We start from the raw sequence: 57671 nt of genomic DNA, 5'->3' as shown, positions 1-57671 counted from the left end.
GATCCGGAGGCGAAAACCGTTCAGTGGCGTTCGGCCACGGCGCTCGCGGGCGAGGAGCCAGGTGGCTTAAGCCCGTTCAGTGGCGTTCGGCCACGGCGTCCTCGGCGCGGAGATGGTAGCGGCGGGTGACGAGTTCGGTGAGGAGCCAGGTGGCGAGCAGGAGGCCGGCGGCCAGAGGCCAGGAGCCAGGGGCGTACGGGGGGGCTTCCACGAGAAGGTCCTGGAGGTAGAGGCCGCCGTAGACGCCCGCGGTGATGAGCCCTGTGCCGAGGAGAGGGCGGATGTAGGTGGGGAGGGGGATGAGGAAGGCCAGGTCGACGGCGATGGCCGCGAGGATGAGGAAGAACGGGATGGCGGAGGCGGGGAAGCCGCCGACGACCAGCAGGGGCCAGATCAGCATGCGGTACGCGATGTACCCCAAGGCGATCATGGTGGCGGTGCCGGTGCGGCCGACCATGATGCGGGCCATCACGAGGATGATCATGCCGATCACGCCCGCGTACACCGAGTAGACGGCGTCCGGGACGGGCAGGGAGAAGTTCTGGATGGCCACCAGGTCGACGGGGCGCTTGAGCGTCTCGGCGGCGAAGTCGAGCAGTGCGGGTTCCGCCTCGGGTTCGCCGCGGATCCAGGCGGCCAGGCCGAGCACGCCGTACTCCTGGTGCTGGCTGGGGAAGATCGCGTTTTCCAGGAAGAAGCCGAACAGGATCGTCAGGACCGTGGTGCGCAGGCGCCCGGCGGGTGCGCCGACGAACCAGCCCCGGATGACGCCCGCGATCATGAAGGCGGTGCCGATGAACAGGAGCGCGTGGGAAGGGCTCCAGGCCGTGATGTCCAGGCCGTTGATCCGGTGGTTGATCAGGTCGAGCGGCACGGCGATCAGGAAGATCCCGGTGCCCCACTGGATCAGCCGGGAGGCGGTGCGGTCGACGCCGTAGCCCGTGTACCAGTGCACGATCGTGAGCCCGACGGCGATGACGGTGCCGACCGTGTTGAGCAGGTGCGGCGGGGCAAGGTCATCGCGGATCCACCGGAAGTGCCAGGAAACATCCCAGGACGAGCCGAGCACCTTGAAAACGAACGCCACCAGCCAGCCGAGGTAGAGGACACGGAACAACTCCGCGGGGGTTTCCCGCCCTGCCGTCCCTCGTGTCCAGTATGGGAGAGCCCACCCAATGATCCGGGCAGGGGCCTGCTTGAGCGACATTCCAGAGTTCACGCGCGAAATGATGCCGCTGTCATTACCTGCGGCGCAATCATGCCTCCGGATTCGTGGCCGTATCGCGTACTAAGGACGGACTTTGGGTCTGTACGGCCCATCTATCAACACGTGGCCACCGATGCGATGGTGAAGCCGAGGAGATCGCGATCGGAGGCTGACGATGGACGAAGTGACTCAGGCGCTCGGGAAACTCGATCTTGACACGAAAGCGGCGCTGCTCGCGGGGCAGGACATGTGGACGTTGCCCGCCATACCCGAGATCGGCCTGGATTCGCTGGTCATGTCGGACGGGCCGATCGGGGTCCGGGGAATGGAGTGGACGGCGGTGGACCCGTCGATCGCGCTCCCCAGCCCGACCGCCCTGGCGGCCACCTGGGATGTCGCCCTGGCCCGGCGCGTGGGCGGACTGCTGGCGCAGGAGGCGCGGCGAAAAGGGGTGCACGTGCTGCTCGCGCCAACCGTCAACCTGCACCGGTCACCGCTGGGCGGACGCCACTTCGAGTGCTACTCCGAGGATCCGCTGCTCAGCGGCGAGATCGCGGCCGGATACGTGATCGGCGTTCAAGAACGCGGCGTCGCGGTCACGGTCAAACACTTCGTGGCCAACGACTTCGAAACCGAGCGGTTCACGGCGAATGTCCTCGTCGGCGAGCGGGCGTTACGCGAGCTGTATCTCGCGCCCTTCGAGATCGTGAACCTCAAAGCCGGCCCGTACGGGGTGATGGCGGCCTACAACCGCGTCAACGGCCCAACGATGACCGAACACGACGAGCTGCAGAACCGGGTGCTGCGGGAGGAATGGGGGTTCGACGGGTTCATCGTGTCGGACTGGACGGCGGCCAGGGACACGGTGCGGGCCGCGAACGGCGGGCTTGACGTGGCCATGCCAGGCCCAAGAACGGTGTACGGGCCCGCGCTGGCCGATGCGGTGAAGGCGGGCGAGGTCAGTGAGGCCGTCCTGGACGAGCATGTCCTGCGGGTCCTCACGGTGGCCGCCAGGACGGGCGCGCTGCGAACCAGCGGGCCACGCTCCGAGTTCGAGCACGTTGACGGGGAGGCTCTCGCCCGGGAAGTCGCCGCGCGCTCCGTCACGCTGCTGCGAAACGAACCGGCGGCAGCGCGATCCGGCGGGCCGTGGCCGCAGGGCCAAGCCACGCGGGGGATTCTTCCCCTCCCGGCGGGAACCCGGATCGCGCTGATCGGTGGCCTGGCGAAGGACGCCCGGGTGATGGGCGGAGGAAGCGCGCAGGTCTACCCAGAACATGTGGTCTCGCCGCTGGAAGGCCTGCGTGCCGCCGGTCTCGACGTCACGTACGCCAGAGGCGCCGACCCCAGCCCCAACCTCAACCCAGCCCGCGACGGCTTCACCATCACCTCCACGGCCAGGGCCGCGGACGGCCGTGTCCTGGGGACGTTCCCGCAGGTCGACGGCATGCTGACATGGATAGGCCAGACCCCCGTGCCGTACGACGAGCTGCACACGGTCGAGATCGGCGGCACCTTCACCCCGGACGTGGACGGCGTGCACGAGTTCGCGATCGACGGGCTCGGCGCCTTCCGGCTGGAGATCGACGGCTCTACCTTGCACGAGGGAGTGATCAAACCGCCCCCGGATCAGGCGGCCGATGCGATCTTCGTACCGGCGCAGAAAGTCTTCACGGTCGAGCTGACCGCCGGTCGGCCGGTGGACGTGCTGCTCGTCCACACCGTCTACAAGGGCCAGGTCGGCGAGATGCCGCTGGCGTTCGTCGGGTTCGGCCTGGCCCACCGGGAGCCGCGGCCGGACGCGGACACGCTGCTGGCGCAGGCCGAGGCCGCCGCCCGGGAGGCCGATGTGGCCGTGGTCGTGGTGGGCACCTCGAAGGAGATCGAGAGCGAGGGCTTCGACCGGCGCTCGCTGCGCATCCCGGAACGCCAGGACGAGCTCGTCGCGCGGGTGGCGGCGGCCAATCCGAACACGATCGTGGTCGTGAACGCGGGCTCCCCGGTGGAAATGCCGTGGCGGGAGGAGGTCGCGGCGACGTTGCTGACCTGGTTCCCCGGCCAGGAGGGCGGGCACGCCCTGGCCGACGTGCTGACCGGCGCGGCCGAACCGGGCGGGCGGCTGCCGACGACCTGGCCGGTGGCGATGGCCGACTGCCCGGTCCTCGACGTGACCCCACGGGACGGCGAGATCCGCTACGACGAAGGCGTGTTCATCGGCTACCGCGCCTGGGATCGGACGGACACCGAACCCGCCTACCCCTTCGGCCACGGCCTCGGCTACACGACCTGGGACTACGAGTCGATCGGGTACGCGAACGATACGCTCACCGTGCGACTGCGCAACACGGGCACACGTCCCGGACGGGAAGTCGTTCAGGCGTACCTTTCGCCGGTCGAACCGGACGAGAACCGTCCGGCGCGATGGCTGGCCGGATTCGCGGTCGCCGACGCCGAACCCGGAGCGAGCGTCGACGTGACAATCGAGATCCCTCGGAGAACCGCAGAAATCTGGACAGACAAGGGCTGGAGGCTAGTCGAAGGCGACTATGTCCTCACCGCCGCGCACTCTTTGACCGAACCTCGCCTCAGCACCCCAATCACCTTCTAAATTCAACCGCCCAGCAGGTACGCCGCCCGCCCGACAACCTCATCCCACCACCCCAATCGACCTTCTAACGCAAACCGCCCAGCAGGTACGCCACCAGCCGGACAAACCTCATCAATCACGTTCAACCAGCCCGGCAGGTACGGCTACCTGCCGGGTGATCTCAGCCGACTCTCAGCGACGCTAAGTAAGCTCTCGATATGACGTTCCCTGGTGGGCGGCGGGCCATGACCGCCGTGATCGCGCTTGCGGTCCTTGCGGTGGCCGCGATCACATGGACGGTCTGGCCCTCGGAGCCACCGCCGCGCGGCCAGGACCTGACGATCGACGTGCTCGACGGCCCCGCCAACGACCAGCGCGTCACGATCGACGCCACGTTCTTCGCCCCCGCGTCCGGCGGCAAGGCCCCCGCCGTCCTGCTCGGCCACGGCTTCGGCGGCAGCAAGTCGAGCGTCCGCGACCAGGCCCAGCGCCTGGCCCAGCACGGCTACGCGGTCCTGACCTGGTCCGCCCGCGGCTTCGGCCGCTCCACCGGCGAGATCGCCCTCAACTCCCCCGACTACGAGGTCAAGGACGTCCAGCAGCTGGTCGACTGGCTCGCCACCCGCCCCGAGGTACGGCTCGACGCCGCCGGCGACCCCCGCGTCGGCATGGCCGGCGGCTCGTACGGCGGCGCGATCGCCCTGATGACCGCCGCCTACGACACCAGAATCGACGCCATCGCCCCCCAGATCACCTGGCACGACCTGGCCGACGCCCTGTTCCCCAACGCCACCGGCCAGGGCCCGGCGACCGGCGTCTTCAAGAAGATGTGGGCCGGAATCTTCTTCAGCGCGGGCGGCAACCGCCTGGCAGGCCTCAGCGGCGGCGCGTCGGGCGGCCTCGCCGGCCTGACCGGAGGTACGGGAACCGGCGGCTCTGGCGGAGCCGGCGGTCTTGGCGGAACGAGCACAAGCGGAACAGGCACCCCCGGAACAGGCACAAGCGGGACGAGCACACCCGGAACAAGCACGAGCGGAACAGGCACGCCCGGTACAAGCACGAGCGGAACGGGCACAAGCGGAGCGAGCACGCCCGGAAGTGGAGCGGGCGAAACGGGCACAGGCGCGGGCAGCACGGGTGCGAGCCCAGCGCCCACCAACGCGCCCGACATTTCCGGAACTCCGGAAACCTCCGGCTCTGAACGTCCGGCGGCGATGGGACTGACGCCGCAACAAGTGCAGTGCGGACGATTCATGCCGACGATCTGCGACATCTACCAAGAGATCGCCGAAAAGGGTCAGGCCACCCCCCAGGCCATCGACTTGCTGCGACGATCGAGCCCCGTCTCCGTGCCCGGAAAAATCCGGATTCCCTCCCTGATCATTCAAGGCCAGCGAGACTCCCTCTTCCCGCTGTCGCACGCCGACGCCAACGCCCGCGCGATCGCGGCCACCGGCGCCCCCGTCGAAGTCGCCTGGATCAACGGCGGCCACGACGGCGGCGACAGCGAAGGCGACTGGGTCTTCGACCGCACTGCCGCCTGGTTCGACACGTGGCTCAAAGACTCGGCCACTCCCGGCAACCCCGCCGCAGCGGCGTACCAGCAGACCGCAGGTCAAAACCCGGCCCCAACCGCAGGCCAGAATGCCGACCAAACCGCTGGCAAGAGCGCGGCCACGGCCGTGCCAGGGGGCGCGGCGTTCACCGTTTCCCGGGACGGCGGGCGTGACCCCGGCACCCGGCGTAACACGATCGTGCACGCGGAAGGCAGCCGCTATTCCGGCCTTTCCGGCACCGCTCAGACCGCAGTCACACTCACCGGACCTGCGCAAGAGGTAGCGAACCCGCCAGGCGGCTCTCCGGCGGCGATCTCCTCGATCCCCGGCTTCGGCAGCCTGCTCGGCAACTCCTCCACCGGTGTGAGCGCCGCACTCGACCTCCCCGGCCAGTCCGCCACCTTCGAGTCCGCTCCCCTAAGGGCCCCGCTCCACCTCACCGGCTCCCCCACCGCCACGATCCGCGTGTACGGCACCGGCCAGGTCACCCTCTTCGCCAAGCTCTACGACGCCACCACGGGCCAGCTCGCCGTACTCCCCGGAAACCTGACCGCCCCCCTCCGGGTGAACGCGACCCCGTCAGGAACCACGGCCACGATCGCCCTCCCCGCGGTGGACCGCCGGTTCGACACCGGCCGCACGCTGCGCCTCGTCCTGGCCACCACGGACATGGCGTATTCGACGCCCGCCACGCCGGCCGTCTACCAGGTCGAACTGGCCTCGCCCGACCTGGTGGTCCCCACCGACGGCGAGCTGTCGGCTCCGGCGACGGGACCGGCCTGGTGGACCTGGGCGATGCCTCTCTCCGCGCTCGTCGTCGCCATCGTCCTGGTGCTCGTCGGCCGGGTACGCCGAGCCGACACCACCCAGGACCCCGAACTGGCCGACGTCCCCCTCCAGATCACCGGCCTGACCAAGCGCTACCGCAACGGCGAGAAGGCCGTGGACGACCTGTCGTTCCGGGTCGAGCGCGGCCAGGTGCTCGGCCTGCTGGGCCCGAACGGCGCGGGCAAGACCACCACCATGCGCATGCTCATGGGACTCATCCACCCCGACGCGGGCGAGATCAAGATCTTCGGCAGCAAGGTCGTGCCAGGCGCACCCGTGCTGTCCCGGCTGGGCTCCTTCGTCGAAGGCCCCGGCTTCCTGCCGCACCTGTCCGGCCGCGACAACCTGGAGCTCTACTGGCGCGCCACCGGCCGCCCGCCCGCCGACGCGCACCTCGACGAGGCCCTGGAGATCGCCGGTCTCGGCAACGCGGTGGACCGCGCGGTCCGCACGTACTCGCAGGGCATGCGGCAGCGGCTCGCGATCGCGCAGGCCATGCTCGGCCTGCCGGACCTGCTGGTCCTGGACGAGCCCACGAACGGTCTCGACCCGCCCCAGATCGCCGAGATGCGCAAGGTCCTTCGGTCGTACGCGGCGAAGGACCGGACCGTGATCGTCTCCAGCCACCTGCTCGGCGAGGTCGAGCAGACCTGCAGCCACGCCGTCGTCATGCACCGGGGCAGGCTGATCTCGAACGGCCCGGTGGCGGAGCTGCTCAGCCGGGGTCACCTCAACGGCAGCACCCGCCTGGAGGACGTGTTCCTCGACCTGATCGGAGAGCAGGTATGAGCACCGGCGCGATCGGCTACGCCCCGGGGCACACGCTGCCGCTCCGGGTGGAGATCATCCGGCAGTTCAAGCGGCGCCGCACCCTGATCATGTTCGGCCTGCTGATGGCGCTGCCCTGGATCCTGGTGATCGCCTTCCAGTTCGGGCCAGGCAACAATAACAACCAGAACAGCCTGCGCCTGTCCGACCTGGCGACGGCGGGCGGGCTGAACTTCGCCGCGTTCGCGCTGTCGGTGTCGGCGAGCTTCCTGCTGGTGGTCGCGGTGGCGCTGTTCTGCGGCGACACGGTGGCGAGCGAGGCCAACTGGTCGTCGCTGCGCTACCTGCTGGCCGCGCCGATCCCCCGCGACCGGCTGCTGCGGCAGAAGCTGATCGTCGCGCTCGGCTACTCGGCGGCGGCCGTGACCGTGGTCCCGCTGATGGCGCTGCTCGCCGGGACGATCGTGTTCGGCTGGAACGACATCACCGTGCCCGGCACCGGCGAGATCATCCCGGCCGGCGACGTGCTGCCCAAGTTCGCCATCGTCATCGGGTACGCGATGGTCAGCAACCTGGTCGTGGCCGCGGTGGCGTTCCTACTGTCGGTGAGCACCGACTCCCCGTTGGGCGCGGTGGGCGGCGCGGTCGGGCTGGTGATCGTGAGCTCCATCCTGCAGGCGGTGGAGGCGCTGGGCGGCCTGCGCGAGTTCCTGCCCACGTTCTGGAACACCGCCTGGCTGGACGCGCTCGCCCCGGTGCCCGACTACAGCGGCATGATCAAGGGCGTCGCAGTCGCCCTCACCTATGCGGCGATCCTGATCGCCTTCGCATTTCGGCGATTCCGCCGAAAGGACGTCGTCTCCTGATATTTCCGGTCATGCCGAATAGGGCCATGACAAATGACTACACAATCAAATTGTCACACCGCGTCAGTGATAGACAATGACAATAGAGACTGAATGGGCACGATAACTCCCATGCGATTCCAGATGTGTAGCATCTCCCCAACTTCGGCAGTCATGTCTCATTGACAGAGCAACCATTTCATGTCGGAATGAATGGGACTTATTTCCTGTAGGGGCACCAGCGGGCATGCCAATCGCATGCGCTCGCTAATCGGGGGCGCGCTTTGGCATGGCCATTGGTCGTCCAGACGGACGACCCTGCCGAGCGAGACGAGGGATCGCGCCAATGCCTCAGCTAACGCCTGCCGCGCCCGGCGGCCTCCCGCTGCTCGGGCACATACCGTCCCTGGTGGGACGCCGCCTCAGCTTCCTTGAGGAGATGCGCGACCACGGCGGGGTCGTCCGCATCCGGCTCGGGCGCACGCCCGCGTTCGTGATCAGCGACGCCCGGATCGCCCGCGAGGTGCTCAGCGACGGCGGGACCACGTTCGCCCGGGGCCGGTTCTTCCGCAAGCTGCGCCCGCTGCTGGGCGACGGCCTCGGCACCTCCGACGGCCCGTTCCACATGCGCCAGCGGCGCATGGTGCAGCCCGCCTTCCACCACTCCCGCCCCGGGTACGACATCGAGACCATGCGCGGCGTGATCGAATCGCGGATCGGCTCCTGGCGGGCGGGGATGACGCTGGACATCGCCAGGGAGATGGACCGGCTCGGGGTGGCGCTGATCACCAAGACCCTGTTCTCCTCCGACACGGCCGCGGGCGAGGTCCGCGACGTCCAGGAGTCCATCGCCGACTTCATGGTGGGCGTCGGCATCCGCACGGTGGTCCCCAGCGACCTGCTGGAGCGCCTGCCGATCCCGGCCAACCGGCGGTTCAACGCGGCCAGGGACCGGCTGGAGCACGCCATCACCAAGGTGATCGCCGACTATCACGCCGACGAGCGCGACCACCACGACATCCTGTCCATGCTGATCGAGGCCCGGGACCCCGAGGGCCTGCCGATGTCGGACCAGGAGCTGCGCGACGAGGTACTCTCGCTGGTGGTCGCCGGCGGGGACACCACCGGCCACGTGCTCGGCTGGATCTTCCACGAGCTGGGGCAACATCCGGAAGCCGAGCGCAGGCTGCACGACGAACTGGACCAGGTCCTGGCCGGCCGCACGGTCACCGCCGACGACCTGCCCAAGCTCGGCTACGTCGAGCAGATCGTCAACGAGACGCTACGGCTGCGCAACCCCGGCTGGCTGGTCATGCGCCGCACCACCCGGGCGCTGGAGCTCGGCGGCGTGCCCATCCCCGCGGGCACCGAGCTGCTGGTGAGCGTGTCCGCCCTGCTCAGGGACCCAGCCGTGTACGCGGATCCGATGCGCTTCGACCCCGATCGCTGGGCGCCCGACCGCGCCAAGAGCCTGCCCCGCGACCTGTTCCTGCCGTTCGGAGCGGGCACCAGGAAGTGCGCGGGCGAGCCGCTGGCCCGGATCTCGATGGCGCTGGTGCTGGCGACCCTGCCGACCAGGTTCCGGCTGCGCCCGGTGCCGGGTCATCGCGTCCGGGAGATGGCCCTGGGGACGATGTCCGCCGACAAGATCCCCATGACGCTGGAATCCCGATAGCCACCCAGAAATACACCGATAAATCGGGATAAGTCGTACTAACACATACTCCGTGTGCGGTGCGTTTTTCGCATTGCCTCGCGGCGCTGCACTTTCCCCCTCATCGCAAAGGATCCTGTCGTGGAAATCTCCCAGATGGATGTGCCCTCGTTCTACTGCCCGTTCCCGTACGCGATCTCCCCCGAGGCGGCCGAGATCGACCGGCGCACCGTGCAGTGGATGGACGATTTCGGCCTGCACAGAAACCGTACCCAGCGTGACTACCTGGCCACCCAGAAGGTCGGCTACTTCGCCTCGCTCACCATGCCGCACGGCTCGGGCGAGGGCCTGCAGGTCGCCAGCGACCAGCTGTTCTGGCTGTTCACGTTCGACGATATGTACTGCGACGAGCGCGAGGACGACTCGTCGCTGGACGAGCTGGTCCAGCTGCTGGGCAAGCTGGCCCGCATCCTGGAGGCCCCCACGGCCCGGATGCTGCCGGGCAACCCGTGGGCGGAGGGCCTGCGCGACATCCGCCGCCGCCTGGACCTCTACGCCACCCCGGTACAGACCGCCCGCTGGGTGGAGGAGCTGCGCAAATACCTGTTCGGCCTGATCTGGGAGGCCGTCAACCGCTCCGCCAAGCGCATCCCCCGGGTCAACGACTACGTGGCCATGTGGCTCAACGTCACCGCCACCGCCCCCAGCCTGATGTTCATCGACATCAGCGCCGGCTACGAGGTCTCGGCGGCCGAGATGTCCACCTCACGGGTGCGCGCCCTCACCGAGATGGCCAACGCCCTGGTCGGCTGGGACAACGACATCATCTCCTTCAACAAGGAGGCCTTCCGCAAGGAGCGGTACGGCTACGCCGAGCTGCAGAACCTGGTCAGCGTGCTGGCCCACCAGAACGACTGCTCGATCCCGGACGCGCTGGCCACGGCCGTGGCCATGCGGGACCGGGTGATGTCGCTGTTCCTGCGCCTCAGCGACGAGGTCAAGACGGACGCGGGCTCCGAACTCACCCGCTACGTCCACGGCCTGGGCGAATGGGTCCGCGGCTACCTGGAGTGGAGCATGATCACCGACCGGTACGGCGACCCGCGCAACCCCGACGACGACCTGACGGCGGACCGCATCGCCATGCCCCGCACCTGGAAGGACGAGCCCATGGACGACAGCCCCGACCCGCTCCCGGTCACCGCCATCAACTGGTGGTGGGACCAGCTGAGCGAGGCGAACTATCCCCACCCGCCCCGCTGGCAGACGACCTAACCCCAGTGCGGCGGCCGATCCTCGATCAGCCGGGCGTCGTCGTCATCGCCCCGCCACTCGCCCCAGCCGTGGTCGGTGTCATCCACGGTCTGGTCGGGCAGCACCGGCAGACCGTCATCGAAGAGGTCCACCGGACGCAGGTCATCCGGCTGCGGCTCTGTCATGCGGCCAATAATATCGACTCCCCCCGGGGGTGAATTCCCCCCGGGGGAGAAACGTCGGCCCCTCTCGGCCAAACATCTGTCGGCATGCGAGGGTACGATGCCAGAACAGCAAAGAGCCCGTAGTGGCGCGCAATTGCATTGGTTCAGGTGCAGGCCGGACGCAACAACCCCCGTGAGGCGGCATTGGCAACGCCAGCAGGATGGCGGCGAGAGGGCAATCTCCCCGCGGAACTCACCAGTTTCGTGGGCCGTAATCGACTCCTCACCACCATCAGACAACGTTTGCAGAACTCCCGCCTGGTCACGGTGACCGGTATCGGCGGCGTCGGCAAGTCGCGCACCGCGCTGCGGATCGCCCACCTGGTCCGCCAGCAGTTCAAGGACGGGATCTGGTATGTCGATCTCGCCCGCCTGCAGGATCCCGGCATGGTGCACCACACGATCAGCACCGCCTTCGGCATCGCCGACCAATCGGCCCGGGCCGGCGCGGACACGCTCGGCGACTGGCTGTCGGAGCGCGAGCTGCTGCTGGTGCTGGACACCTGCGAGCACCTGGTCGAGACGTGCGCCGAGCTGGTCCAGGATCTGCTGGCCCGGGCGCCCAAGCTGCGCGTCATCGCGACCAGCAGGCGCTCGCTCAACACCCAGGGCGAGTCCGTGGTGGCCATCCCGCCGCTGATCGTGCCCGGCGACGACCCGGCGGAGAGTCCGTACCACAACGAGGCCGTGGAGCTGTTCCGGCAGCGGGCCTCGGCCGTGGTGCCGGACTTCGTGGTGGACGAGACCAACGTCAACAGCGTGGCCCAGCTGTGCGTGCGCCTGGACGGCATCCCGCTGGCGATCGAGCTGGCGGCGGTCCGGTTACGCGCGCTGTCGGTGGACCAGATCCTGGGCCTGCTCACCGACCGGTTCAGCCTGCTGGCGGGCGCGAGCAGGACCGCGCTGCCCCGGCACCAGACGCTGCGGGCCGCCATCGGCTGGAGCCACGAGCTGTGCGAACCGGCCGAGCGGCTGCTGTGGGCCCGGCTGGCGGTGTTCTCCGGCGACTTCGAGCTGGACGCGGCCCGTTTCGTCTGCGCGGGCGAGAGCCTGGCGGCCGACCGCATCCTGGAAGTGATCACCGGTCTGGTGGACAAGTCGGTGCTGCTCAGCTACAGCACGGTCTCCGGCCAGCGCTACCGCCTGATCGACACGCTCCGCCAGTATGGCGAGGACTGGCTGGACAAGCTCGGCGAGACCGACACCCTCAAGGCGCGGCACCGGGACTACTACCTGCAGCTGGCCGAGCGCGGCGAGCACGCCTGGTCGGGTCCGCGGCAGGTGCACTGGTTCGTCCGGATGCGCCAGGAGCACGACAACATCCGGGTCGCGGTCGACTACTGCCTGAAGAACCCCGGGCAGGTCCGGATCGGCCTGGAACTGCTGGCCTCGCTCTGGTTCATGTGGGTGGCCTGCGGTTTCGTCCGGGAGGGTCGCCACTATCTGGAGCGCGCGGTCAAGGAGTCCACCCAGCCGAGCAAGGAACGCTGCAAGGCACTGTGGGTGCTGTCCTACATCCGCAGCGCGCAGGGCGACGTCAGCGGGGCGATCGAGGCGGCCGAGCAGTGCAGCACCGACGCCGTCCAGGTGGGCGACTCCACCTCGGTGATCCTGGCCACCAAGATGCAGGGCACGGCGGCGTTCCTGCAGGGCGACCTGAAGAAGGCGACGGCGCTGCTCGGGGTGGCGATCGAGTTCCACCGGGGCGGCCGGGAGCTGAACCCGGGCCTGCTGCCCGCGATCGGCGAGCTGGCGCTGGTGCTGACCGCGCAGAACGACCTGTTCGAGGCGGAGACGCTGCTGCAGGACTGCCTGAAGGTCTGCCACGAGCGCGGCGAGCTGTGGCTGCGCTCCTACGCGCGCTGGATCCTGTCGATCGTGGAGCTGAACACCGACCGGCTGGCCGACGCGGTGGTGAGCGCCAGGGAGGCGCTGCGGATCAAGCGGCACTTCCACGACGTGCCGGGCGTGCTGCTGGTCCTGGAGACGATCGCCCGGATCGCGGTGGCGGAGGGCCGGGTGGTGCACGCGACCTACCTGCTGGGCGCGTCGGTGACGAACTGGCAGACGTTCGGCCTGGCGCAGATGGGCTCGCCGTTCCTCTCCCAGGAATACGAGAAGAGCCGCAAGGAGTGCGAGGAGAGCCTCGGCCTGGAGCGCTTCAACGAGCTGTTCCGCCAGGGCGCCCGGCTGACCTTGGAGGACACCATCGCCACCGCGCTGGGCGAGATGGACTCACCCGAACCCGGCTAGGTGAAGGCCGCGCCCGCCGGGGGCGGCTGCCCCGGTCGTTCATCCGGTCAGGATCGGTACCCGGCTCCGGCAAAGCCTGGACCGTTACAGCATGACCGTGGTAGGACGCGAGAATGAGCAACGTGTCGCCCCTGTCGACCGAGACTCGGCGTCCACCTGTGCGGCCAGAGCGGTTGTCTCACCGGCCCTGGCGAGATCGAACAGCTGGGTGGCGAACGCCTCCAGTTCCGGATCCGGCTGCATGAACCCTGTTGTCCAACGATAGGGTCCCCGAAACCGCCCGGAATCGATTGGGCGGGTCGTAGGTTCTTTGTGGAAGGACCTGAAGAAAGGCTGACATCGTGTTCGACCCGACGGATCTCTACCGGCTCGACGGAGACGTCCCCGAGCTGACCGATCCGGTGCTGCTCTACCATTTCGAGGGCTTCGTGGACGCCGGGGCGGCGGGACGGCTCGCCCTGGGGCATCTGCTCGCCGAACTGGAGCACCGGGTCGTCGCGACCTTTGACATCGATCGGCTGCTGGACTACCGGTCCCGGCGGCCGGTGATGGTGTTCGACACCGACCGCTGGACCGAGGTGGACATGCCGGAACTGGCGGTCTACCTGGTGCACGACGTGACAGGGACCCCGTTCCTCATCATGACGGGCCCGGAGCCGGACCGGGAGTGGGAGCTGTTCACCGAGGCGGTGGGCATGCTGGCGACCCGATTGAAGATCGGCAAACTGGTCACGGCGCACGGCATCCCGATGGGGGTGCCGCACACCCGCCCGCTCGGCCTGACGGCGCACGGCAGCCGCCCCGAGCTGATCAACGGCCAGGCCAGCCCGTTCGGCCGGGTGCAGGTGCCCGGGAGCGCGGCCGCGCTGCTGGAGTTCCGGCTCGGCGGCAAGGGCCACGACGCGGTAGGTTACGCGGTGCACGTGCCGCACTACCTGGCCCAGGCCGAATACCCGCAGGCGGCGGTGGCCGCGCTGGAGGCGATCACCCGGGGCACCGGCCTGGTGTTCCCGATGGAGACGCTCCGCGAGGCGGCCGGGAAGACCACGGCCGAGATCGAGGAGCAGATCCAGGCCTCGGCCGAGCTGTCCGGCGCGATCGAGGGCCTGGAGCAGCAGTACGACGCGTTCCAGTCGGGCACCTCGAAGGAGAACCTGCTGGCCGAGTCCACCCCGATGCCCACCGGCGACGAGCTGGCCGCCCAGTTCGAGGCTTTCCTGGCGGAGCGCGACGACCGCGAGATCTGATTTCCTTGGGGCATGAATGAGATCAAGGTTGGTCTGGTCGGTTTCGGACCGGCGGGGAGTTTCTTCCACGCGCCGCTGATCGCGGCCACGCCCGGGCTGCGGCTGGCCGCCGTGGTCACCCGCGACCCCGCCAAAGCCGAGCCGGTACGGGCCACCGGCGCGGACGTGGTCGACTCCGCCGAGGAGCTGTGGGATCGCGCCGACCTGATCGTGATCGCCGCCCCGAACCGCACCCACGTGCCGCTGGCCACGGCGGCCCTGCGCGCGGGCCTGCCGGTGGTGGTGGACAAGCCGCTGGCGGGCACCGCCGCCGAGGCGGCGGGGCTGATCCGGCTGGCCCGGGAGCGGGAGCTGCCGCTGACGGTGTTCCAGAACCGGCGCTGGGACGGCGACTTCCTGACCATCCAGCGCCTGCGCGCCGAGCTCGGCGAGATCCGCAGGTTCGAGTCGCGGTTCGAGCGGTGGCGGCCGGTGCCGAAGGGCGGCTGGCGGGAGCGCGGCGGCCCGGGCGAGCTCGGTGGCCTGCTGTACGACCTGGGCAGCCACCTGGTCGACCAGGCCCTGCACCTGCTCGGCCCGGTGGCGGCCGTCTACGCGGAGAGCGACGTCCGGCGGGCCGGAGTGGAGGCGGAGGACGACGTATTCCTCGCGCTCGAGCACGTGAGCGGGGCCCGGTCGCAGTTGTGGATGAGCGCGGTGGCCGGTCAGCTGGGGCCGCGGTTCCGGGTGGTGGGCTCGGAGCGTACCTATGTGAAGTGGGGCCTGGACGGGCAGGAGGATCGGCTGCGCGCCGGGGAGCGGCCGGACGCGCCCGGGTTCGGGGTCGAGCCCGAGGAGGCGTGGGGCAGGCTCGGTGTGGAGGGTGACGTGCGGGCGGTGGCCTCGGAGCCGGGGGCGTACCTGGATTTCTACCGGGGTGTGGTGGCCATGATCCGGGAGAAAGCGGCTCCGCCGGTGGATCCCGAAGGGGTGGTGGCGGCGCTGGCAGTGCTGGAGGCCGCCAAGGTGGCGGCCTCCGAGCGGCGCGTCGTGTCAATCCCGGTGTCAGTCCCGCAGCCGGGCGCGTAGCGCGGTGGTGTCGGCGGCGGTCCAGCCGTTGCGGTCCAGCCAGCCCAGCGGCCCGTCGAAACGGTCCTCCAGGGTGGTCAGGAAACGCTCCATGTATTCGGCCCGCGGCACGTGGTGGTCGTCGGACTTGGAGTCCAGGTCGTCCCGGTAGGTGTCGCTGGCGCGCAGCCGGGCCAGGATCGCCCCGATGCGCTCGCCGGTGACGGCGTAGTCGGCGACGATGGCCTCCCGGGTGACGCCGCCGACAGCCAGCGCCAGCGCGCAGACCACGCCGGTGCGGTCCTTCCCGGCGGCGCAGTGCACCACGGCCAGGCCATCGTCGTGGGCCAGCGCGCGCAGCGCCGCGACCACCGAGTCCGGCCGGTCCCGCAGGTAGCCGTAGTAGTAGCCGGTGACCTGGAGTTCCTCATCCAGCCGCGGCGAGTTCCCCCAGGGAAGCGCCCGGTCGTCGATCGCGTCGGCGGCGGCGTCGGTGAAGCGGCCGCCCTCGGCGAAAAGGGTGTGGTGATGGAACCCGATCTCCAGCATTTCAGCTAACGGGCCGGGGCCTTCCAGGCGCACCTCGGTATTGGACCTCAGGTCCACCACGTGCCGGAGCTTGAGGGTGCCGACCAGGAACTCGATGTCGGCCGGGGTCAGACCCTGCAGGTTGTCGGATCGCAGGATGCGGCCGAATCGGGTGATGCCGCCGTCGGTGGTCGGCAGGCCGCCGAGATCACGGACATTGACCGCGCCTTCCAGAACTATCCATCGCTCATGTTCGTTCATCGCTTATGAGCCTATCTGTCGGGATAAGACGGCGGAGTGGCGGCAGAATGAATGTCTCCTAGTTCTTTCGCAATCATTGCGATCAACTCATATTTCGCGCTGGCGGTGGCAGCAGACAGCATCATCCCCCCAGGAGGTCACGTGGCCGACCGCGCAAGACCCGTAATAGTCCTAGATCCCAGCCTGCCGTTCGCGATCCGTCAGCTGCTGGAGACCAACGAGGAGTTACTCCGGCGGGTGCGGCAGGGACTCGTCCCGGAGACCCCCAAGTCGCCACGGCCGATAGTGATCGCGTGTGCCGCGGTCCTGGCGTTCGCCGGCATCTTCGGCGGTTTCTCCACCTTCCTGATCCTGGCCGGCATGACCGGCTTCGTGACGCTGCTCAACCGGTTGCTCACGGCCGACCAGCGCGAGGCCCGGCGAAAACTCCAGATCGTGTACGACCACCGCGACCGGATCGTGCTGCCGAGCGACCTGGACGAGCAGTGCGGGAGCCTGCTCGCCCGGGCGCAGAAGGCGGTCAAGGCCGTGCTGCACTCGAAGGTGCACCGCCAGGGCCTGCTCGACACGGACCACAACAACGTCGCCCTGCCCGGGGAAGCATGGGTGATCGCCAAGCGCCTTTCCGACCTGTCCGCGCTCCGGGACAAACACCGCAAGATCGTGGGCCGGAACCCGGATCCGCTGATCGCCGAGGCGGACGCGCCGTACAGCACGACGATCAAGGAGATCACCGCGTCTCTGACGTCCCGGGTGGTGGCCCTGGAGGCGTACGCGGCCCGGGCCAGGGACGCCGACCGCCTCTTCGACGCGTTCCGGAAGGTGACAGAACTGCACGACCTCACCCCCGAGTTCCAGCGACTCCTGGCGGAAACGGCCCCGGACGCGATGGCCACGGCGGAGATCGCCCAGATGTCCACCCAGGCGGTGGCCATCGAGCAGGTCTTCCGCGCCAGCATCGCGGAGGCCAGGCAGGCGGGCACCCACCTGCTCAGCGTGTCGGCGGCCTAGGCGCTTCGGCGCGTTCGAGGACCTCTCGGGCGCGCCGCGCGCCGGTCTCGTTGCCCAGGCTCAGGTAGATGTCCAGCGCCTGCCTGGCCGGTTCGCGCGCCTCCTCCCTGCGGTCGGCGCGCAGCAGGATCTCCGCCATGCCGCGCAGGCTGCGCGCCTGCCACCACCGGTCCCCCAGCTCCTCGAAGTCCTGTAAGGCCTGGCGGAGCGACGCCAATGCCTCGGGCACCCGGCCAAGACGCTCCAGCGCCCACCCTTCGGAGATCTCGGCCCGGGCCACGCCCCACGAATCGCCCAGTCGGGCCAGCATCTCCTTGGCGTCCCTGACGTTGGCGTGCTCGGTGAGCAGGTTGTTCGGGTCGCCGATCTCCCCGGCCGCGCGCAGGCTGCGGGCCTCCTCCCACTCCTCGTGGCGGTCCTTGAACGCCTTGATCGCGAAGCGGAGGGCGTTCCCGGCGAGGATGTACTGCCGTTCGGCGGCCAGGTCCTTGCCCTCGGCCAGGAGCGCGCGGGCCTTGGCGGCCAGGACCTCGCCGAGGGCGCGCTGGGTCTGGGCCTCGGAGTAGCGGTTGCCGTCCGCCTCGAAGGTGGCCAGGGATTCCTCCAGGAGTACGGCGGCTTCGCCGTAGCCGCCCTGGGCGAGCCGGAGTTCGGCCAGGTTCCGCTGGGTGCGGGCGGTCCACCAGCGATCGCCTTCGGCCTTGAATGCGGTGATCGCCTCGACCAGGTGGTCCTGGCCGCGGTCCAGGTTGCCGCTGCTGAACAGGGTCATGCCGATCGTGCGCATGGCCCGCGCCGCCCACCAGCCCTCGCCCTGCAGGGTCAGCAGGTTCAAGGCCCGGCGCGCGTCATCGAGCGCGCCGTCCGGGCGGCCCAGGCCACCCGCCACGGCGGCGCGTTCCAGCAGGGCGATGCCGATCGCGCGCGGGTCGTCCATGCGCTCGGCCGCCTCGCAGACGATGTCGGCCACCTCCTCCCAGTCCGACCAGTACGCCCGGAGCGAGTGGCACAGCGAGCAGAAGGCCCGGCCCATGCCCCAGGCGAGGTCCCACATCTCCTCGTTCCTGGCCTGGTGGATGGCGGCCAGCAGGGCCAGGCGCTCGGAGGTGAACCAGGCGGCGGAGGTGATCTCGCGGCGGGTGTGGTCCAGGCGGGGCCAGGTGATCTCGATGGGGGTGATCGTGTCGGGGGTGCTGCGGCGCGGGATCCTGGAGGTCCAGTCCTGCGGCCAGCGGGCGGTGGCGGCGGCTTCGGCGCGGCGGCGGAAGCCGTACAGGACGCGTTCGATGGCGGCGCGGCGCTGGTCGGCGTCGAGGCGCTGCTCGCGGGCGAACAGGCGGACCAGGTCGTGCAGGCGGTAGCGCATGCTGCCGGTGGAGTCGCGGCCGGTGCAGTCGGCGAGCTGGCTGGTGACCAGCATCTCCAGCTGGTCGGCGCCGTCGGTCTCGGAGGTGTCCAGCAGGTCGCCGGCCACCCACTCCTGCACGTCGGGGGCGGTCAGCTGGGCCAGCAGCCGGAGCAGGCGGCGCTGCAGGTCGGTGCACTCCTCGTAGCTGAGGTGCAGGCTGGCGCGGACGCTGCTGTCGAGCTGGCGGCCGATCTCCAGCTGGTCCAGGCGGCGCCGCTCGTCGGCCAGGCGGAGGGCCAGGTCGCCCAGGGACCAGTGGGCGCGGGTGGCGAGGCGGCCGCCGCAGATGCTGATGGCCAGCGGCAGGCGGTCGCAGAGGCGGACGATGGTTTGGGCGGACTCCAGGTCGGCGACGACCCTGTCCCCGCCCGCCAGGCGGGCCAGCAGCTCCACGCCCTGGGCTTCGGTGAAGACGTGCAGCTGGGTGTCGTAGGTGTTGCGGAGCAGCAGCGGCTTGCGGGAGGTGACGATCACCGCGCACCGCGGTTCGTTCGGAATGAGATCCTTGACCTGATCCCCGTCCCTGGCGTTGTCCAGAAATATCAGCAGACGGCGGTCCTTGGTCCAGGTCCACCAGAGCTTCTGCAGCTCGCGCAGGCCGCCGGGGTCGGTGGTGAGGCGCACGCCGAGCGAGCGCAGGAACCCGACCAGCACCTCCTCGGGGCGGACCACGTCGTCGCCACCGCGCAGGTCGAAGTAGAGCTGGCCGTCGGGGAAGTTGTCCAGGATGTCGTGCCCGAACCGCCCGGCCAGGGCTGACTTGCCGACGCCGCCCTGGCCGTAGATGGAGACCACGAACGGCGAGTCGCCGGTCCTGGCCTGGAAGCGTTCGCGCAGGTCGGCGAGGGCCTCGCCGCGGCCGGTGAAGTGGGCGATGACCGGGGGCAGCTCGGCCGCGACCGGGCCGCCTCCCGGCAGGGCCGCCGGGCGGCGTTTGACCGGGACGGCGGTGGCCCAGGCCAGCACTCCGGCCAGCGCCGCGGCGGTGCCGGTGACGCCGAGGCTCACCGCGACCGGCAGGTCCCAGATGTTGGTGGCGGCGGCCAGCGCGCTGCCCACCGCGGCGACCACCCCGATCGCGGCGGGCGCGGCCAGCGCCCGCCGGCCGGTTGCTTGCTCGTCAGGCGGGGACGGTTCGGACATCCGTGTCCTCGGGGGTGTCAGGAAGCCGGGGCAATGTGGATTCAAGCACGTCTGACCGAATGACAGCGTTCCAGGAGGCGAATGGCCGTAATGTATCCCCTCGCGAATCAATCTCACCCGGCACTCGGAGGCGATGGTGCGACCGGTCCACCGGTTCGTCATGACGGCGTTGATCCTGGCAGCGGCCCTGGTGCCGATGTCGCCCGCGCGGGCGGCGTCAGGACATCAGGTCGGCACCTGGACCGCGGCCAGCGACCGGCTGCCGACCGCGATCGGCGACCAGACGGTCCGGATGGTGGTACGCACCAGCATCGGCGGCAGCGGCCTGCGCATCCGCCTGTCCAACGTCTTCGGGCGCACCTCGGTCACGTTCCAGAGCGTCTATTTAGGACTCCAGGCGTACGGCGCGGAGCTGATGGGCAAGACCAACCGGCCGGTCACCTTCAACGGCAAGAAGTCGATCAGGATCAAGCCGGGGCAGGCGGTCTGGAGCGATCCGGTGGTCAAGAAGATCTCGCCGCGGCAGAGCGTGGTGGTCAGCATGTACGTCCCCGGATACCTGCCGCAGGTGACAGGACACGATCGGGCGTACGCGACGACGTTCCTGTCCGATCCCGGAAACCACGCGCGGGCCGAGTCGGCGGACAAGTTCACCTACACCAGCACGCAGTGGTACTTCCTCGATCGGGTGTCGGTGACCACCGCGAAGTCGGTGCGCTCGGTGGTGGCGGTGGGGGATTCGCTGACCGACGGCGCGGGGCAGGAGCTCGACACCAACCGGCGGTGGACCGACTATCTCAACCATCGGATCGGGGCGTTGCCGGCCGCCAAGCGGGTGGCGGTGCTCAACGCGGGGATCGCCGGGAACCGGGTGCTGCAGACGGGGGTCGGGCCGAGCGTGCTCAGCCGGTTCCGCCGGGACGTGCTGTCCCAGCCGGGGGTGAAGACGATCGTGCTGTTCTGCGGGATCAACGACATCTCCAAGGGGGAGCTCACCTCGGCCAAGCCGCTGATCGAGGCGTACAAGAAGATGATCAAGCTGGCGCACGCCAGGAAGCTGCGGATCCTGGGCGGCACGCTGACACCGTTCGCCGGGTACCAGAGCTGGACGCCGGAGCGGGAGGCGATCCGGCAGCAGGTGAACCGCTGGATCAGGACGAGCCGGGCGTTCGACGGCGTGCTCGACTTCGACAAGGCGCTGCGCGATCCCGGCACGCCCGACCAGCTGCGCGCCTCCTACGATCACGGCGACCACCTGCACCTCAGCGACTCCGGGCGACGTAAGCTGGCGTACACCGTGCCGCTCAAGCAGGTCCTCTGACGGTTCATCTCATGGTCATCCGCACGTCAGGGAAAAGTCACGAAATTTCGCGACGATGCAGGTCATGCGCATTTTCGCCGCCACCACTGGGCTGATTCTCACCTCCACGTTATTGTCCGTGCCCGCACAGGCCACGGGCGGTATCGAACTCACGTTCCTCGGGCGTTTCGCCACCGGCGCGGTCGGCGTCGGCGCGTCCGAGATCACCGCGTACGACCCCGCGACGCGCCGCGTCTTCGTGGTGAACGCCCAGGACGGCACGGTGGACGTGCTGGACATCAAGGACCCGCGTAACCCGAAGAAGGTGGCCACGCTGGTCACCCCGGGGGCCAACAGCGTGGCCGTGAAGAAGGGCCTGGTGGCTGTGGCCCAGCAGGCGGCGATCAAGACCGACCCCGGCACGGTCAGCTTCTTCTCGGCGAAGAACGGGCGCAAGCTGCGCGAGGTGCGGGTGGGCGCGCTGCCCGACATGGTGACGTTCACCCCGGACGGGGACAAAGTCGTGGTGGCCAACGAGGGCGAGCCGTCCTCGTACTGCGCCGACGGGGTCGATCCTGAAGGCTCGATCAGCATCGTGGACGTGAAGCGCGGCAGCGTGAAGACCGCGAGTTTCCGGGCGTACAACGGCAAGGAGAACTATCTGCGGGCCAAGGGTGTGCGGATCTACGGCCCGAACGCGACCGCCGCGCAGGACTTCGAGCCGGAGTACATCGCCACCGACAAGCACGGCCGGACCGCCTGGGTGTCACTGCAGGAGAACAACGCGATCGCGATCGTGGACCTGAAGCATGCCCAGGTTGAGGAGATCGTCCCGCTGGGCTTGAAGGACCACTCCAAGCCGGGCGCGGGCATCGACGCCTCGGACCGGGACACCAAGATCGACATCAGGCCGCGGCCGGTGCTGGGCATGTACCAGCCGGACGCGCTGGCCTCCTTCGAGAACCGCGGCCGCACCTACCTGGTGGCCGCCAACGAGGGTGACGCCCGCGACTACGACTGCTTCTCCGAGGAGGTCAGGGTCAAGGACCTCACGCTGGCCCGGCCCGACGGGGACGCGCTCAAGAAGGACGCCGAGCTCGGCCGCCTCAACGTGACCACGACCTCGCCCAAGAACGCCGCCGGGGCCACCACCGACCTGCACTCCTTCGGCGCCCGGTCGATCTCGATCAGATCCGCCTCGGGCGCGCTGGTGTGGGACTCGGGCGACCAGCTGGAGAAGCTGATCGCGGAGAAGCTGCCGGCCGAGTTCAACGCCGACCAGGAGAACGCCACCTTCGACAGCCGCAGCGACAACAAGGGCCCCGAGCCGGAGGGTGTCGCGATCGGCGAGATCAGGGGTAGGACGTACGCGTTCGCCGGGCTTGAGCGGGTCGGCGGGATCGTCGCGTACGACGTGAGCATCCCGAGCAGGCCGAGCCTGGCCGGCTACGTCAACAGCCGCGACTTCACCGGCAACGTGGCGGCGGGCACCGCCGGGGACGTCGGCCCCGAGGGCGTGCTGTTCATCCCGGCCGCGCAGAGCCCGACCTTCCGGCCGCTGCTGGTGGTCGGTCATGAGATCAGCGGAACGACGGCCATCTACGAGCTGCGCTAACCTCCGCTGGAAGTCCGTGAACCTGCCCGTCACTGCGGGCAGGTTCACTTATTTGTACGGATCCCAATACGGTATGACACATGGTCGCACCCCTGACCCCTGAGGACCCCCGCGCGCTGGGCGAGTTCACCCTGTCCGGCCGGCTCGGCGAAGGCGGGCAGGGGGTCGTCTATCTCGGGGAATCCCCTGACGGGGGACCGGTCGCCATCAAGGTGCTGAAAAGCGGCTTCGACCCGAGCGTGCGGCAGCGGCTGGCCCGCGAACTCGACGCGCTGCGCGGCGTGGCCTCGTTCTGCACGGCGCGGGTCATCACCGCCGAGGTGGACGGCCGCGAACCCTACGTGGTGAGCGAGTTCATCGACGGCCCCTCCCTCCACGACCGGGTCAGCGCCGACGGCCCGTTACGCGGCGGCGAACTCGAACGCCTCGCGGTCGGTACGGCTACCGCGCTCACCGCCATCCACGGCGCGGGCATCGTGCACCGGGATTTCAAGCCGGGCAACGTCCTGCTCGGCCCCGACGGGCCCCGGGTGGTGGACTTCGGCATCGCCCGGCAGAGCGAGAGCGCCACCATGACGGCCGGGCCGATCGGCACCCCCGCCTACCTGTCCCCCGAGCAGATCGCCGGGCATCCGGCCAGCCCGGCGTCGGACGTGTTCGCGTGGGGGGCGACCATGGTGTACGCGGCGACCGGCCGCCCGGCGTTCGGCGCCGACAGCGTGGCCTCGGTGCTGCACCGGATCATGACGATCACCCCCGACACCAGCGGCGTCCCCGAACCCCTCCGCGCCACCGTGCAACGCTGCATCGACAAGGACCCCACCCGCCGCCCCACCTCCCGCGACCTCCTCCTCACCCTGGTCGGCTCCACCCCCGACCCGCTCTCATCCGGCGCCGCCGCAGCCCACCCACAATCTCCACCGCCGGGCTATCCCCCTGCCGCCGCGGCCCACGCGTCGCAGACTCCCCCGCCGCCGGGCTATCCGCCCGCCGGGCACTCATCCTGGCCCGGACAGGCTCCCCAATCCTGGCCCGGCCAATCGCCCGCGCCTCAGTCCTGGCCTGGTGGCCAGCCGTTAGGTACCGGACCGGGTCAGAGCTGGGAGCAGCATGTCACCGCGCCTGCCAGAACGGGCGGCAACCGAGGGCTGATGATCGCCCTGCTGGTGGCTCTGGTCGCGGTCATCGGCACCACCGCCATCGTGGTTCCCCGCCTCGTCTCCGGACCCGACGACAACACGGGCTCGTCCTCCACCACCAGCGAAACGACCGTGGACCCAACGGAGACCCCCACCGATGAGACCGAAAACACCGAGGATCCCACTGAAGAACCCACACCCTCAGAGGACCCCACTGAGGACACCACCGACGCCACCGTCATCCCAGACGCTTATGCCGGAAGCTGGGTAGGCCACATCGTGCCCGAACCCCAGGGCGCCATGAGCGAACACGACATCCGCATCGAACTCCCCGCTGGCGAAGCCACCGGCAAATGGTACGAAGACGGCTGCGACACCGGCACTCTGACCGTGAACAAGATCGAGGCCGACTCCTTGGTCCTCCGCCTCGACAACAATGCCGGCTGCGTCCCCGGCACCGTCATCCTCACCCCCAAGGACGACCAACTCGGCTACCAGTGGGACGACGACCTCGGACTCGTCACCTACAAGGGCGACCTCACGAAGGAAAGCTGACCGCGCGACTCATTCGATCGCCAACGCTTCCTCCGATCGCAGCCCGCGAGGGCGAGTCGAAGGATCCTGCGCGGGTGCCCTCGGCCTCACGACCTTACGAAAGCGGGTCCAAGAGGCCAGCTAGCTCGCCCAACCCGTCGATCACAAAGTCACAGGCGGCGGACTCCGGACGATCGGCGTGCAGGTAACCCCACGGCCCTCTCCGCAACAACGCCGTGCGCATTCCCGCCCGCGCGGCCGGAAGCACATCGTTGTCCAACCGATCCCCCACATAGAGGATCTCGTCCGGCGCCCGCCCCGCCACCTCCGCCACCTTCGCGAAGAACCCCGGCTGCGGCTTCGACAACCCCCACCCCGCCGAGGTGTAGATCGCATCCACCGGCAACTCCATCGCCACCAGCGCGTCATACGCCTGCACCGGCTGATTCCCCGCGACGATCACCTGAAAGCCCAACGTCCTGAGCTCGGCGAGACTCCCCCTGACATCCGGATAAAGATCCTCAACATCAAAGTTCTCCCGAAGCCCCTCCGGCTCCTCCCGCCGCCACGCCTCCATCTCAGCCCGCACATCCAACCCCGGCCGAACAACCTCAAAAGCATCCCGATGGGACCGATCAAGAGCCGCCATCCCCCCAAGCACCCCCATGAACGTCAACCGGGTCACCCCCAGCCGATCCGCCCACCGCGACCAGATCCGCGTCTCATCAATCAACGTCTCCCCAACATCAAACACAACCGCCCGAATCACAGCACCCTCCCCCTCAGAACATTCCGGACCCACCCTAATCAGAACTCCCACGACGCCGCCGACCCAGCCAAGACACCGACCCCCAAGCACTGCCGCCCGGCACCCAGATCTGCGGACGGACCACGAACCGCAGCTGACGCCATTTCACAGAGGAGCTGGCACCCGCACGGCGCCAGCCCCTCTTGGCGCCGGGACGGCGAGGACCAGCGCGGACGTAAACGGCGCCGGATAACGGCGGGCAACCTGGAACGGCTTCCTACAGTTGCTCCATCGCCTTTCTGATGCGTTTCTCCGAGACGGGGACGGGTGTGCCGAGTTGCTGGGCGAAGAAGCTGACGCGGAGTTCTTCGATCATCCAGCGGATGTCCTTGACGGCGGGGGTGTCGCGGCGGGCGGGGGGAAGTTTGTCCACCAGGTCGCGGTAGTCGTCTTCGATGTCGTGGACTTTGAACATCCATTCGCGGTCGCGGTGGGGGTCGTCGGAGAGTTTTTCCAGGCGGCGTTCGATGGCTTTGAGGTAGCGCTGGAGGTCGGGGAGGCGGGCGTGGCCGGTGGCGGTGACGAAGCCGGGGAAGACGAGGTTGCCTAGCTGGTCCTTGATGTCGGCCACGGCGTCGGCGGGGCCTTTGGTGGCGTTCTGAACGGTGTGCCAGAGGGCGAGCACGCGTTCGACTTTCGTGACGACGTCGTGGGTCGTCGCGTACAGGTCGGATCTGAGGTGGTCGTGGAGGCGGGTGAACGACTGTTCGTCCCAGGCGGGGCCGCCGGCGTCCTTGATGAGTTTGTCGGCGGCGCAGGCGGCGCAGTCGTCGAAGAGGGCGGTGGCGCCGCCGTGCGGGCTGCGGCTTAGAGCGAGTTTCTGGGTGGTGGTGAGGCCGCGAAGGATGGATTTGGCGGGGTTGAGGGTGCTGAGCAGGAGTAGTCGCCGGGTGCCCGCCCACATGGCGCGCTCTTGCTCGGCCGGCGTCTCGAACATCCTCACCGCGACCGTGTCGCCGCGATCGACCAGCGCCGGATAAGCCCGCAATCGGCCTTGTTCGAACACCTTCGGCAGCGTCCCGATCGTCCAGGAGGTCAGGCCCTCGCGTTCTAGGCCGGTGGCGGCCTCGGAGAGGGTGGCTCGGAGTTTGGGCGCGAGCCGGCGTTTCAGCGCGTCGAGATCCTTGTCCTCGGCGACCGGCCGTTTGCGCTCGTCCACCACCCGGTAGGTCACGCGCAGGTGGTCGGGCACCTGCTCCATGCTCCACGCCTCCCGGGGTATCACCACCCCGGTCATTCGGTGCAACTCGCGCTCCAGCGCGTCCAGGATCGGCTCGCTGCCCGGTGTCACCTGGTCCAGCACGGCTTTGGCGAAGTTGGGCGCGGGCACGAAGTTACGCCGCAGATGCTTGGGCAATGACCGGATCAGCGCGGTGATCAGGTCCTCCCGCAGGCCGGGAATCTGCCAGTCGAAGCCCGCTCCGTTGACCTGGTTGAGCACCTGCAACGGCACGTGCACGGTGACGCCGTCGGCTTCGGTGCCGGGCTCGAACTGGTAGCTCAGCTTCATGCGCTGCCCGCTCTGCCGGATCACGTCCGGATAGTCGCGGGCGCTGACATCGGCGTTCTCGTTGACCAGCATGTCCGGCGAGAACGTGAGAATCGTCTTGTCGGGCGCTTTCTTCCACCAGCTGTCGAAATGCCGCCCGGACACCACCTCGGCCGGAATGCGCTGATCGTAGAAGTCGAAGAGGGTCTCGTCGTCGACCAGGATGTCGCGGCGGCGGGCCTTCTCCTCCAGCTCCTCGACCTCCTGCAGGAGCTTCCGGTTCTCGTGGAAGAACGGATGGTGCGTCCGCCAGTCGCCGTCCACCAGCGCGCGCCGGATGAACAGCTCACGCGACAGTTCGGGATCGATCCGGCCGTAGTTCACCTTGCGCTCGGTGACAATGGGAACGCCGTAAAGGGTCACCTTCTCCAGGGCCATCACCGCGGCCTGGTCCTTCTCCCAGTGCGGCTCGCTGTAGGCGCGTTTGACCAGATGCTGCGCGAGCGGTTCGACCCACTCCGGCTCGATCTTGGCATTGACCCGCGCCCACAGCCGGGACGTCTCCACCAGTTCTGCCGACATCACCCACTGCGGCTGTTTCCGGGCCAGCGCCGACCCAGGGAAGATCGCGAAGCGGGCGTTGCGAGCGCCGACATACTCGGTGAGCGGCCGCCGCTGCCCCGGTTGCTCCTTCTTGGCCACGTCCTTGACGCCGATATGCGACAGCAGCCCGGCCAGCAGCGACAGATGCACCCGCTGCGGGTCGGCGTCGGCGCTGTTGAGCGTGACGCCGAGGGTCTTGGCGACCTGCCGCAACTGGCTGTCGATGTCCTGCCACTCGCGAACCCGCAGGTAGTTGAGGAACTCGGCCTTGCACAGCCGCCGGAACGCGCTGGAGGACAGCTCCTGCTGTTTCTCCCGCAGATACCGCCACAGGTTCACATAAGTGAGGAAATCGGACTCCTTGTCCGCGAACCTGCGGTGCTTCTCGTCGGCGGCCTGCTGCTTGTCGGCCGGACGTTCGCGCGGATCCTGGATCGACAACGCCGCCGTGATGATCATCACTTCGCGCACGCAGCCGTTCTGGTCAGCCTCCAGCACCATCCGAGCCAGCCGCGGGTCCACCGGCAGCTGCGCCAGCTTCCGCCCCAGCGGCGTCAGCCCGCCCTTCGCGTCCAGCGCGCCCAGCTCATGCAGCAGGTTGACACCATCCTTCACCTGCCGGCTGTCCGGCGGCTCCACGAACGGAAACGCCGCGATATCCCCCAGCCCGAGCGAGGTCATCTGCAGAATGACACTCGCCAGGTTGGTACGGAGAATCTCCGGATCCGTGAACTCCGGCCGCCCAACGAAGTCCTCTTCGGCATAAAGCCGGATACACACCCCATCGGACGTACGCCCGCAGCGCCCCTTCCGCTGGTTGGCCGACGCCTGCGAGATCGGCTCGATCGGCAGCCGCTGCACCTTCAGCCGGTGGCTATACCGCGAAATACGGGCATTCCCAGGGTCGATCACATACTTGATGCCCGGCACCGTCAGCGACGTCTCGGCCACGTTGGTGGCCAGCACGATCCGCCGCCCCGTGTGCCGTTGGAACACGCGATGCTGCTCGCCCGCCGACAGTCGCGCGTACAACGGGAGGATCTCCTCGCGGCGGCCCTTCAACGCGTCGGCGGTGTCGCGGATCTCCCGCTCCCCGCTGAGAAAGACGAGAATGTCCCCCGGGCCTTCCCGGTTCAGCTCGTCGACCGCGTCCACGATCGCCTGCGTCTGGTCGTCCTGATCCTCGTCGATCGAGCGATAGCGCACCTCCACCGGGTACGTCCGTCCGCTCACCTCCACGATCGGCGCGCCGCCGAAATGCTGCGAGAACCGTTCGGGGTCGATCGTGGCCGAGGTGATGACGACCTTGAGGTCGGGGCGTTTGGGCAACAACTGCTTGACGTACCCGAGAATGAAGTCGATGTTGAGGCTGCGTTCGTGGGCCTCGTCGATGATCAGTGTGTCGTACTGGGAGAGGAACCGGTCGGTCTGCATCTCGGCCAGCAGGATGCCGTCCGTCATCAGTTTGACCAGGGTGCCGTCGCTCGAATGGTCGGTGAACCTGACCTTGTAGCCGACCGCCTCCCCGAGCGGGATGTCCAACTCCTCGGCGATGCGCTCGGCGACGGTCCTGGCCGCGATCCGGCGTGGCTGGGTGTGCCCGATCAGGCCGTGCACACCCCGGCCCAGCTCCAGGCAGATCTTCGGCAGCTGGGTGGTCTTGCCGGAACCGGTCTCGCCCGCGACGATCACGACCTGGTGGTCCCTGATCGCCGCCAGGATGTCGTCCTTGCGCTGGCTGACCGGCAGCTGGTCGGGATAGGTGAGCAGGGGAACGGCGGCGCGCCGGACCGCGACCCGCTGTTCCGCGACGTCGAGTTCGCCGGAGATCTGCGCGGCGATGGCCTGCCGGGCCTTCGGGTCGCGGACTTTGCGCATGCCGTCGAGGCGGCGGCCCAGCCTGCGCTGATCGCGCAACATCAGGTGGGGCAGGCGGCCCTGGAGGTCGGAGAGCGTATTCATTCCGTCCTCAAGGATAGGCAACCCGCCCCTGGGCACCGCCAATCGTTTTCTCCGGGCGCGTCAGCGGGGCGAAACTTGGTACTTGTAACCTACGTTGCGCACGGTGATGATCCGCTCCGCGTGCCGTCCGAGTTTGCGGCGCAGACGGAGAATGTGCACGTCGATCGTGCGGGCGTTGTCGTCGCCGTACCGGTCCCAGACTGCGGCCATGAGCTGTTTGCGGTTGTAGACGCGGCCGGGCGCGGCGGCCAGATAGTCGAGCAGCTCGAACTCGCGGTAGGTCAGTTCGACCACGGCGCCGTCCAGGCGGACGGTGCGGGTGTCACGGTCGATCACCAGGTCGTCCCGGCGGCGCGGCGCCAGCTCGGGTTCCGCCCGCGATTCTGTACGCGGTGCGGTGACCAGGTGGCTGACGATGACAAGCGCCGAATCGGTGCCGGGGACCGGGATGACACCGAGCACGGTGCCGTCATCCACGATCGGTTCGTGAGCGGGACGCGGGACGAAGTCGATGACGTTCGCCTGGGACATCGGGATTCTCCTTTAGGTGCCTGGGTGATGTGGCCGACGGGGGTGCGCGGCATATCAACAGGCGGCGCTGCAGACGCGGAGCAGATCGATGTAGCGACGCTCGGTCAGGGCATCCATGGGTGAATCCTGGCATGAATAATTCATATTGTCCAGGTAGGAATTAAGGGGAAGCTCTCTGTAAGCAGCCTTCGGCGGTCGCGCCCGCGATGGTCAAGGCGTAAGACGTCCTCCGTTCGGGAGGCACACTCACGCGCCGGCCACCTCGACATCCAGCACCCCGATCGAGGGCCGGGCCGAAGCCACGGCGAGAACCCTCTCCGCAGACGCGACCCATGCAGCCTGGTCGCCGCAGTGATACTAGGGAGACTCTAGGGAGGAACTACATGGCGACTACCAGCATTCAGGTCGATGACAAGGCGCTGGCCGCCGCGGCTGACAGCCTCGGCATGGCGTTGGTTCCCAAGTCCGATGTGGAAGACCTCCGGCGGCTCAGGAACGCCGAGCAACGACGAGAGATCGCCCGGCAACTGCGGGATGCCAAACGAGCGCTCGAGACCGATGAACTGGCTGAGTACACCCAGCTGACCCGTGACGACATCGCGCGAGGCGATCTGTTCGCCTGATCACGTCTGCGGGATCGTGGATCCGCTCACGAAACTTTGGCAGAGGCGGCCACCCAGGTGTTGCAAGCCGCAGGTGCGGCCGCTTTGAAGCCTCGATCGAGCCAGGCCGCGATATTGCGACCCTTTCCGTGGTCGTGATCCTTGGTGTATTCGTCGCCGCCTCTGCGATTGAGATCGAGGAGGAAATCCCAGTCGTCTGTCGTGCGGTTCAATGAGTCCCAGACACTGCCGATGAAGGCACCGGCCAGGCACTCGGCCTGGAGTTCGTTACGGCGCAGCTGTTCATTCAGTTCGCTCTTCCCTTTGTACGGGTGATCGATGAATGCCTGGCTCAGCCCGGTGATGTTCTGAATATGATGCCCGTACTCGTGGGCCGCGAGGCTGAAGAGGAACAGGTCGGAAGGATCCGTGAGAAGGGTGCCCTCCAGATGGACGAGAAAGCGGCGTTCCTTATCACAGTAACGCCCAGCGGTGCCCTTTCCCCAGGAGGAACCGCAGAAACGCCGCGGTTTGGTAATGAATCCGATCTTGGCCTTGGCGAAGGGTAATCCCGCTTTCTTGAAATGGGCTCCCCAGGAGGCATTCAGGCAGTTCAACACTGATGTCAGATACCGCTTGGCGGAATTGACGTCGTTCGGCCTGATGTCCTTCTCCGGGCATCGGATGGGCTTGATCGTGCCGGTGCGGTACAGCCGGTTCTTGGTGAGGGTGGGGTCCCTGATGGGGTAGGAGGCCGCCTCGGCCGTACCCGAGAGCAGAAGCCAGGAGAGTGTGCAAACAGCCACGAAGGGGGTGAATCGCATGGTCGTATCGTAAGATCCGCGATCTTCGATGGTGGTGGCATCGGGCCAGATCGTCGGTCCTGTTCGCGGTCGCGGACAGGTGATCGGAGTTGGTGGCTAGCCACGGACGAGCCGGGCTGCGCGGTCGAGGGTCAGAAGGGGTGGGCAGGGGCGGTCCGGGTCGAGAGCAGGGAGGCGGTTGGAGATGAGTTTGCTGATTTGCTCGATTGTGAAGACGCCTGATTCCATGCTGGGCTGGATGTCGGACTGGACAGAGATCAGGAAGTCACGGCCGGGACCGAAGATTCGGCCGTAGCTGGTCACCGCCCAGGTGTCGTGGACAAACGGGCGCGGCGTCCAGCCGTTCTTGAGCGCGACCCGGTCCCCCGGACGGGCTCCCGCGCTGATCCCCCACTTCTGGGCGGGCTCGACTTGCTCCATCAGGGCCAGCGCATAGGCCCGGTCCTCCAGGGCGAGCCCCGGGCTGCCCTTGACCAGGGCGGTGAGCAGGCGTACCCGATCGGCTGGGCTGGTGGTGGTGCCGCCCCAGAAGTGGCTGGGGCCGGGCGCGGTATCGGTAAAGCCGAGTTGCCGATAGGTGCTCTCCAGCCCGGCGGCCCCGCCAATCCGGCGGTAGAGGTCATCGGCTGCGCGGTTGTCGCTGTGGCGGATCATGTCCTCGGCGCTGGCCTGCTCAGCGGCCGTGAGTTCCCGGTGCTCCGCCCGAGCCTGGCGCAACAGCGTGAGCAGGATGTCCACCTTGCTCCCACTAGCCGTGATCTGATCCTTCCGGGTGGACCTATAGCCAACGGTCGCCCCAGTGATCAGATCCTTGACCATGACCGCGATCTGTCCGGGCCGATGAGCGACCAGCTCACCCAACTCCACGACCAACTCACGCCGAGCTTCTTCCGCAGCCGTCTCATCCTGGTACCGCGTGGTGCAAGGTGCGGCCGCCACCACACTCCCCGGCGCAAGGTACGTCGCCCCCGAACCAGCCAACAGACCAACCAGCACATAGCGGACAAATCCGGACATGCGGGGATGCTAGCGACCACACCGTACGTTCCCGCTGCCGTTTGACCTAGCCGTAACGACAACGTGTCTCATGAGGGCGCATCGGCGAACTCGCCACACTGATCGAGATCTTCAGGACCGCACTCGATGGCCACAACGGCAAGCTGGTACTCCCGGCAGGCACACGATCATCGCAGATCATGACCGGCGCCCGGCCAGGCGCGTCGCGTTCAGGGGTGTGCGGGTCGGCGCAAGTGTTCCGAGCAACATCGGGTCGCGTCACCGCACAATTGGGTCCACTAACGGTTCGACCCGACAGGCAGCCCTTCGCTGGCCGCGACGATCTCTTTTACTTTCTCATTTGAGATCGCGGGTATGACCGAAGATCCGTCGGCTGATCGATCGCACACGATGAGTTCATCCGGCGTCAGGCGGCTGGCGAATGCTGGAGAATGCGTCGCGATGAGGAACTGGGTGCGCTTGCTTTGTTCGCGTATGCGGTCGACCAGTAGTTCCAGGGCCTGCGGGTGAAGCCCGTGGTCGATTTCCTCAATGCACGTCAGCGCGGGAGGCCTCGGGTCGTAGAGAAGTGCCAGCAGGCTCAACAGGCGGATCGTTCCGTACGAGGCGTCCGCGAGTTGGGTGGGGTCACGCAAGCCCCTTTCGCGTAGGACGACCACCACTTCACGAGCCGGGCCTGACGGGTGCTCGAAGTCGATGTCCTCCAACTGTGGCAGCACCGCGACGGCGTCAGCCACAAGGAACTCCCAAGCCTCCGTGGCCGACAGCGACAAGAGAGAAATGGCCAGGTTGGAAGCGTCCGAGTCAATCGCGGAGAACTTGGCCCCCCGCACGCGCGAGGGCTTGGCCGCTGCTTCCACGTCAATCTGCACTATTTTGAAGGAGTCCAAGAAGTCAGCGAGTGAGCGCACTTGCGCACCGCCCACCATCCCGGGGGCCAGTCGAGAGAGCGTGGAAAGGCCACTGCTGAGAGGATGGATGCCTAGAGCGGCTTCACCAAGCCGACTCTCGTCAAGCCGGAAAGGAGGAGGTGTGAGGATTTCACGCACTGAACCATCCGATGCGAGCGTCTCCATCGACGCGCTAGCCCCTTCCACCCGGGTCAGTCTCCGGGTTCCGTCCGCGAAATCGAAAACGAATCGCTCTTCGCGGGCCAGGACAGGGCCGGTAAGTCTGAGCGTATAGTGACCGGCCACAGTCTGGGCGTCCCAGGTGCCGCTAAGGTCGATCTGAAGAAAGTCATCAGCTCGGTCGCCGCGGAACAGAAGTGACTCAAGACCGCCCCGGCGTTCGAGTGCCGGCTCCAAGTCCGTTCTCACGATGTCAGCGAGGAATCGGAAGACTTCGAGCACATTCGTTTTTCCGGCGCCGTTCGGCCCGACCATCACGTTCACGGGCCCGAGCGGCAGCGTGATATCTCGCAGGCTTCGGAAGTTCCGCACCCGCAATTCCAGCAACCGATCGTCCACAAGTCCCACCTCTTCTCGAGTCACACGATCATCCTGCCGGGGTTCCCAGGCTCGAAGCGATATGGCAAGGGGCTCATCCCCACGAGTGCGGGGACGACCAAAGCGTAGTCGTTACTGTGGGTCATGCCCGCTCCACGCCACGTCGATGACGATCCCCGCGCGCAGAGCCCGCCTGGCCGCCCTGCTGACGAGGTCGCCGTAGCGGATGCTGTACGAGACGTGCGTCTAAGCCGAGGGGATCCTCACCGCCGACGCGAGCGTTGTGATGACATGGGCGAACTTCTCGTCCTCGAACCCCCTATGGAGACATAGTCCAGCAAGGCGCGACATTTCAGCTGACGGATACCTAAGTCCTGTGACGCCCCGCCTATGGCGGATCAGAACGCTGATCGTTTCCAGAGGAGCCTTGACGGCGGCCAGCTCTAAAGCCACGATCAACCGGTAATTGCGCAACATTCCGCAACGGTGCGAGGGAGAGTCGGACGATGGAGATAACGTTCGTGGCCAAGGACCCTGGCAGCAACCCGAACCAGAGCCCCACCCTCTACAAGACCGACCGTGGGAGTTGGGTCGTACAGGGCTGGTCGATCATGGATCCGGAGGTTCGACGAAAGATGAACATCCCCGAGGGGGAGGACGCGGTCGAAATCCCTGACAGGCTTGTTCCATTCTTCCTCCAGGACGGTTCGTGAGCATCACGGACCAGGAGTTCACAGCGTTGCTCGACGCGATCGAGAGCAGCGCCGTACACCTGGAGATGAGAGACGCGTATGGGACAGAAACCGAACTCCCCTACATGGCCAAGTGGGCTGCGGGAGAGCCTGATGACCTTGAGTGGCTTGAGGGGTGGTGCTCAACGCTTCGGCAACACACCAAGGCTGGCAGGGCCGTTCGTAGGGCACGAATCGTATCGGAGCCGCTCAGCGACTATCAGAGATGGTCGTACAGCATTGCGTATCCCATGGTCAACGCTGGAGAAGACATCCGCTGGGTACCCCGACGACTCGTCTCATCGATCCCACTGCCGGGCAACGACTTCTACCTAGTCGATGGTGAACGGGTCATTTTCTTGCACTATTCTGGCAACGGCCTGATCGTGGATATGACGCTCTCCACTGATCAGGGTGATGTAGCCCTCTGTATGGATGCCTTCGAGGCTGTCTGGAAGCTTGCAATCCCACACCGTGAGTACTCGCCCACTTAGCCCGGCTAAACAGGCCGCTGAGAATCTCGGCAATCGACTTCGAGAAATACGTAAGGGTGCTGGCATCACGGGCCGCGCCCTCGCCGATGCAACTGGTTGGCACTTCACCAAAGTCAGTCGGCTGGAGAACGCTGCCAAGACACCAACCGAGCAGGAGATTCGCCTCTGGTGCCAGATCTGCGATGCGGAAGATCAGGTTCCTGACCTACTAGCTAGCGTCCGTGCCCTCGAATCGATGTATCAGGAGCATAAACGGCGGACGCGCGCTGGGATGAAACAGCTTATGCGGACATCAGTGCCGTTGTATGAGCGTACGAACCGATTTCGGATCTACGAACACAACGTCATTCCTGGACTCTTTCAGACACCGGATTACGCCGCGGCCATGCTGAGGTTTTGGATCGACTTTCTCGATACTCCGAACGACCTTGACGAGGCCGTAGAAGCTCGTATGTCTCGCCAGAAGATCATCTATCGAACCGAGAAGCGGTTTGAGGTGCTGCTTGAGGAGCAGGCATTGCGGACGTGGTTCGGCGATTCGGCGACTCAGATTGGCCAACTAGAGCGAATTTTGACGGTCGAATCGTTGCCCAACGTCAGGCTTGGGATCATTCCCATGATGATCGAACGCCCGTGTGTAGCATCCATGGGCTTCTGGATCTATGACGAGCGACTAGTTCTGATGGAGACTCCAACCGCCTCAATCGAGGTGACCATGCCGAGTGAGATCGAACTGTACACACGAATGTTCGATCTCTTGGGACGCGTCTCGGTCTACGACGAGTCAGCTCGCTGTCTGGTTAGAGCCGCCATCGAAGACCTCGCCCCTACGAAATAGCGCAACATTCCGCAACACACTGGCGATCGGCTTCAGCCGTTCCTACCGTCGATCTATGCCCCCGAACGACGACATACCGCAGGTGACGCTCAATGCCGACCTTCTCTGGCATCGGGCTCCCGTTGCGCCGCCGGTTCCCCATCAGCGCATCACTGCGACAGGACAACTGGGTGATAACCGTGCCCTATCGGGGAACTTTCGTGGCACCTCCGCACCTGTGGCCCGAGCCGCCCCAAGACGTGGAAAGGTCACCTACCCGCCCGAGTTCGGAGCCCGGCCGGTAGGCGGCCCGACCACCCCCGGGGGATACAGCGGATCAACGAGCCAGCCGTGCTTGGGTCCCCATCCATGTCATGAAGTTGGACAGGCGGCCGACTAGGCGCCAGGAAGGCTGGGTGTTCACTGTCCCCCCTTTCGGGGACTTTCATCGCATCTTCCAGGTGCTGGCCTAGGAAGGAGGTGGGTGTGAATACCCAATGCGGCGAAGCGGCCTTCGAGGCCGCTGAAATCACCGATTCGTGAACCCTCTGGGGAGGTTGATCGTGCGGAAGTCCCTGATCGTCGAAACCTCAGCTAGCTCGTGCTATTTCAGGACCTCGGTCGGCGGCCAGGGTCGCAAGGCCCTCATACAGATCAGCGAGCGCTGCAATCTTCACTGCGCGCACTGCTTCGTGTCCTCCATCAAAGAGGGCCGCGACATCTCCTACACCGATCTGGTCGAAAAGGTCATTCCCCGTCTGCGACGTGCCCGGGTGGAGCGGATCACCCTGACCGGCGGCGAGCCGTTCGTGCATCCCGACATCATGGAAATCTGCCGCCACCTCGCCGCCCTCGGGATACCGGTAGGGATCTGCACCAACGCCACCCGCACCTCTGATGAGCAGATCGCCGAGCTGGCGACCATGGGCAACGTTCACGTCAATGTAAGTCTGGACGGATTCCGGCCGCAGAGCCACGGCAAGTTCCGGGGCGACGTCGCATCCTTCGACCTCACGGTGGCGACCGTCCGTAAGTTCGCCGGGGCCGGACTGCTGCAAGGTTTGCTGTCCACTCCGAATGTACTCACCGACGTCGAGGAGTTCGCGACGCTGTGCGAGTTCGCCGTCGAAGTGGGCGCCGCCTACGTGCTGATGAACCCGCTGTCGTCGATGGGCCGGGGAGTGAAAAGTCAGGGCCGGATGGCCGCGGCCGATGACAAGATGCGGGCCATCCGTGAGACCACCGAGCAGTTCCGGGAACGCGGCGTGGACCTGGTCCACATCCGTTTCCCCAACGACGACCTTCCCCTCGCTGGTTGCGATGCGGGCACACTCGTGTACGTCTTCGCCGATGGTGCCACAGCGGTGTGCCCCTATCTGGTCTTCGCCGCTCGAACCCCGCAATCGCGCTACTCCGATGACGACTTCCTGGTGGGCAACATCCTGGACGGCGAGGTCTGCGGGCCGCTGGATGACTACGACCTGGCCGGGATACTCCAGATGGGCACCACTGCCACCTGTAGGTCGTGCTCCCTCAACGGCTCCTGCGGCAAGGGCTGCCCCGCCGCGGTGATCTCTCGGGGCCTGGCGATCGGGGACGTCGATGCCGAGCAGTGCCCCATGACCGGCGACCGGCCGCTGCTCCAGATCGGCCGGCGATCGGCATGAGGTCCCCGCTGTTCATCGCCGTGGAAGGCCCGAACGGGGTCGGTAAATCAACCTCGGCGGCGCTGCTGGCCAAACGGCTCGCCGAGCTGGGGACAGCCGTCCATCTGACCACTGAACCGTCCGACAGCCCACTGGGGCGGCTCGTGCGCTCCAGCGAATCGGGGTTGACCGGGCGGGCGCTGGCCCTGGCCATCGCGGCTGACCGGGCCGCCCACCTCGATGCCGAGATTCTGCCCGCCCTGCAGAGCGGCCGAATGGTGATCAGCGATCGCTACGTCCAGTCCTCCCTGGTCCTGCAACGACTCGACGGGATGGAAGTGGCCGAGATCTGGCGCTACAACGCCTTCGCCCGGCCACCGGAGATGTCGTTCTACCTCCAACACGACCCGGCGATCATTCGGACCCGGTTGAATGAACGCCACGTCAACTCCCGGCTTGAACGTGTCGGGACGCCGGAACGGGAGCTGGAACTGTACGACGCGGCGTTCCGATCCCTCGGACGGCGCGGATGGCGGCAGTTCCGCATCGACTGCCGCGATCTGGACCCTGACGGCGTCGTCACCGCGATGATCAACCGGCTCGACCTGCTGGCCACCTGAAAGGGCGAACCATGTTCTCCGTGCTCACGGTCAACATCGGCGCGGCATCTCGTGATCGCGCTGAGCGCATGCTCGGCTGGCTCGCTTCCCGGCCCGAACACGTCTTCCTGCTGACCGAAACCAGCGCGGGCACCGGCACCACCTACCTGCTCGACCAGTTCCGGCAGGCCGGATGGGCAGTGATCAACACTCCCGATGTCGGCGACCGAGGCGCCGCCCTGGTCAGCCGGATACCGGTCGTGGACCAGGCGCCGCCACTGCGCGAGGTGGCCATCCCCGGCCGAGTCGCCGCCGCCTTGCTGGACACCCGTCCCGCCACTTATGTCGTCGCGCTGTATGTGCCATCCCGGGATCGCAGCCAAGCCAAGACCGAACGCAAGCAGAGGTTCATCGGCTCTGTGGTGGACGCCCTCGCCGAACTACCCGCGCACTACCGCGACCATCTGGTGCTTGGCGGCGACTACAACGTGATCACCCGCACCCACCGGCCCCTTCATTCGGGCTTCCTGCCGTTCGAGTTCGCGTTCCTGGACGCCCTCCAGGAGCACGGACTGGCCGACGCCCACGACCAGTGCCAGCCCGACTCCCAGCCCTACAGCTGGATCGGCCGGACCGGAGACGGCTACCGCTACGACTACCTCCACGTAGGCAAGGCCCTGGCCGACCGCATCAGTTCCTGCGCCTACCTACACGAAACGCGCGACCAGGCCTTGACCGACCACGCGGCCCAAACCCTGACACTGAACATCGACGCCACCATCCTGGACACAGGTGACATAGCCGAGCGCAGGGATATCCCGTTGTTCTAAACCAGCGCCGCCCGTACCAGCGAATCGTAGGTATCGGCGGTCCGTTCCAGCTCCACGCCAAGAGATCGGGCAAATGCGTCCAACCGCTCTTGAGCAACGGCGCCAGACTCGCCCGCGTCGAGAACTTTTTCGATCTCCAAGAACAGTCCGGCGTGCTCGACCTCGTCCACGCACAACTCCATCCCGGCCATCTGGGCGGTCCGCCGGGTCTTTACGATCCGTACGGTCGGACGAAAACCCATCTGAATGATCGCCTGGTGCATTTGGTCGCGATCAGCGACCTCGGATTCATGCTCAAGGCAGGCCAACTCGTTGACCAGCGGCGTCTTCACCGTGAACAGATGCCGGCCGTCCTGGGTACGGAGACGAGCGAACGGCACACCGATCTTGGATTGGCCATAGGACCAATCCACGCGCGCGTACGCTTGATCGTCCTGGGTTATCGGAGCGGAGAGAACCAGTCCGCGTTCAGCGAGGCTTTGTTCCAGGGCGGGCAGGTCGCGCAACCGGTACTTGACCTCGATCTCCTGCACTCCTGGCCACCCCTTCATCACCACCCGCTCCTGCCACGTGGAGCTTATCGGGGCTGGACTCTCGACACGGAAGGATCCCTGGCACGAGCCGGGGGCGATCGACGCTGCTCCTGACCCGGATCGGCGGTGCGGGTGCCACTCACGAGCTGCTGGAACGGCTGGAGAGGCGAAACGCTACCCGGCGGACCGTTCGTTTCACCGTCGGCTGGAAGATCACTAAGGTGGACGAGACCGCGATCGCAGCCCTGCCCGCCCACGACCGGCTCCCCGCCGACCGGCGCGGACGTGTCATCCCATCGGCGCAGATCCGGCGGTTCTTCCCCGGGCAGGTCTTCAGCCCAGTCCGCGCCACACGCGACCGCGATCATCTTGCGCCACAAGCCAGGATCGGGCCACTGATCAGACGGTGCCACGAAGGTCCCGCGCGGCCCACAGGAAAACGCCCAGCCCGCTTCCCGCAGCATCTTCACCGCGCGCCGGGCCGTACCTATACAGACCTCATGGTGCTTGCTCAGCGCGCCATGAGTGGGGATCGCTCGATTGGGCGGGTACACGCTGCCCTGGATCAGCGTGGCCAGGGCACGGGCGATCAGCACGTACGCGGGCATCGAATACGGCGAGGGTGAGACGCCCCGCTGCCCCACGAAGGTTCCCGTCCCCGGCACCGTGTACACCAGACCGCGCTCGCGCAACTCCCGATGCACATGCCGCGCGGTCCCCCGGCAAATCCGATAGGCCCGCAGCAACTCGGTCTCCGTGGGAACCAACTCCCCCAACCCCAGCTCCCCGCGCTCGATCTGGTCCACCACCAGATCGGCGATCTGCACATACAGCGGAACCGGACCGGCTCTGTCCAGCTGCGGCGTCCCCGCGCTGTGCACCTCCGTCATTCGCCGCCGCCCTGGACGGGCCACTCATCGGCCGGAGCCGCGAAGATGCCGTAGTGGGGAATGCTGTAGGCCCAGCCCAGATCCTCCAGGCGGTACCTGACCTCGGTGGCCACCTCGCGGGAGATCCCGAACTCGCTCCGCAGCTGTTCCTGGGTGGCCACCCGCTCATGCACGGCGATCTCACCGGCCCGGATCCGCCTGGCCAGCACGCCGACGACCTCCGCGATCCGCCGCTCAATGGGCGGTGTCCACATCGACGGCCACTGCTCACCTGGCGGCCCGACGACCAGGACCCGGCCGCGGGTCATGTGGGCCAGCCGCCGCTTCTGGAGCTGACGCCAGATCCAGTACGCCTGCGCGGGCTGAATGCTGTGCGTGTTCTGTAATTCGGCCTCCGTGGGCACCGGCGCACCCGGCGCAAGCTCACCACTGGTGATCCGCCCGGCCAGCTCATCGGTGACCCGCTGGACCAAAATCCACGCCCACGCGGTCACCGGGCCACCTCACACCACACCATCCGGCCGGACCCATCGTCCTGCCAGCCCCACCGGCGAGCGATCTGCTCCACCAGCCGCAGACCATGCCCATCGGCGGCCAGCACTCCGTCATCGAGCCCGTCACCTATTCCGTGGACGCAGGGCACGTCCCGGACCTGCGGCGTGCTCGCCTGCGACCCCTCGTCGGTCACCTCCAGCCGCACGACCCCGTCACCGCAGTCGATCACCGCGACCTCCACCCGGCCACCCGGCATGCCGGACCTGGAGTGCTTGAGCGCGTTTCCCAGCAACTCCGATACCAGCAGCAGCGCATCCGCCGACTCGCCGACGCCCTCCCGCTTCAGCAGCGCACGCACGAGCGCACGCCCGAACGTGACCGAGAACGCCTTACCCGGCAGGACAAATGACCCCATCACCCGCATGACCGTCACCGCGACACCGCCCGCAGAATGCGACTCACCAGGTCGGCATCCGCTGCCCATACGGTGTGGGCATCCACGGTGCGCCCACCCAGGGTGTGGGCGCCCATGGTGTGGGCGCCCATGGTGTATCGCCAGCCAGCGGTCTCCTTGCGCATCTCCACCCGTACGAGCCCGCCGGTACCGCCCGGCATCTCCAGGACCGCGTGCTCCCCGCGCCGTCCCGGCAGCCGCAGCGTGCAGGACACCCCCTGCCCATTAAGCGCGAACGCCGGCCGCGCCAGATGAGCGAACCGCACACGCCGTGGTTCCTCCCGCAGCCACACGAGATCCGTCACCGGGCGCCGCTCCTCCTGGCGGACCGCTCGACGGTCTTTGCGTCTGCGATCGACCGCAGCTCTAAACTTCCTCACGATCGCACCTCGCTTGCGATCAGGGCTCGGCTGATCGTGCCAGCGACAGCCGAGCCGCTTACGTTCTCCGGGTATTCGCCTATTGCAGTGCCATAATTGGCCTGCCGCAAAGAACGGGAAAGACAAATAGCGTGTCATGGGCCAATGACACGCCGTGACACGATCACAAGGGATGACAGGGATGCCCACATCCAGCCCAAAGTCCAACCCGATCGACCCGAATCAATCGCCCTGGCATCTGTTCGGCTTCGCCCTCCGCCACTGGCGTGAGCAGGTACGCAACATCCATCTGCGTCCCCTCGCCGAGGAAATCCACTGGAGCTACTCCCTCCTGGCCAAATGGGAACGCGGGGAACAACAACCACATGCCGACGCGGTCAAAACCCTGGATGCCAGGCTCGGCGCGGATGGTTACCTAGTGGCGCTGCACACCGCTGCAGAAGAGCTGGATCGCCTACGGCGCAATACCCTCAATACAGCCTCCCCCGCTCACAGCAAGGATGAGGACATGGAACGCCGACGCCTTTTGCAGCTTGCCGCCGCAAGCGCTGGGATCGGAGTACTCGGCGCGGCAGGTGAGCCGGTACGCCAGCTACTCGACTTGTCTTTCGGCGATCAGCATCGCAGCGTCGAAGACTGGGAACTCGCCTGTGCCGACCACCTGCACGCGATCAACACCCGGCCCGCCGACCAAGTTCACAACGATCTCCTCGCCGACCTGTCGGAGATACAGCGACAGCTGCACACCGCCGGCGACAACGACCGTATCGAGCTGAACCGCGTCACCGCCGTGCTCGCCGCCTTCCACGCTACCGTCCTGGTCCGCCTCGGGGAACCAGGCTCCGCGCTGCGCTGGTACCGCACCGCCCGCACCGCCGCCGACGCGACCAACGACCTCGACCTGCGCTTGAGAATCCGCGCCCACGAAGCGGGACATAGCGAGTTCGGCTTGCACGATCCGGCCACCGCCCTACGCCTGATCCACAGCGCCCAGCAGATCAACGGCATGACCGCCCGTCCCTCGGTCGGCCGGGCAACCCTGCTCCGCACACAGGCCAAAATATTGGCCCTGCTGGGCCGGCACGACGAAGCCCGCCGCACTCTACAAGCCCTTATCGATCTGGTCGAGACAAGTCAGCTACCTGTCGTCCTCGGATTCTGGGACTCCTCGTTTAACCCCGTCCATTTCACGGCAAGTCAGGTCTTCTCGGCTGCGGGCAACGAAGCCGAGGCCAGCCAGGCGCAGGAACACACGCTCGCGAGCAACCCTCACGGCTACCACACCCCGGTCAACCTGCGCCTGCACACCGCCTGGTGCACCGTGGTCAACGGCGGCATCGATGAGGGAATCCGACAGGCCGCGACAGTGATCGACTCATTGCCGGACGCCTACCGCAACGTCATGATCATGGAGACAGCGCGGCGAGTCCTCGACGCCGTACCCCTTCCGCAACGAGAACGTCCGATAGTAGAGGAGTTCCGCGAGGTGCTAGCCGTCAGCGCCTAAGCACAGGTCGCATGATTCTGATCGTGATACTTCGCGTGAGACTCGCGCGCACGTATCTAGGTGCTTCTCCGATGTGTCCAATGAAGATCAATAACCTCTATATAGCAGGTCAAGACCACTTTCTGTGTACTTAGAGGTCTCCGGATTTCCCCCGGGTACCGTGATCAGTCCCGGGAATTCATGTCGGCTATGCCTCGTGCCGTGGTGGAAGCTTCGTTCGTGTGCCTTGGTAGCACAGACGTCGACCAGCCTTCGAGGAGATCGGGGACGCCGTTTGAAGCGTGCGAGAAGCGTTTGACCTTGTCGTAGCGTCAACGTTTCTAATGGGGGCATGCGGATCGGCGAGCTCGCCGCACTGGTCGGGATCTCCACCCGCGCTGTGCGCCACTATCACCACCTGGGGCTTCTCCCTGAGCCGGTACGGCTGGCCAACGGTTACCGTGACTACAGTCTCCGTGACGCGGTCACCCTGGCCAGGATCCGGCGGCTGGCCGAGCTCGGGCTCTCCCTCGACGAGATCCATGACGTCTTGGCCGACGACCAGGGTAAGGAACTCCGCGAAGTTCTCGCGGGGCTCGACGCCGACCTGGCCCGCCAGCAGGACATGATCGCCGCGCGCAGAGCCCGCCTGGCCGCGCTGTTGACCGAGCCCGATCTCACCCCCGAATCGGCGGTCTCCCCCGAATTGGCGGCGGTGCTTCGCGACCTGACCGCTAGCGGCTCGAGTTTCGCCGCCCTCGACCGGAAACTCTTGGCCCTCATGGACACGGTCGCGACGCCCGCCGACCGCGACCAGGTCCTGGACCTGGTCCGTCCCCTCATCGAGCCCGATGCCCTCGCCCGCAGCCACGAGCTCTACGCCCGCCTCGACGACCTGGCCGACGCCGACCCAGCCGACCCCCGTGTCGCCGCACTCGCCGCCGACCTGGTCGCCCTCATTCCCGCCGACATGGCCACCGCGATGATCGCCCACTCCGACGCCGGCTGGCAGGGCTGGATGTTCGACGAGGCCACCCCCGCCCAAGCCGAGGTCTTCCGCCTGGCCGTGATCACCCTGACGGAGCGCACTCAATGATCGCAATCATCCGCAGAATCGCTGGATTCGACGCGAAGGGCATGGTCAGCCTGGTCCTCTGGGCGCTCCGCCGCCGCAACGGCGTTCCGCCCGGCTCGGTCGAGATCGCGTACGCAAAAGAACAGACCACCACATTCGTCATCCTGCTGATCCTGATGGCCGTGGAAACGGTCGTCATCGACGTGATCCTCCGTGCCATCGACGCCCCCGAGGCGCTGCGCCTCCCCGTGCTCTTTCTCGACCTTTACGGCATCCTCATCGGCCTCGCGGTCATGGCCGCCTGCGTCACCCGCCCCCACGTGGTAACCGCCACCGAACTACGGCTCCGCTACGGCGCCTTCTTCGACCTGCGCATCCCCCGCGAGCAGATCGCCACCATCCGCCTGTCCCGCAACTACAACGAGACCAGCATGGTCACCGTCACCGGAACCCGCCTCAGCCTGGCCGTCTCCTCCCAAACCAACATGATCGTCGACCTGACCGACCCGATTACCATCACCCGCCCCCTCGGCCGCCAGGCCCAGGTCACCACCATCCGCTTCTTCGCCGACAACCCCACCCTGGCACTCACCGAATTAAGCCCCAGAAATTCGGACGCCCCGGCCAAGTGAACGCCCACAAACTGGGGAGTGCTCACCCAGCGGCGGCTACCGGCACCAAGTCTGCCCGAAGGCAAACTCGTAGCCCTGATCAGAGGATAAGACGCCATGAGCGACCCGCCTCATTGCGCTCGTCACCAACGCCGATCTGGATGGATACGGGTCACTTCTCGGTGGCGGCCAGGGCGGCGCCGACGATGCCGGCCTCGTTGAGGAGCATGGCCGGGAGGATCGGGGTGTTGATGGTGACGTCCGGGAGGAACTTCTTGGCCTTCTTGCTGACTCCCCCGCCGATGATGATCAGATTCGGGGAAAGCAGGCGTTCCATCTGGAGGAGGTACTCCTCGACGCGGCCGGCCCAATTGCCCCAGCTGAGTTCCTTCTCTGCGCGGGCCTGGTCGGAGGCGCGGGCTTCGGCGTCCTTGCCGCGGATCTCGATGTGGCCGAACTCGGTGTTGGGGACCAGCTTGCCGCCCGTGAACAGGGCGCTGCCGATGCCGGTGCCGAAGGTGAGGACCAGGACCACGCCCTGGTGGTAACTCCTCACGTAGTCGGGTTTGGTACTGATCGCCCGAGTTGATCTCCGGGCTGGTTGCCGTGATTCTTGGTGTTCGTGTCCGAGATCGCGCAGCTGAGAGCCGAGGTGGCGGAGCTGCGCGCGAGTCTGGCCGAGGCGTATGAGCTGATCCGAGATCTGCCTCGCTGATAGACCATCCAGCCGAGAAGTCCGATAAAGAAGGTGGCCAGAAGGGCTGTCCCGGTCCAGCCGAGTACGCCCATGGCTAGACCACCGAGGCGGGTGTGGCGGGCAGGGCGCCGGGCAGGTCTAGGTGACCCGCTTGGACGTTCTCCCGAAGATGAGTGGCGTTGGAAGTTCCGGGGATCGGGATGACGACGGGAGATCGGTGGAGCAGCCACGACAGTGCGAGCTGTCCTCCGGTGGCCTTCGTGCCATCGCAGGGTGCGGTCGGATCGGGACCGGCGAGTCGGCCCTTGCCGAGCGGGCGGTAGGGGATGAAGCCGATGCGATGCGCGGTGCAGTAGTCGAGAACATCTTCGCTGGTGCGGTCTTGCTGGTTGAAGGCGTTCTGGACGGTGGTGATCTCGGCGAGTCCACGTGCGGCTTCAATGGTTTCGATGCTGACTTTGGACAGCCCCAGGTGACGGATCTTCCCCTCGCGTTGGAGATCGGCGAGTGTCCCGAGCTGGTCGTCCAGGGGCACAAGGGGGTCGACCCGGTGGAGGTGGTAGAGGTCGATCGTGTCGAGCCGGAGGCGTCGCAGGCTCATTTCAGTGCACTGCCGGAGGTACTCGGGACGGCCGCAGGGTGCCCACCTGTTCGGCCCCTGCCGGGTCAGGCCACCCTTGGTGGCGATGACGAGTCCAGCGGGGTAGGGGTGGAGCGCCTCGGCGATCAAGCGCTCACTGACGTGGGGTCCATATGCGTCGGCGGTGTCGAGGAAGTTCACGCCAAGTTCGACAGCGGTGCGAAGCACGCGAAGCGCTTCTCCCTTGTCGGCTGGTTCTCCCCAGGTCCCCGGCCCAGTGAGGGACATGGTTCCAAGGCCGAGCCGGTTGACCGGGAGGTCGCCTCCGATGAGGAAGGTGTCACCAGGTGCGGGCATCGGTGGTCTCCTGTTCAGGGACGGCGAAGAAGGCTTGGAGCCGGTCGCGGATGATCTGGGCGAGCTGGTCGGGGGTCCTGCTCGTGCAGTCGACGCGCAGGACGTCGTATCCAGCCTGGATGAGGCGGTCACAGGCCTGCCGGTAGAAGTGGGATTCTGCGTGGGAGGAGCCGGGTGCGCGCTGGAATCTGTTGTGTGCTCCGCGGGACTCCAGGCGGGCGGCGATTGTCTGCGGGTCGGCTTCCAGGACGACGGCCAGATCAGGGCGGTCGGCGTGGACGTTCAGGCTCCACAGGAAGGCGGGGTCGACTCCGTCGAACCGCTGCATGACCAGGCCTGACGGCACGTACCGGTCGCAGAGGACGATCTCGCCGGCCTCCAGCCGAGGCCGAATCTCGCTTTCGAGGTGGTGGTAGCGGTCGGCGCTGTACAGGCAGGCGAGGGCCGGTCCGCTGACGGTTTCGGTGAGGTTGCGGGCGAGTGTTCCGATGGGCCCGGTGGACGGCTCGGCAGTCGTATGGACCTGCTCCCCGTCAGCGATGAGGAGCTGGGACAGGTGCGCGAGGATCGTTGACTTGCCCGCGCCGGACGGCCCGTCGATCGAGATGAACAGGCCTCGTTGATGGTCAGAAAAGGGCCGGAGCCGGGTCATCGGGTTCTTCCCTTCCCAGCAGGCTGAGCAGCGTCAGCCCCGGGTCAGAGTGGGAGGTGGCCAAGTGGACGAGGAGCCGTGCGCAGACGATCGCATCGTAGGCGGCTCGGTGCGGGCGCAGGTCGGGAGTGATGCCTTCGGCTAGGCCGAAGGCATCAACGAGGTTCCCGAGCTTGTAGGAGACCTGACCGGGTGCCAGACGGCGGGCGGCCTTCAATGTGTCGACGACCTCGATCGGGCTGAAGCCTGGGAGCGAGCGGGTGACCACGTCGAGATCGACGTGCGCGTTGTGGGCGACGATGACCGCGCCGTCGAGCTCCTTGCGGATCTCGTCAGCGACCTCGGCCACCCTCGGCGCCGCCGCCACCTCCTCGTCTCCGATCCGGTGGAAGCGCCGGGCCATCGAGGTGATCGGTCGCGGTGGCTTCACCAGCCACGAGAAGGGCTCGCCGACCGTTCCGTTCTCGATCGGGACGATCGCGATCTCCACAAGGTCCGGCGGACGCTGACCGTTGCCTTCGACGTCCACGACGGCGTAGCGGTGACTGGTCCAGAGCTGGTCGGTGTTCATGCGGGCTGTTCCCATCCGATCTCGGCGCGTCCATGGCGGTTGAGCAGGTGCGGATGCCCGGCGTCGTGGATCTGGAAGGCGAACCGGTGCTGGAGGAAGTACCGCGGTTGCTCGTCCGGGAGTCCTTCGACCTGCGCCGCCCGCTCGGTGACGTCGAGCACCATCAACCCTGCCGCCTCGGGCAGGTCCACGACGGCCTCTTGAAGCTGACGTGCCGTGGGAATGTTGTGTGCTCCCGCGCAGAGTTGGAGCTGTCGGACCGGGCATATGTCGCAGAGCTCCCGGATGCCGTAGTGCCCGTTGTAGTCCGGTAGCCCGTGGGCGTAGGCCACGGCGCATGAGGTCTTGCGGAACAGCACGGCCGAACCCTCCGCATGGGCGAACGCCTCGAGGACCCGCTGTTCCAGTGTCTCGGGCACGATCTTGCGGCGGGCGGTGCCCTCGTAGGGCTCGGGCAGGCCGTTGGCCTTGTAGTAGTCGGCGATCTCGCCCCGGTAGAACAGCCCCGTGAAGACGGCCGCGTCCGCGTGCTTGGACAGCTCGGCGGCCGTGGCGAGGTGCTCCGGACTGTCGTTGAGGCCGGGGACAAGGGGGCGCCAGTAGAAGACCGTCCGATAACGGCGCGGCCGTAGCTCGCTGGCGAGTTTCATCGACACGGCCGCGATGCTGGAGGCGAACGGCTCGATGCGCTTGTCGGTGATACCGGAGTAGGTGAACAGCAGCGTGACCTTCAGGTTCGCCAACGCGTTCAACCGTTCGCGGTCCTCGGGCTTCAGGATGAACCGGGTGATGATCAGGATGTGGTTGGTCAGGCCCCTGCCGTCGAGGTCCTCCAGGCAGACGAACAGATGGTCCTTCACCCCGGGCAGCAGCGGATCGGTCGCCCGGTTGAAGATCTGCAACGGCGTCGTGTGCGGCCGGAAGTAGCGGTGCCTCACCAGCAGCTCGACGGCCTCCGCGTCCGACATCAGCGCGGTCGGCTTGCGGGAGTCCCACAGGCCGTAGGTGTGGCGAATGCAGTACGCGCAGTCCAGCGGGCAGCCTTGAACGTGGTTGAGGGATAGCCCGGACTTGCGGTACTCCACGACCTCCTGCGCACGCGGCGGCAACGCGGCCACAGCAGCGGGTTCAAGGAGCGGAACGACGACCTTGCTCACGGAGTGCCTCCGAGCATTACGGGGATGACGCCGTGAGGGTGACATGTGCGGCAAAGCGGCATCCAGCAATGTTCTCGGGATTTCCGAAACATCCTCTCGACCCGTTCGGCCGAGAAATCCGCCGCTACTCCTCGTCGGAGGTTTCGCCGTCGGGCAACCCGGCCCGTAGGTCCTCCATCACGCGGGTGACGATCGCCCGCATGTCCGAACCGTAGGAGGCCATTCCGGCCAGCGATCGGAAGATCCGCGAATAAGCCTCGATCTCGTGCGGCTGCGCGAGGTTGAGCTCTGCGGTGAACGTCTCCACCAGAACCCGCTCGGAGTCGAACAGCCAGAAGCCGTGCTTCGGTGCCGTCACGTACGCGGTGTCGAAGCCGATGACGCCCAGCCGGACGTTCGGCAGCGTCGAGGCGGTGACCAGCCGATCGAGCTGCCCGAGCATGACCTCCGGCGAACACAGCCGATACCGCAGCGCGGCCTCGCTGACGACAAGGTGGAACCGCTTGCGGCTGTCGTAGAGCGCCTCCTGGCGGAGCATCCGGGCGCGTACGGCCTCGTCGATGTCGTTGGCCAGGCCGTGCATGGAGATGGCCTCCGCCACGCGCGCCCGGGCGTAGCCCGGGGTCTGTACGAGGCCGGGGATGTAGCAGGGTTCGAAGACGCGAAGAAGGCCAGCACGTTGTTCGTGTTCGCCCCACTCGCTCTGGTGGTGGCGCATACCACCACGGAGAACCCGCTGCCATTCGGCATGACGTGACTCCAGGGTGCGCAGCGCGGCCAGCAGCGAATCACGATCCTCACCGCTGGCCCCTGTCGCCTCGACCCAGCCCATGAAGTCCTGCTCGGTGGGCGTCTGTTTGCCGGTCTCCAGCTTCGAGACCTTCGACGGCGGCCAGCCGAGCGCCTCCGCCAGCTCACGACCGGTGAGACCCGCCGCCCGGCGCAGTTCACGAAGCCGCCCGCCGAGGGCCTCCCGCTCGCGATGAACGTTGCTCACCCGCTACCTCTACCCCACCACTTTCAGAGGCTCTGAATCCGGGCGGCGAACTCATCCCGCGACACCGACCGGTGGAAGGCGTCGTCCAAGGCGGCCGAGCACTCCACGACCACAGCGGGACCGGTGATGATCTCCGCGCCCAGAAGCTTGTCATCATCGGTGAAGTGCAGCTTCGCGACCCGGTTGGAGTCGAACACCCAGAAGTCGAACTCGGGTAGCCCGGCCGCGTCCCGTCGGTCGAGATAACGGATGTCCTCTCCCGCCGCGTTGTTGTGCCGAGCCAGGTCCAGCCCGTACCGGGCGTAGTCACTCAACGGCAACGACACAACCCGAACCCGCCGCATCGTCCGCCCGTCCGTGACGGCCTGCTTGACGATCCCGGTCCAGTTCTGGAACCAGGCCATGTCCTCGGGCTCACCCGCCAGGAACCGCCGCATCGGCTCGTACTCGCTCGGCGAGTCATACCAGTCCCGCGTCTCCAAGCGCCGTGCGGTATGCGCGAAGCTACGGAAGAGGTCGACGAACGCCGGCCCGCTGACAAGGCTCAACTCTCCTCCAGCGGCGGCTGCCCCTCGGTCGACGTCTCCCGCTGCCGGTTCCTCCGGGGGTCGGCGTCCAGCGGGTTGTTCACGAACTCCAGGAGCTCGATCGGGATCTCGACGAAGTCCTCATGCCCCGGAACCTCACCGATGTCCGCGAGCGCCTGCCGGTCCGTGACCTTGTACCCCTGAATGATCAGGGTTCCTCGATCGGTCGCGAACACCGTGGGAGACCCGCCCTCGCCCGATCCTGAACCCAAGTACCTGACTCGCATCAGTCACTCCGTTCTCGAACTTTCGCGAACCTTTCTCCACTCAGAGACCATGCGCGATCGCTCCGCGTCAAGAGGTGTCGCGCTCATGGCCGACCACGGCCATGCGAACGAAGCTCTTTTGTGTGGCGACGGTCCGCGAGTCAGCGGGTCGCCCACGCACCACGCGCCCTCCCCGGAGCTGTCGTCTTCGACGTCCAACCCGCCTGAACTGCCGCCTACCCCTGGTCAGGCATCCGTAGCGGCCGGTCGATCACGAACAACCCGCCGCCCACCGCATGATCGAACCCGTTCCGATCTGTCTCGCTCCATGTTGAGGATCGAAACGCGACCCCACCCCCAGTCCAGAAGCTCCCGCTCCCGAGCCGAATAGCGTTACTCTCCCGAAGACCGACTCATCGCGCGAACCGTGTCGATCATGGTTTTGCAGCAAACCGCCTGGGGCTTCTGCGCTACCGGAGGTTCACTGCAAAATGCCATACTCAGAGCCCAACGGGAAGCCGAGTGATCTGCGTCTTTACCGTGGGGGGGGCCTCATCGCCCCTGAGAGGGGTCGCAACCAACTTCGTGTTGTACGCCTGAGTCTTCCCTTCGTCGCTTGTCCTCATCGCCCCTAAGAGGGGTCGCAGCTCCGTGGTGTCCCATGCTCCACAGCAACCCAGAAGTCCTCATCCCCCCTGAGAGGGGTAACAACGCCACCATGGCATCCCGGGACAGAATGGTGCTGTGTCCTCATCGCCCACCGTTGGCGACGCTGATCTACCCGCTGTCCTCCCGCATAGGTACGAGGGCACGTCGACGGCATCGGCCACGTGAGCGGGGTTACTTCTCGGTGGTGGCCAGGGCGGCGCCGACGATGCCGGCCTCGTTGAGGAGCATGGCTGGGAGGATCGGGGTGTTGATGGTGACGTCCGGGAGGAACTTCTTGGCCTTCTTGCTGACTCCCCCGCCGATGATGATCAGGTTGGGGGAGAGCAGGCGTTCCATCTGGAGGAGGTACTCCTCGACGCGGCCGGCCCAGTTGCCCCAGCTGAGTTCCTTCTCTGAGCGGGCCTGGTCGGAGGCGCGGGCTTCGGCGTCCTTGCCGCGGATCTCGATGTGGCCGAACTCGGTGTTGGGGACCAGTTTGCCGCCGGTGAACAGGGCGCTGCCGATGCCGGTGCCGAAGGTGAGGACCAGGACCACGCCCTGGTGGCCCTGACCGGCGCCGAAGGTCATTTCGGCGATGCCGGCGGCGTCGGCGTCGTTGAGGACGTGGGTGTTCTTGCCGAAGAGGGCGCGGCCGTCGACGCCGATCCAGGAGCGGTCGACGTTGGCGGCGGTGCGGATCTCTCCGTTGATGATCACTCCGGGGAAGGTGATGCCGATCGGGCCCTTCCAGGAGAAGTGTTTGATGATCTTCTGGACCACGTCGGCCACCGCGTCCGGCGTGGACGGGTCGGGGGTCGGGATGCGGTAGCGGTCTTCGACCAGTTCGCCCGTCTTGGTGTCCACCGGCGCGCCCTTGATGCCCGACCCGCCGATGTCGATGCCGAGTACGTTCATGCTCTTCACCGTTACCCGCGGAAGGCCAGGTCACTCCCCCTGGACCGCCACGGCCCAGATGGTCACATTTCCGGAAATGTCGTTGTGCACCCTCTTGACGGGGTTTCCCGGCCAGGAATATCTTCACATCCGAATTTACTACCAAAGAAAGTCTACCTCCCCATGGCCGTACAGCGGTACAGCACAGACCGAGGCGATCTCACCCGGACGGCGATCCTGGCCCTGCTGGGCACGGTGGGACCGCTGAGCCGGACCGAGATCGCCCGCCAGCTCGACCTCAGCCCCGCCACCGTCACCCAGCTCACCCGCGAGCTGATGGGGCACGGGATGCTGGAGGAGCTGGAGCTGGAGCCGTCCCGGGGCGGTCGCCCGGCGCAGAAGCTGGGGCTGATCGGGAGCGCGGGGCGGGCGCTGGGGGTCAAGGTGACCACCGACCACCTGGTGATCGTCGACGTACGGCTGGACGGCGAGGTGCTCGGCGCCTGGGAGCGCCCGGTGGACACCACGTCGCCGCGCGCCCTGGACGACCTGGTGGACGCGGTCGCCGACGCGGTGTCGCAAATCGCGGCCGATCCCCCGTTGCTCGGCATCGGGGTCGGGGTGCCCGGCAGCGTCGAGGACCAGGCGATCGGCACGGTGAACGCGCCGACGCTGGGCTGGCAGGCGACCCCGGTGGGAGACCGGCTGCGCCGCCGGCTGGACCTCCCGGTGCTGGTCGAGAACGACGTCAACGCGCTGGCCGCCGCCGAACGCCTGTACGGCAGGGGCCGTACCCACCGCGACTTCCTGGTGCTGACCATCGGGCGCGGGGTGGGCGCGGCGATCGTCACCGACGGCCGGGTCTACCGGGGGGCCAGGGGTGGCGCCGGGGAGTTCGGGCACGTGCCGATGCTCGCGGCGGGGCCGGTTTGCGGGTGCGGGAACCAAGGGTGCCTGGAGTCCCTGGTGGGCGCGGCGGGGCTCGTGGGCGCAGCCCGTACCCGGATGGAGTTGCCCGAAGACGCGGGCGTCGCGGACATCGGGCGGGCGGCGGCGGGCGGGGACGCGGCGGCGCGGGCGGTGTTCGCCGAGGCGGGGGCCGTGCTGGGGCGGGCCGCGGCCGGGCTGATCAACGTGGTGGATCCTGAGGTGGTCGTGGTGCTCGGGGAGGGGACCGCGGACTGGGCGTACTGGCAGGTGGGGTTTGATCCGGCGATTCGCGCGCATCTGTATCCGGGGCGGCGGGACATCTCGGTCGAGGTCGAGAGCTGGGATGACACCAGCTGGGCGCAGGGGGCGGCGGCGCTGGTGCTGGCGACGCCGTTCGACGCGGCGGGGGCGGCGGGCGAGCAGGGGCGCCTGGTCCGGGCCCGGCTGATCGGCTCGACACCGTGACCGGCGCGAAAACAGCAGAAGTCAGCGCGAACCCCACGGGGAAAGCCGCGAGCAGCGCCCCGGCGCACGCCCGGCCGCGTGCTGTGGGTCCGCGCCGTTCCCGGTTGAGGTACGCGGGCACGGTGGCCCTCTTCCTGCTGCCCAGCGCCATCCCGCTGACGCTGTTCACGCTGATCCCGATGGCGGGGTCGCTGTGGACCAGCCTGCACGAGTGGAACCTGATCACCCCGATGCGCTGGGTGGGCCTGGACAACTACGTCGAACTGCTCGGCGAGGACCGGACCCTGGCCGCGTTCGGGCACACGCTCTATTTCATCGCCGGTTACCTGCCGCTGGTGTACGCCGGAGGGTTCGGCCTGGCGTTGCTGCTCAACCGGGCGATGCGCGGCCGGAACGTGCTGCGCGCCATCTACTTCCTGCCGGTGGTGACCAGCTGGGTGGTGGTGGCGCTGATGTGGAAGTGGCTGCTCAACCCGGCCAGCGGGGTGGTGAACTGGCTGATCGGGCTGGTCGGCCTGGAAGGGCCTGGCTGGTGGACGGATCCGAACTGGGCGATGCCGTCGATCATCCTGGCCTCGGCCTGGAAGGACCTCGGCTTCGTCATGATCATCCTGCTGGCGGGCCTGCAGGCGATCCCGCAGGAGTACCGGGACGCCGCACGTGTCGACGGCGCGACCGGCTTCAAGAGCTTCCGTTACATCACGCTCCCGCTGCTCTCCCCCTCGACGTTCTTCGTCGTGGTGATCTCGCTCATCAACGGCTTCCAGGTCTTCGACCAGGTGCACGTGATGACCGGCGGCGGCCCGGCCGGCGCCACCACGGTGGTGGTCGAGCAGATCTACGACCTCACCTTCAGGTACGGCAGGGCGGGCGCCGCCTCCGCCCTCTCCTGGCTGCTGTTCGCGGTCATCCTGATCGTGACGTTGATCCAGATCCGGGCCCAGCGCCGGTGGGTGAACTATGGGTAAGGTCCTGCGCGCGATCCCGGTGCTGCTCGGCGCGCTGGTGATGCTGTTCCCGTTCGCGTGGACGGTGGTCACCTCGCTCACCCCGGACGGCGCGCTGCTGGTCTCGCCGCCCGACTTCACGCCGGAAGGCGCGGGCCTGGACGCCTACCGGCGGCTGCTGGAGGCGATGCCGTTCTGGCGGATCGTGTTCAACAGCGCCTGGCTCGCCGTCGCCTCCACCGTGCTCCAGCTGGTGACCAGCTCCATGGCCGCGTACGCCTTCGCCCGGTTGCCGTTTCCCGGCCGGAACGCGCTGTTCGCCGTGTACCTGGCCACGCTGATGGTGCCGATGCAGGTCCTGGTCGTGCCGCTGTTCCTGGAGATGCGGGCGTTCAACCTGGTGGACACCTACTTCGCGGTGCTCGCCCCGACGGTCGCCTCCGCGTTCGGCGTCTTCCTGCTGCGGCAGGCGATCGCGCAGGTGCCACGCGAGTTCGACGAGGCGGCGGTGCTGGACGGCGCGGGGCATCCGCGGGTGTTCGCCTTCGTGATCCTGCCGCTGATCCGGCCCGCGCTCGCCACCTTCGCCATCTTCGGCTTCATCGCCAGCTGGAACGCCTACCTGTGGCCGCTGGTGATCATCAGGTCGCCGGAGTTCATGACCATCCCGCTCGGGCTGGCCTCCCTGCACGGCCAGTTCACCACCGAGTGGAACGTGGTGATGGCGGGTTCGGTGGTCAGTGTCGTACCGATCCTCATCCTCTATCTGTTCGCCCAGAAACACGTCATCGCCAGCGTCGCGCAGTCCGGCCTCAAGTAATCCCCCCACGGAGGTACCACCCATGAAAAGAACCACGAAGGCCGCGGCGGCGTTGCTCACCGCGGTGCTGGCCACCGCCTGCGCCCAGGGCTCGGCCACCCGGGACACCGGCACCGCGCCGGACGGCAAGGTGACGTTGCGCTACTTCACCTTCTCCGCCGCCCCCGACCACGTCGCCGACCTCGACACGATCGTGGCAGCCTTCGAGAAGGAGAACCCGAAGATCGATGTCGTCGTGGAGACGGCGCCGTACGCGGACTACTTCACCAAGCTCCAGACCAGCATCGCCGGGAACACCGCCCCCGACACCTTCGAGCTCAACTACGAGAACTTCGTCACCTACGCCAGCGCGGGCTCCCTGCTCGACCTGGGCACCGCCGCCGCCGGTGACGACTACCAGCCCTCGGTGTACGCGGCTGAGTCGCTGAAGGCGTTCACCCATGGTGGCAAGCAGTTCGCCCTGCCCGCCTCGTTCTCGACCGTCGTGCTCTTCTACAACAAGTCGCTGTTCGACGCGGCCGGGCTGCCCGCGCCCACCGCCGACTGGACCTGGGCGGAGGAGAAGGCCGCCGCCGCCAAACTGACCGACAAGAAGAAGGGTGTGTACGGCGACTTCCAGCCGGTGCAGTTCTTCGAGTTCTACAAGACACTCAAGCAGGCGGGCGGCGAGTTCCTGACCGCCGACGGGAAAAAGACCGCGTTCAACAGTCCCGAAGGGGTGAAGGCGGCGACCTGGCTGGTGGACAAGGTGGGCAACACCATGCCTACCGAGGCCGAGATCGGCGGGACGGCTGACTACGACACCAACCTGTTCAAGTCGGGCAAGCTCGCGATGTGGCACAACGGCATCTGGCAGTTCGCCGGGATGGCCGACGCGCCGTTCGAGTGGGACGTCGTGGTCGAGCCCGGCGACCAGACCAAGGCCAGCGCGGTCTTCCACAACGCCATCGCCGCGTCCGCCACCACCAAGCATCCGGCTGAGGCCTGGGCGTGGTCGCGCTTCCTGACCTCCTCCCAGACCGCGGCGACTACGCGGATCAAGGCTTCCTGGGAGCTTCCGCCCATCTCCGACCAGGCGACCCTCGCGGGCTACCTGGACAACACGGCGAAACCCGCCAACCGCCAGGCGGTCTTCGACTCGCTCAAGTCGATCGCGTTGCCGCCGGTCATCGCCCGGCAGCAGGAGATGCAGGACGCGATGACCGAGGAGCTGAGCAACGCCGCCGCCGGTCGCAAGTCGGTCCAGCAGGCGCTGACCGACGCCGCCGCCACCATCGACGGCCTGCTCGGCTGAGGATCCGACCGTGAACGCAGGAAGCCACCCGTTCGCCGCCGCCATCGACGGCCCGCCCGACTGAGGATCCGACCGTGAACGTAGGAAGCGACCTGACGCATGCGGATCTGGCCCGCCTGGTCACCCGCAGCGTCGACCTGATCGACCGGCATCAGTCGCCCTCGGGGGCCTACCCAGCCAGTCCCACCTTCTCCGCCTACCAGGGCTACGCCTGGCTGCGCGACGGCGCCTTCATCGCCGAAGGCATGAGCCGCGTCGCCGACCCCGCGGGCCCGAGCGCCTTCCACGCGTGGTGCGCCCGCGTGGTCGGCGCCCGCGCCGCCCAGGTCACCGACCTCACCAACCGCGCCTCCCGCGGCCTCCCTGTTACCCCCGCCGACATGCTCCCCACCCGCTTCACCCTCGACGGCTCCAACGGCACCGACGCCTGGTGGGACCACCAACTCGACGGGTACGGCACCTGGCTCTGGTCCCTCCACCTCCACCTAAACCGCCACTCCACCGACATCCCCGGCACCCATGAGGCCATCCGCATCGCCACCCACTACCTGACCACCTTCTGGCATCACCCCTGCTACGACTGGTGGGAAGAACACGTCGACCAACGCCACGTGTCCACACTGGCCGCGATCCATGCGGGCCTCCGCGCGGCCATCGCCCTCGGTGCCCTGACCCGCCCCCTCACCGAAGCCGCCGAAGAGGCCATCGAGGGCATCTCCACCTTGGTCGCGAAAGAGGGAGTAGTGGGGTCGACGACGGCTCCGGGGAGCGTGGCCGGTCAGACCACAACTCCGGAGGGCGTAACCGGCCAGACCATGGCTCCACAAGGCGTGACCGATCAGACCACAGCTCCGCAGGGCGTGACCGGCCAGGCCACGGCTCCGCAGGGCGTGACCGATCAGACCATGGCTCCACGAGGCGTGACCGATCAGACCACAGCTCCGCAGAGCGTGACCGGCCAGGCCACGGCTCCACAAGGCGTGACCGATCAGACCACAGCTCCACAAGGCGTGACCGATCAGACCACAGCTCCGCAGGGCGTGACCGGCCAGGCCACGGCTCCGCAGGGCGTGACCGATCAGACCATGGCACCAGAGGGCGTGGCCGGTCAGGCCACAGAGAAAGAAGGGTGGGT

Annotated in this window: 52 protein-coding genes (1 of these 52 running past the window's edge); 28 read left to right on the top strand and 24 right to left on the bottom strand. The window is 67.3% G+C overall.

Annotated elements, in window-relative coordinates; genetic code table 11:
- Positions 1–2, top strand: partial view of a hypothetical protein gene (locus Amac_RS56365; RefSeq protein ID WP_246268649.1) — a 2-nt sliver only. It extends 205 nt beyond the left edge of the window; a 2-nt sliver of its 207-nt coding sequence is all that appears in the window; the start codon falls outside the window, past its left edge; the stop codon is cut by the window's left edge — 2 of its three bases fall inside, at positions 1–2.
- 74 nt (positions 3–76) lie between these two features.
- On the opposite strand, the gene Amac_RS24615 is transcribed toward Amac_RS56365, so the two are convergent.
- Positions 77–1219, bottom strand: coding sequence for a hypothetical protein (locus Amac_RS24615; RefSeq protein ID WP_155356761.1), 1143 nt, complete (start codon positions 1217–1219; stop codon positions 77–79).
- 163 nt (positions 1220–1382) lie between these two features.
- On the opposite strand from Amac_RS24615, the gene Amac_RS24610 reads away from it, so the two are divergent.
- The 5 genes from Amac_RS24610 to Amac_RS24585 all read left to right on the top strand — a co-directional run bounded on the left by Amac_RS24610 (position 1383) and on the right by Amac_RS24585 (position 10720).
- Positions 1383–3815: a beta-glucosidase family protein gene (locus Amac_RS24610; protein WP_155356760.1), complete on the top strand. Its 2433-nt coding sequence runs from the start codon at positions 1383–1385 to the stop codon at positions 3813–3815.
- Between the two features lie 197 nt (positions 3816–4012).
- Entirely contained in the window at positions 4013–6967 is a 2955-nt protein-coding gene (locus tag Amac_RS24600) for an alpha/beta fold hydrolase (RefSeq protein WP_246268647.1), read from the top strand.
- Positions 6964–7812, top strand: coding sequence for an ABC transporter permease (locus Amac_RS24595; RefSeq protein ID WP_155356759.1), 849 nt, complete (start codon positions 6964–6966; stop codon positions 7810–7812). The genes Amac_RS24600 and Amac_RS24595 overlap by 4 nt, the downstream gene beginning before the upstream one ends.
- 325 nt (positions 7813–8137) lie before the next feature.
- On the top strand, positions 8138–9466 hold the full coding sequence (locus tag Amac_RS24590) for a cytochrome P450 (RefSeq protein ID WP_170322624.1): 1329 nt from the start codon (positions 8138–8140) through the stop codon (positions 9464–9466).
- 120 nt (positions 9467–9586) lie between these two features.
- Entirely contained in the window at positions 9587–10720 is a 1134-nt protein-coding gene (locus Amac_RS24585; RefSeq protein WP_155356757.1) for a terpene synthase family protein, read from the top strand.
- On the opposite strand, the gene Amac_RS53800 is transcribed toward Amac_RS24585, so the two are convergent.
- Complete coding sequence (locus Amac_RS53800) at positions 10717–10884, bottom strand: hypothetical protein (RefSeq protein WP_170322623.1); 168 nt, start codon at positions 10882–10884, stop codon at positions 10717–10719. The genes Amac_RS24585 and Amac_RS53800 overlap by 4 nt on opposite strands.
- Before the next feature lie 147 nt (positions 10885–11031).
- Between Amac_RS53800 and Amac_RS24580 the strand changes: the two genes are divergently transcribed.
- The 3 genes from Amac_RS24580 to Amac_RS24570 all read left to right on the top strand — a co-directional run bounded on the left by Amac_RS24580 (position 11032) and on the right by Amac_RS24570 (position 15491).
- Positions 11032–13176 (top strand): ATP-binding protein, encoded by a 2145-nt coding sequence (locus Amac_RS24580; RefSeq protein ID WP_373869837.1) that lies wholly within the window; start codon positions 11032–11034, stop codon positions 13174–13176.
- A 341-nt stretch (positions 13177–13517) separates the two neighbouring features.
- A complete protein-coding gene (locus Amac_RS24575; RefSeq protein WP_155356755.1) occupies positions 13518–14423 on the top strand; it encodes a proteasome assembly chaperone family protein in 906 nt (301 codons plus the stop codon).
- A 12-nt stretch (positions 14424–14435) separates the two neighbouring features.
- Positions 14436–15491, top strand: coding sequence for a Gfo/Idh/MocA family oxidoreductase (locus Amac_RS24570; protein ID WP_155356754.1), 1056 nt, complete (start codon positions 14436–14438; stop codon positions 15489–15491).
- Here the strand turns inward: Amac_RS24570 and Amac_RS24565 are convergent.
- Positions 15468–16259: a tyrosine-protein phosphatase gene (locus Amac_RS24565; RefSeq protein WP_155356753.1), complete on the bottom strand. Its 792-nt coding sequence runs from the start codon at positions 16257–16259 to the stop codon at positions 15468–15470. The two genes, Amac_RS24570 and Amac_RS24565, sit on opposite strands and share 24 nt — an antisense overlap.
- Positions 16260–16400: 141 nt before the next feature.
- Here Amac_RS24565 and Amac_RS24560 point away from each other — a divergent pair, with 141 nt between their 5' ends.
- Positions 16401–17270, top strand: coding sequence for a hypothetical protein (locus Amac_RS24560; RefSeq protein WP_155356752.1), 870 nt, complete (start codon positions 16401–16403; stop codon positions 17268–17270).
- Here the strand turns inward: Amac_RS24560 and Amac_RS24555 are convergent.
- Positions 17251–19821, bottom strand: a complete 2571-nt coding sequence (locus tag Amac_RS24555; RefSeq protein ID WP_170322622.1) for a tetratricopeptide repeat protein — start codon at positions 19819–19821, stop codon at positions 17251–17253. The genes Amac_RS24560 and Amac_RS24555 overlap by 20 nt on opposite strands.
- A 133-nt stretch (positions 19822–19954) precedes the next feature.
- On the opposite strand from Amac_RS24555, the gene Amac_RS24550 reads away from it, so the two are divergent.
- From Amac_RS24550 to Amac_RS24540, 3 genes are all read left to right on the top strand, one after another.
- Positions 19955–21142, top strand: coding sequence for an SGNH/GDSL hydrolase family protein (locus Amac_RS24550; RefSeq protein WP_155356750.1), 1188 nt, complete (start codon positions 19955–19957; stop codon positions 21140–21142).
- 64 nt (positions 21143–21206) lie between these two features.
- Positions 21207–22736 carry a choice-of-anchor I family protein gene (locus Amac_RS24545; RefSeq protein WP_155356749.1) on the top strand — a complete coding sequence of 510 codons (1530 nt, stop codon included), beginning with the start codon at positions 21207–21209 and terminating at the stop codon, positions 22734–22736.
- A gap of 80 nt (positions 22737–22816) precedes the next feature.
- Entirely contained in the window at positions 22817–24430 is a 1614-nt protein-coding gene (locus Amac_RS24540) for a serine/threonine protein kinase (protein WP_155356748.1), read from the top strand.
- 94 nt (positions 24431–24524) lie between these two features.
- Here the strand turns inward: Amac_RS24540 and Amac_RS24535 are convergent, their stop codons facing one another.
- The 3 genes from Amac_RS24535 to Amac_RS24525 all read right to left on the bottom strand — a co-directional run bounded on the left by Amac_RS24535 (position 24525) and on the right by Amac_RS24525 (position 29802).
- Positions 24525–25178, bottom strand: coding sequence for an HAD family hydrolase (locus Amac_RS24535; protein WP_155356823.1), 654 nt, complete (start codon positions 25176–25178; stop codon positions 24525–24527).
- Between the two features lie 256 nt (positions 25179–25434).
- Positions 25435–29271, bottom strand: a complete 3837-nt coding sequence (gene hrpA / locus Amac_RS24530) for an ATP-dependent RNA helicase HrpA (RefSeq protein WP_155356747.1) — start codon at positions 29269–29271, stop codon at positions 25435–25437.
- A gap of 60 nt (positions 29272–29331) precedes the next feature.
- Entirely contained in the window at positions 29332–29802 is a 471-nt protein-coding gene (locus Amac_RS24525; protein ID WP_155356746.1) for a winged helix-turn-helix domain-containing protein, read from the bottom strand.
- Between the two features lie 383 nt (positions 29803–30185).
- On the opposite strand from Amac_RS24525, the gene Amac_RS24520 reads away from it, so the two are divergent.
- On the top strand, positions 30186–30425 hold the full coding sequence (locus tag Amac_RS24520; protein ID WP_155356745.1) for a hypothetical protein: 240 nt from the start codon (positions 30186–30188) through the stop codon (positions 30423–30425).
- Between the two features lie 26 nt (positions 30426–30451).
- Here the strand turns inward: Amac_RS24520 and Amac_RS24515 are convergent, their stop codons facing one another.
- The 3 genes from Amac_RS24515 to Amac_RS24505 form a co-directional block, all read right to left on the bottom strand.
- Positions 30452–31228, bottom strand: a complete 777-nt coding sequence (locus Amac_RS24515) for a neutral zinc metallopeptidase (protein WP_155356744.1) — start codon at positions 31226–31228, stop codon at positions 30452–30454.
- Positions 31229–31324: 96 nt separating this feature from the next.
- Positions 31325–32245, bottom strand: a complete 921-nt coding sequence (locus tag Amac_RS24510) for a serine hydrolase (protein WP_155356743.1) — start codon at positions 32243–32245, stop codon at positions 31325–31327.
- 278 nt (positions 32246–32523) lie between these two features.
- The gene (locus Amac_RS24505) at positions 32524–33714 is read right to left on the bottom strand and encodes an AAA family ATPase (protein ID WP_155356742.1); all 1191 of its coding nucleotides are present in this window, start codon (positions 33712–33714) and stop codon (positions 32524–32526) included.
- 485 nt (positions 33715–34199) lie between these two features.
- On the opposite strand from Amac_RS24505, the gene Amac_RS24500 reads away from it, so the two are divergent.
- From Amac_RS24500 to Amac_RS24475, 6 genes are all read left to right on the top strand, one after another.
- Positions 34200–34406, top strand: coding sequence for a hypothetical protein (locus Amac_RS24500; RefSeq protein ID WP_155356741.1), 207 nt, complete (start codon positions 34200–34202; stop codon positions 34404–34406).
- On the top strand, positions 34403–34918 hold the full coding sequence (locus Amac_RS24495; RefSeq protein WP_155356740.1) for a DUF6879 family protein: 516 nt from the start codon (positions 34403–34405) through the stop codon (positions 34916–34918). The genes Amac_RS24500 and Amac_RS24495 overlap by 4 nt, the downstream gene beginning before the upstream one ends.
- Positions 34899–35756, top strand: a complete 858-nt coding sequence (locus tag Amac_RS24490; RefSeq protein ID WP_155356739.1) for a helix-turn-helix domain-containing protein — start codon at positions 34899–34901, stop codon at positions 35754–35756. Before Amac_RS24495 ends, Amac_RS24490 begins: the two co-directional genes overlap by 20 nt.
- A gap of 542 nt (positions 35757–36298) precedes the next feature.
- Positions 36299–37402, top strand: a complete 1104-nt coding sequence (locus Amac_RS24485) for a radical SAM protein (RefSeq protein ID WP_155356738.1) — start codon at positions 36299–36301, stop codon at positions 37400–37402.
- Positions 37399–38001 carry a dTMP kinase gene (gene tmk, locus Amac_RS24480; protein ID WP_155356737.1) on the top strand — a complete coding sequence of 201 codons (603 nt, stop codon included), beginning with the start codon at positions 37399–37401 and terminating at the stop codon, positions 37999–38001. Before Amac_RS24485 ends, tmk (Amac_RS24480) begins: the two co-directional genes overlap by 4 nt.
- An 11-nt stretch (positions 38002–38012) precedes the next feature.
- Entirely contained in the window at positions 38013–38810 is a 798-nt protein-coding gene (locus Amac_RS24475; RefSeq protein ID WP_155356736.1) for an endonuclease/exonuclease/phosphatase family protein, read from the top strand.
- Here Amac_RS24475 and cyaB read toward each other — a convergent pair.
- Genes cyaB through Amac_RS24450 form a run of 5 tightly spaced genes read right to left on the bottom strand, consistent with a single transcriptional unit; the run spans position 38807 to position 41487 of the window.
- Entirely contained in the window at positions 38807–39343 is a 537-nt protein-coding gene (gene cyaB / locus Amac_RS24470) for a class IV adenylate cyclase (RefSeq protein WP_155356735.1), read from the bottom strand. The genes Amac_RS24475 and cyaB overlap by 4 nt on opposite strands.
- 44 nt (positions 39344–39387) lie before the next feature.
- Positions 39388–40233, bottom strand: a complete 846-nt coding sequence (locus tag Amac_RS24465; protein WP_155356734.1) for a GntR family transcriptional regulator — start codon at positions 40231–40233, stop codon at positions 39388–39390.
- Positions 40230–40727, bottom strand: a complete 498-nt coding sequence (locus tag Amac_RS24460) for a helix-turn-helix domain-containing protein (RefSeq protein ID WP_155356733.1) — start codon at positions 40725–40727, stop codon at positions 40230–40232. The genes Amac_RS24465 and Amac_RS24460 overlap by 4 nt, the downstream gene beginning before the upstream one ends.
- Positions 40724–41152 carry an ATP-binding protein gene (locus Amac_RS24455; protein WP_246268670.1) on the bottom strand — a complete coding sequence of 143 codons (429 nt, stop codon included), beginning with the start codon at positions 41150–41152 and terminating at the stop codon, positions 40724–40726. The genes Amac_RS24460 and Amac_RS24455 overlap by 4 nt, the downstream gene beginning before the upstream one ends.
- 5 nt (positions 41153–41157) lie before the next feature.
- Positions 41158–41487, bottom strand: coding sequence for a hypothetical protein (locus tag Amac_RS24450; protein WP_155356731.1), 330 nt, complete (start codon positions 41485–41487; stop codon positions 41158–41160).
- 256 nt (positions 41488–41743) lie between these two features.
- Here Amac_RS24450 and Amac_RS24445 point away from each other — a divergent pair, with 256 nt between their 5' ends.
- The 3 genes from Amac_RS24445 to Amac_RS24435 all read left to right on the top strand — a co-directional run bounded on the left by Amac_RS24445 (position 41744) and on the right by Amac_RS24435 (position 44755).
- A complete protein-coding gene (locus Amac_RS24445; protein ID WP_155356730.1) occupies positions 41744–43069 on the top strand; it encodes a helix-turn-helix domain-containing protein in 1326 nt (441 codons plus the stop codon).
- A 331-nt stretch (positions 43070–43400) separates the two neighbouring features.
- Positions 43401–44144 carry a MerR family transcriptional regulator gene (locus Amac_RS24440; protein ID WP_155356729.1) on the top strand — a complete coding sequence of 248 codons (744 nt, stop codon included), beginning with the start codon at positions 43401–43403 and terminating at the stop codon, positions 44142–44144.
- The gene (locus tag Amac_RS24435; RefSeq protein WP_155356728.1) at positions 44141–44755 is read left to right on the top strand and encodes a hypothetical protein; all 615 of its coding nucleotides are present in this window, start codon (positions 44141–44143) and stop codon (positions 44753–44755) included. The genes Amac_RS24440 and Amac_RS24435 overlap by 4 nt, the downstream gene beginning before the upstream one ends.
- Before the next feature lie 151 nt (positions 44756–44906).
- On the opposite strand, the gene Amac_RS24430 is transcribed toward Amac_RS24435, so the two are convergent.
- From Amac_RS24430 to ppgK, 9 genes are all read right to left on the bottom strand, one after another.
- A complete protein-coding gene (locus Amac_RS24430) occupies positions 44907–45290 on the bottom strand; it encodes an ROK family protein (RefSeq protein WP_174900218.1) in 384 nt (127 codons plus the stop codon).
- A gap of 235 nt (positions 45291–45525) precedes the next feature.
- Positions 45526–46368, bottom strand: coding sequence for an aldo/keto reductase (locus Amac_RS24425; RefSeq protein ID WP_155356727.1), 843 nt, complete (start codon positions 46366–46368; stop codon positions 45526–45528).
- Positions 46352–47020: a dTMP kinase gene (tmk, locus tag Amac_RS24420; RefSeq protein ID WP_155356726.1), complete on the bottom strand. Its 669-nt coding sequence runs from the start codon at positions 47018–47020 to the stop codon at positions 46352–46354. The genes Amac_RS24425 and tmk (Amac_RS24420) overlap by 17 nt, the downstream gene beginning before the upstream one ends.
- Entirely contained in the window at positions 46995–47591 is a 597-nt protein-coding gene (locus Amac_RS24415; RefSeq protein ID WP_155356725.1) for a 3'-5' exonuclease, read from the bottom strand. Before Amac_RS24415 ends, tmk (Amac_RS24420) begins: the two co-directional genes overlap by 26 nt.
- Positions 47588–48748: a radical SAM family protein gene (locus tag Amac_RS24410; protein ID WP_218041258.1), complete on the bottom strand. Its 1161-nt coding sequence runs from the start codon at positions 48746–48748 to the stop codon at positions 47588–47590. Before Amac_RS24410 ends, Amac_RS24415 begins: the two co-directional genes overlap by 4 nt.
- 124 nt (positions 48749–48872) lie before the next feature.
- Positions 48873–49745: a helix-turn-helix domain-containing protein gene (locus tag Amac_RS24405; RefSeq protein WP_155356724.1), complete on the bottom strand. Its 873-nt coding sequence runs from the start codon at positions 49743–49745 to the stop codon at positions 48873–48875.
- A gap of 23 nt (positions 49746–49768) precedes the next feature.
- A complete protein-coding gene (locus tag Amac_RS24400) occupies positions 49769–50293 on the bottom strand; it encodes a DUF6879 family protein (protein WP_155356723.1) in 525 nt (174 codons plus the stop codon).
- On the bottom strand, positions 50290–50559 hold the full coding sequence (locus tag Amac_RS24395; RefSeq protein ID WP_218041257.1) for a hypothetical protein: 270 nt from the start codon (positions 50557–50559) through the stop codon (positions 50290–50292). Before Amac_RS24395 ends, Amac_RS24400 begins: the two co-directional genes overlap by 4 nt.
- 819 nt (positions 50560–51378) lie before the next feature.
- The gene (gene ppgK / locus Amac_RS24390) at positions 51379–52101 is read right to left on the bottom strand and encodes a polyphosphate--glucose phosphotransferase (RefSeq protein ID WP_155356722.1); all 723 of its coding nucleotides are present in this window, start codon (positions 52099–52101) and stop codon (positions 51379–51381) included.
- A gap of 162 nt (positions 52102–52263) precedes the next feature.
- Between ppgK and Amac_RS24385 the strand changes: the two genes are divergently transcribed.
- From Amac_RS24385 to Amac_RS24365, 5 genes are all read left to right on the top strand, one after another.
- Positions 52264–53475, top strand: a complete 1212-nt coding sequence (locus Amac_RS24385; protein ID WP_155356721.1) for an ROK family transcriptional regulator — start codon at positions 52264–52266, stop codon at positions 53473–53475.
- A complete protein-coding gene (locus Amac_RS24380; RefSeq protein ID WP_218041256.1) occupies positions 53472–54443 on the top strand; it encodes a carbohydrate ABC transporter permease in 972 nt (323 codons plus the stop codon). The genes Amac_RS24385 and Amac_RS24380 overlap by 4 nt, the downstream gene beginning before the upstream one ends.
- A complete protein-coding gene (locus Amac_RS24375; protein ID WP_155356720.1) occupies positions 54436–55242 on the top strand; it encodes a carbohydrate ABC transporter permease in 807 nt (268 codons plus the stop codon). The genes Amac_RS24380 and Amac_RS24375 overlap by 8 nt, the downstream gene beginning before the upstream one ends.
- 22 nt (positions 55243–55264) lie before the next feature.
- A complete protein-coding gene (locus tag Amac_RS24370) occupies positions 55265–56536 on the top strand; it encodes an ABC transporter substrate-binding protein (protein ID WP_155356719.1) in 1272 nt (423 codons plus the stop codon).
- A 74-nt stretch (positions 56537–56610) separates the two neighbouring features.
- Positions 56611–57671: glycoside hydrolase family 15 protein (locus tag Amac_RS24365; RefSeq protein WP_218041255.1), on the top strand; the 1061-nt coding region annotated here is incomplete at its 3' end.

It is taken from the genome of Acrocarpospora macrocephala, from assembly GCF_009687865.1.
Lineage (GTDB): Bacteria > Actinomycetota > Actinomycetes > Streptosporangiales > Streptosporangiaceae > Acrocarpospora > Acrocarpospora macrocephala.
This window is presented reverse-complemented; position numbering and strand designations above follow the sequence as displayed.

What these genes read in the sequence shown, in the direction of transcription:
- Amac_RS24610 (WP_155356760.1), top strand. Translation starts at nt 1,383, where the DNA reads ATGGACGAAGTGACTCAGGCGCTCGGGAAACTCGATCTTGACACGAAA.
- Amac_RS24520 (WP_155356745.1), top strand. Translation starts at nt 30,186, where the DNA reads ATGGCGACTACCAGCATTCAGGTCGATGACAAGGCGCTGGCCGCCGCG.
- Amac_RS24555 (WP_170322622.1), bottom strand. Translation starts at nt 19,821, where the DNA reads ATGTCCGAACCGTCCCCGCCTGACGAGCAAGCAACCGGCCGGCGGGCG.
- Amac_RS24395 (WP_218041257.1), bottom strand. Translation starts at nt 50,559, where the DNA reads ATGCGAGTCAGGTACTTGGGTTCAGGATCGGGCGAGGGCGGGTCTCCC.
- Amac_RS24375 (WP_155356720.1), top strand. Translation starts at nt 54,436, where the DNA reads ATGGGTAAGGTCCTGCGCGCGATCCCGGTGCTGCTCGGCGCGCTGGTG.
- Amac_RS24540 (WP_155356748.1), top strand. Translation starts at nt 22,817, where the DNA reads ATGGTCGCACCCCTGACCCCTGAGGACCCCCGCGCGCTGGGCGAGTTC.
- Amac_RS53800 (WP_170322623.1), bottom strand. Translation starts at nt 10,884, where the DNA reads ATGACAGAGCCGCAGCCGGATGACCTGCGTCCGGTGGACCTCTTCGAT.
- Amac_RS24445 (WP_155356730.1), top strand. Translation starts at nt 41,744, where the DNA reads ATGCCCACATCCAGCCCAAAGTCCAACCCGATCGACCCGAATCAATCG.
- Amac_RS24455 (WP_246268670.1), bottom strand. Translation starts at nt 41,152, where the DNA reads ATGCGGGTGATGGGGTCATTTGTCCTGCCGGGTAAGGCGTTCTCGGTC.
- ppgK (WP_155356722.1), bottom strand. Translation starts at nt 52,101, where the DNA reads ATGAACGTACTCGGCATCGACATCGGCGGGTCGGGCATCAAGGGCGCG.
- Amac_RS24550 (WP_155356750.1), top strand. Translation starts at nt 19,955, where the DNA reads ATGGTGCGACCGGTCCACCGGTTCGTCATGACGGCGTTGATCCTGGCA.
- Amac_RS24600 (WP_246268647.1), top strand. Translation starts at nt 4,013, where the DNA reads ATGACGTTCCCTGGTGGGCGGCGGGCCATGACCGCCGTGATCGCGCTT.
- Amac_RS24595 (WP_155356759.1), top strand. Translation starts at nt 6,964, where the DNA reads ATGAGCACCGGCGCGATCGGCTACGCCCCGGGGCACACGCTGCCGCTC.
- Amac_RS24435 (WP_155356728.1), top strand. Translation starts at nt 44,141, where the DNA reads ATGATCGCAATCATCCGCAGAATCGCTGGATTCGACGCGAAGGGCATG.
- Amac_RS24385 (WP_155356721.1), top strand. Translation starts at nt 52,264, where the DNA reads ATGGCCGTACAGCGGTACAGCACAGACCGAGGCGATCTCACCCGGACG.
- Amac_RS24415 (WP_155356725.1), bottom strand. Translation starts at nt 47,591, where the DNA reads ATGAACACCGACCAGCTCTGGACCAGTCACCGCTACGCCGTCGTGGAC.
- Amac_RS24510 (WP_155356743.1), bottom strand. Translation starts at nt 32,245, where the DNA reads ATGTCCGGATTTGTCCGCTATGTGCTGGTTGGTCTGTTGGCTGGTTCG.
- Amac_RS24515 (WP_155356744.1), bottom strand. Translation starts at nt 31,228, where the DNA reads ATGCGATTCACCCCCTTCGTGGCTGTTTGCACACTCTCCTGGCTTCTG.
- Amac_RS24570 (WP_155356754.1), top strand. Translation starts at nt 14,436, where the DNA reads ATGAATGAGATCAAGGTTGGTCTGGTCGGTTTCGGACCGGCGGGGAGT.
- Amac_RS24525 (WP_155356746.1), bottom strand. Translation starts at nt 29,802, where the DNA reads ATGTCCCAGGCGAACGTCATCGACTTCGTCCCGCGTCCCGCTCACGAA.
- Amac_RS24370 (WP_155356719.1), top strand. Translation starts at nt 55,265, where the DNA reads ATGAAAAGAACCACGAAGGCCGCGGCGGCGTTGCTCACCGCGGTGCTG.
- Amac_RS24425 (WP_155356727.1), bottom strand. Translation starts at nt 46,368, where the DNA reads ATGCCCGCACCTGGTGACACCTTCCTCATCGGAGGCGACCTCCCGGTC.
- Amac_RS24440 (WP_155356729.1), top strand. Translation starts at nt 43,401, where the DNA reads ATGCGGATCGGCGAGCTCGCCGCACTGGTCGGGATCTCCACCCGCGCT.
- Amac_RS24475 (WP_155356736.1), top strand. Translation starts at nt 38,013, where the DNA reads ATGTTCTCCGTGCTCACGGTCAACATCGGCGCGGCATCTCGTGATCGC.
- Amac_RS24500 (WP_155356741.1), top strand. Translation starts at nt 34,200, where the DNA reads ATGGAGATAACGTTCGTGGCCAAGGACCCTGGCAGCAACCCGAACCAG.
- tmk (WP_155356737.1), top strand. Translation starts at nt 37,399, where the DNA reads ATGAGGTCCCCGCTGTTCATCGCCGTGGAAGGCCCGAACGGGGTCGGT.
- Amac_RS24465 (WP_155356734.1), bottom strand. Translation starts at nt 40,233, where the DNA reads ATGACGGAGGTGCACAGCGCGGGGACGCCGCAGCTGGACAGAGCCGGT.
- tmk (WP_155356726.1), bottom strand. Translation starts at nt 47,020, where the DNA reads ATGACCCGGCTCCGGCCCTTTTCTGACCATCAACGAGGCCTGTTCATC.
- Amac_RS24565 (WP_155356753.1), bottom strand. Translation starts at nt 16,259, where the DNA reads ATGAACGAACATGAGCGATGGATAGTTCTGGAAGGCGCGGTCAATGTC.
- Amac_RS24545 (WP_155356749.1), top strand. Translation starts at nt 21,207, where the DNA reads ATGCGCATTTTCGCCGCCACCACTGGGCTGATTCTCACCTCCACGTTA.
- hrpA (WP_155356747.1), bottom strand. Translation starts at nt 29,271, where the DNA reads ATGAATACGCTCTCCGACCTCCAGGGCCGCCTGCCCCACCTGATGTTG.
- Amac_RS24590 (WP_170322624.1), top strand. Translation starts at nt 8,138, where the DNA reads ATGCCTCAGCTAACGCCTGCCGCGCCCGGCGGCCTCCCGCTGCTCGGG.